At 71.0% G+C, this 57,671-nt stretch carries 47 protein-coding genes and 3 pseudogenes (2 of these 50 running past the window's edge); 15 read left to right on the forward strand and 35 right to left on the reverse strand.

Annotated features, from left to right (window positions below):
- Positions 1-130, forward strand: partial view of an ABC transporter permease gene (locus KGS77_RS07780; RefSeq protein WP_242587344.1) — the 3' end only. It extends 644 nt beyond the left edge of the window; 130 of the gene's 774 nt are visible here — the last part of the coding sequence; the start codon falls outside the window, past its left edge; the stop codon is at positions 128-130.
- A 169-nt stretch (positions 131-299) separates the two neighbouring features.
- Positions 300-566, forward strand: coding sequence for an acyl-CoA carboxylase epsilon subunit (locus KGS77_RS07785; protein WP_242579729.1), 267 nt, complete (start codon positions 300-302; stop codon positions 564-566).
- Positions 567-650: 84 nt separating this feature from the next.
- On the opposite strand, the gene KGS77_RS07790 is transcribed toward KGS77_RS07785, so the two are convergent.
- From KGS77_RS07790 to KGS77_RS07815, 6 genes are all read right to left on the reverse strand, one after another.
- Positions 651-1,112, reverse strand: a complete 462-nt coding sequence (locus KGS77_RS07790; protein ID WP_242579730.1) for a hypothetical protein — start codon at positions 1,110-1,112, stop codon at positions 651-653.
- Positions 1,085-2,551 (reverse strand): lanthionine synthetase C family protein, encoded by a 1,467-nt coding sequence (locus KGS77_RS07795; protein ID WP_242579731.1) that lies wholly within the window; start codon positions 2,549-2,551, stop codon positions 1,085-1,087. Before KGS77_RS07795 ends, KGS77_RS07790 begins: the two co-directional genes overlap by 28 nt.
- Positions 2,552-2,676: 125 nt before the next feature.
- Positions 2,677-3,849 (reverse strand): thiopeptide-type bacteriocin biosynthesis protein, encoded by a 1,173-nt coding sequence (locus KGS77_RS07800; protein WP_242579733.1) that lies wholly within the window; start codon positions 3,847-3,849, stop codon positions 2,677-2,679.
- On the reverse strand, positions 3,768-6,011 hold the full coding sequence (locus KGS77_RS07805; protein ID WP_242579735.1) for a lantibiotic dehydratase family protein: 2,244 nt from the start codon (positions 6,009-6,011) through the stop codon (positions 3,768-3,770). Before KGS77_RS07805 ends, KGS77_RS07800 begins: the two co-directional genes overlap by 82 nt.
- Positions 6,012-6,133: 122 nt before the next feature.
- The gene (locus KGS77_RS07810; protein ID WP_242579737.1) at positions 6,134-6,283 is read right to left on the reverse strand and encodes a hypothetical protein; all 150 of its coding nucleotides are present in this window, start codon (positions 6,281-6,283) and stop codon (positions 6,134-6,136) included.
- A gap of 157 nt (positions 6,284-6,440) precedes the next feature.
- The gene (locus KGS77_RS07815; RefSeq protein WP_242579745.1) at positions 6,441-7,340 is read right to left on the reverse strand and encodes an AraC family transcriptional regulator; all 900 of its coding nucleotides are present in this window, start codon (positions 7,338-7,340) and stop codon (positions 6,441-6,443) included.
- A 141-nt stretch (positions 7,341-7,481) separates the two neighbouring features.
- Between KGS77_RS07815 and KGS77_RS07820 the strand changes: the two genes are divergently transcribed.
- The gene (locus tag KGS77_RS07820) at positions 7,482-8,351 is read left to right on the forward strand and encodes an alpha/beta hydrolase (RefSeq protein ID WP_242579747.1); all 870 of its coding nucleotides are present in this window, start codon (positions 7,482-7,484) and stop codon (positions 8,349-8,351) included.
- Positions 8,352-8,565: 214 nt separating this feature from the next.
- On the opposite strand, the gene KGS77_RS34910 is transcribed toward KGS77_RS07820, so the two are convergent.
- The 4 genes from KGS77_RS34910 to KGS77_RS07835 all read right to left on the reverse strand — a co-directional run bounded on the left by KGS77_RS34910 (position 8,566) and on the right by KGS77_RS07835 (position 12,348).
- Positions 8,566-9,669: an HAD-IC family P-type ATPase gene (locus tag KGS77_RS34910; protein WP_347404450.1), complete on the reverse strand. Its 1,104-nt coding sequence runs from the start codon at positions 9,667-9,669 to the stop codon at positions 8,566-8,568.
- Entirely contained in the window at positions 9,666-10,529 is an 864-nt protein-coding gene (locus tag KGS77_RS34915; protein ID WP_347404451.1) for an HAD-IC family P-type ATPase, read from the reverse strand. Before KGS77_RS34915 ends, KGS77_RS34910 begins: the two co-directional genes overlap by 4 nt.
- 38 nt (positions 10,530-10,567) lie before the next feature.
- Positions 10,568-11,602 carry a polyphosphate kinase 2 family protein gene (locus KGS77_RS07830; RefSeq protein WP_242579749.1) on the reverse strand — a complete coding sequence of 345 codons (1,035 nt, stop codon included), beginning with the start codon at positions 11,600-11,602 and terminating at the stop codon, positions 10,568-10,570.
- 188 nt (positions 11,603-11,790) lie between these two features.
- On the reverse strand, positions 11,791-12,348 hold the full coding sequence (locus tag KGS77_RS07835) for a histidine phosphatase family protein (RefSeq protein WP_242579752.1): 558 nt from the start codon (positions 12,346-12,348) through the stop codon (positions 11,791-11,793).
- Between the two features lie 300 nt (positions 12,349-12,648).
- On the opposite strand from KGS77_RS07835, the gene KGS77_RS34920 reads away from it, so the two are divergent.
- Both KGS77_RS34920 and KGS77_RS07845 read left to right on the forward strand, forming a co-directional pair.
- Positions 12,649-13,806: an SHOCT domain-containing protein gene (locus KGS77_RS34920; protein WP_347404452.1), complete on the forward strand. Its 1,158-nt coding sequence runs from the start codon at positions 12,649-12,651 to the stop codon at positions 13,804-13,806.
- A 64-nt stretch (positions 13,807-13,870) separates the two neighbouring features.
- Complete coding sequence (locus tag KGS77_RS07845) at positions 13,871-15,595, forward strand: alpha/beta-hydrolase family protein (RefSeq protein ID WP_242579762.1); 1,725 nt, start codon at positions 13,871-13,873, stop codon at positions 15,593-15,595.
- A gap of 74 nt (positions 15,596-15,669) precedes the next feature.
- Here the strand turns inward: KGS77_RS07845 and KGS77_RS07850 are convergent, their stop codons facing one another.
- From KGS77_RS07850 to KGS77_RS07870, 5 genes are all read right to left on the reverse strand, one after another.
- Positions 15,670-16,233, reverse strand: a complete 564-nt coding sequence (locus KGS77_RS07850; RefSeq protein ID WP_242579765.1) for a CPBP family intramembrane glutamic endopeptidase — start codon at positions 16,231-16,233, stop codon at positions 15,670-15,672.
- 814 nt (positions 16,234-17,047) lie between these two features.
- Positions 17,048-17,395 carry a hypothetical protein gene (locus KGS77_RS07855; protein ID WP_242579767.1) on the reverse strand — a complete coding sequence of 116 codons (348 nt, stop codon included), beginning with the start codon at positions 17,393-17,395 and terminating at the stop codon, positions 17,048-17,050.
- Positions 17,396-17,517: 122 nt separating this feature from the next.
- A complete protein-coding gene (locus KGS77_RS07860; RefSeq protein WP_347404453.1) occupies positions 17,518-20,061 on the reverse strand; it encodes an SDR family NAD(P)-dependent oxidoreductase in 2,544 nt (847 codons plus the stop codon).
- 35 nt (positions 20,062-20,096) lie between these two features.
- Positions 20,097-23,930, reverse strand: a complete 3,834-nt coding sequence (locus KGS77_RS07865; RefSeq protein WP_242579769.1) for a type I polyketide synthase — start codon at positions 23,928-23,930, stop codon at positions 20,097-20,099.
- Between the two features lie 164 nt (positions 23,931-24,094).
- Positions 24,095-24,328, reverse strand: coding sequence for a DUF5988 family protein (locus KGS77_RS07870; protein ID WP_242579770.1), 234 nt, complete (start codon positions 24,326-24,328; stop codon positions 24,095-24,097).
- 698 nt (positions 24,329-25,026) lie between these two features.
- On the opposite strand from KGS77_RS07870, the gene KGS77_RS07875 reads away from it, so the two are divergent.
- The 3 genes from KGS77_RS07875 to KGS77_RS34595 are packed head-to-tail and all read left to right on the forward strand — an operon-like array spanning position 25,027 to position 26,854.
- The gene (locus tag KGS77_RS07875; RefSeq protein WP_242579772.1) at positions 25,027-25,275 is read left to right on the forward strand and encodes a hypothetical protein; all 249 of its coding nucleotides are present in this window, start codon (positions 25,027-25,029) and stop codon (positions 25,273-25,275) included.
- A gap of 47 nt (positions 25,276-25,322) precedes the next feature.
- A complete protein-coding gene (locus KGS77_RS34590; RefSeq protein WP_277994201.1) occupies positions 25,323-26,099 on the forward strand; it encodes an AarF/UbiB family protein in 777 nt (258 codons plus the stop codon).
- Entirely contained in the window at positions 26,009-26,854 is an 846-nt protein-coding gene (locus KGS77_RS34595; RefSeq protein ID WP_277994202.1) for an AarF/UbiB family protein, read from the forward strand. Before KGS77_RS34590 ends, KGS77_RS34595 begins: the two co-directional genes overlap by 91 nt.
- Positions 26,855-27,012: 158 nt before the next feature.
- Here the strand turns inward: KGS77_RS34595 and KGS77_RS07885 are convergent.
- The 3 genes and pseudogenes from KGS77_RS07885 to KGS77_RS07895 all read right to left on the reverse strand — a co-directional run bounded on the left by KGS77_RS07885 (position 27,013) and on the right by KGS77_RS07895 (position 33,140).
- Positions 27,013-28,337 (reverse strand): annotated as a pseudogene (locus KGS77_RS07885) (class I SAM-dependent RNA methyltransferase).
- Positions 28,338-28,474: 137 nt separating this feature from the next.
- A complete protein-coding gene (locus KGS77_RS07890) occupies positions 28,475-30,526 on the reverse strand; it encodes an APC family permease (RefSeq protein ID WP_242579774.1) in 2,052 nt (683 codons plus the stop codon).
- 535 nt (positions 30,527-31,061) lie between these two features.
- Positions 31,062-33,140, reverse strand: a complete 2,079-nt coding sequence (locus KGS77_RS07895) for an NAD(P)-binding protein (protein WP_242587347.1) — start codon at positions 33,138-33,140, stop codon at positions 31,062-31,064.
- Between the two features lie 461 nt (positions 33,141-33,601).
- Between KGS77_RS07895 and KGS77_RS07900 the strand changes: the two genes are divergently transcribed.
- Both KGS77_RS07900 and KGS77_RS07905 read left to right on the forward strand, forming a co-directional pair.
- Positions 33,602-34,270: a TrkA family potassium uptake protein gene (locus KGS77_RS07900; protein WP_242579777.1), complete on the forward strand. Its 669-nt coding sequence runs from the start codon at positions 33,602-33,604 to the stop codon at positions 34,268-34,270.
- Positions 34,267-34,944 carry a TrkA family potassium uptake protein gene (locus tag KGS77_RS07905; protein WP_242579779.1) on the forward strand — a complete coding sequence of 226 codons (678 nt, stop codon included), beginning with the start codon at positions 34,267-34,269 and terminating at the stop codon, positions 34,942-34,944. Before KGS77_RS07900 ends, KGS77_RS07905 begins: the two co-directional genes overlap by 4 nt.
- A 132-nt stretch (positions 34,945-35,076) precedes the next feature.
- Here KGS77_RS07905 and KGS77_RS07910 read toward each other — a convergent pair whose 3' ends face one another.
- From KGS77_RS07910 to KGS77_RS07925, 4 genes are all read right to left on the reverse strand, one after another.
- On the reverse strand, positions 35,077-35,955 hold the full coding sequence (locus KGS77_RS07910; RefSeq protein ID WP_242587348.1) for a DUF3159 domain-containing protein: 879 nt from the start codon (positions 35,953-35,955) through the stop codon (positions 35,077-35,079).
- A 54-nt stretch (positions 35,956-36,009) separates the two neighbouring features.
- Positions 36,010-36,408 carry an OB-fold nucleic acid binding domain-containing protein gene (locus KGS77_RS07915; protein WP_242579781.1) on the reverse strand — a complete coding sequence of 133 codons (399 nt, stop codon included), beginning with the start codon at positions 36,406-36,408 and terminating at the stop codon, positions 36,010-36,012.
- Positions 36,409-36,526: 118 nt separating this feature from the next.
- Complete coding sequence (locus KGS77_RS07920) at positions 36,527-37,210, reverse strand: response regulator (protein WP_242579783.1); 684 nt, start codon at positions 37,208-37,210, stop codon at positions 36,527-36,529.
- A 141-nt stretch (positions 37,211-37,351) separates the two neighbouring features.
- Positions 37,352-39,901: a DUF4118 domain-containing protein gene (locus KGS77_RS07925; protein WP_242579785.1), complete on the reverse strand. Its 2,550-nt coding sequence runs from the start codon at positions 39,899-39,901 to the stop codon at positions 37,352-37,354.
- A gap of 243 nt (positions 39,902-40,144) precedes the next feature.
- Here KGS77_RS07925 and KGS77_RS07930 point away from each other — a divergent pair, with 243 nt between their 5' ends.
- A complete protein-coding gene (locus KGS77_RS07930; RefSeq protein ID WP_242579787.1) occupies positions 40,145-40,681 on the forward strand; it encodes a GNAT family N-acetyltransferase in 537 nt (178 codons plus the stop codon).
- A gap of 1,367 nt (positions 40,682-42,048) precedes the next feature.
- Here KGS77_RS07930 and kdpC read toward each other — a convergent pair.
- From kdpC to KGS77_RS07965, 7 genes are all read right to left on the reverse strand, one after another.
- The gene (gene kdpC / locus KGS77_RS07935; protein ID WP_242579789.1) at positions 42,049-42,708 is read right to left on the reverse strand and encodes a potassium-transporting ATPase subunit KdpC; all 660 of its coding nucleotides are present in this window, start codon (positions 42,706-42,708) and stop codon (positions 42,049-42,051) included.
- A 20-nt stretch (positions 42,709-42,728) separates the two neighbouring features.
- The gene (gene kdpB, locus KGS77_RS07940) at positions 42,729-44,864 is read right to left on the reverse strand and encodes a potassium-transporting ATPase subunit KdpB (RefSeq protein ID WP_242579791.1); all 2,136 of its coding nucleotides are present in this window, start codon (positions 44,862-44,864) and stop codon (positions 42,729-42,731) included.
- Positions 44,861-46,537 (reverse strand): potassium-transporting ATPase subunit KdpA, encoded by a 1,677-nt coding sequence (gene kdpA / locus KGS77_RS07945; RefSeq protein ID WP_242579793.1) that lies wholly within the window; start codon positions 46,535-46,537, stop codon positions 44,861-44,863. Before kdpA ends, kdpB begins: the two co-directional genes overlap by 4 nt.
- An 8-nt stretch (positions 46,538-46,545) precedes the next feature.
- Positions 46,546-46,635 carry a K(+)-transporting ATPase subunit F gene (gene kdpF, locus KGS77_RS07950; RefSeq protein ID WP_221911170.1) on the reverse strand — a complete coding sequence of 30 codons (90 nt, stop codon included), beginning with the start codon at positions 46,633-46,635 and terminating at the stop codon, positions 46,546-46,548.
- 357 nt (positions 46,636-46,992) lie between these two features.
- Positions 46,993-47,763 carry a DUF3710 domain-containing protein gene (locus KGS77_RS07955; RefSeq protein WP_242579795.1) on the reverse strand — a complete coding sequence of 257 codons (771 nt, stop codon included), beginning with the start codon at positions 47,761-47,763 and terminating at the stop codon, positions 46,993-46,995.
- A gap of 1 nt (position 47,764) precedes the next feature.
- The gene (gene dut, locus KGS77_RS07960) at positions 47,765-48,286 is read right to left on the reverse strand and encodes a dUTP diphosphatase (protein WP_242579797.1); all 522 of its coding nucleotides are present in this window, start codon (positions 48,284-48,286) and stop codon (positions 47,765-47,767) included.
- Complete coding sequence (locus KGS77_RS07965; RefSeq protein WP_242579799.1) at positions 48,283-48,876, reverse strand: PaaI family thioesterase; 594 nt, start codon at positions 48,874-48,876, stop codon at positions 48,283-48,285. Before KGS77_RS07965 ends, dut begins: the two co-directional genes overlap by 4 nt.
- Before the next feature lie 58 nt (positions 48,877-48,934).
- On the opposite strand from KGS77_RS07965, the gene KGS77_RS07970 reads away from it, so the two are divergent.
- Positions 48,935-49,378 carry a DUF3093 domain-containing protein gene (locus tag KGS77_RS07970; RefSeq protein ID WP_242579811.1) on the forward strand — a complete coding sequence of 148 codons (444 nt, stop codon included), beginning with the start codon at positions 48,935-48,937 and terminating at the stop codon, positions 49,376-49,378.
- A gap of 141 nt (positions 49,379-49,519) precedes the next feature.
- Here KGS77_RS07970 and KGS77_RS07975 read toward each other — a convergent pair whose 3' ends face one another.
- From KGS77_RS07975 to KGS77_RS07990, 4 genes and pseudogenes are all read right to left on the reverse strand, one after another.
- Complete coding sequence (locus KGS77_RS07975; RefSeq protein WP_242579815.1) at positions 49,520-50,380, reverse strand: hypothetical protein; 861 nt, start codon at positions 50,378-50,380, stop codon at positions 49,520-49,522.
- Between the two features lie 15 nt (positions 50,381-50,395).
- Positions 50,396-50,695 carry a DUF4193 domain-containing protein gene (locus tag KGS77_RS07980; RefSeq protein WP_033267328.1) on the reverse strand — a complete coding sequence of 100 codons (300 nt, stop codon included), beginning with the start codon at positions 50,693-50,695 and terminating at the stop codon, positions 50,396-50,398.
- Between the two features lie 426 nt (positions 50,696-51,121).
- Positions 51,122-52,385, reverse strand: a pseudogene (locus KGS77_RS07985) (HAMP domain-containing sensor histidine kinase).
- Between the two features lie 6 nt (positions 52,386-52,391).
- Positions 52,392-53,045: a response regulator transcription factor gene (locus tag KGS77_RS07990; RefSeq protein WP_242579817.1), complete on the reverse strand. Its 654-nt coding sequence runs from the start codon at positions 53,043-53,045 to the stop codon at positions 52,392-52,394.
- Positions 53,046-53,373: 328 nt separating this feature from the next.
- Here KGS77_RS07990 and KGS77_RS07995 point away from each other — a divergent pair, with 328 nt between their 5' ends.
- A complete protein-coding gene (locus KGS77_RS07995; protein ID WP_242579819.1) occupies positions 53,374-53,547 on the forward strand; it encodes a hypothetical protein in 174 nt (57 codons plus the stop codon).
- 185 nt (positions 53,548-53,732) lie between these two features.
- Here the strand turns inward: KGS77_RS07995 and KGS77_RS08000 are convergent, their stop codons facing one another.
- Both KGS77_RS08000 and KGS77_RS08005 read right to left on the reverse strand, forming a co-directional pair.
- Positions 53,733-54,536, reverse strand: a complete 804-nt coding sequence (locus KGS77_RS08000) for an inositol monophosphatase family protein (RefSeq protein WP_242587349.1) — start codon at positions 54,534-54,536, stop codon at positions 53,733-53,735.
- Positions 54,537-54,661: 125 nt separating this feature from the next.
- Positions 54,662-55,846, reverse strand: a complete 1,185-nt coding sequence (locus KGS77_RS08005) for a ferrochelatase (protein ID WP_242579821.1) — start codon at positions 55,844-55,846, stop codon at positions 54,662-54,664.
- Between the two features lie 227 nt (positions 55,847-56,073).
- Here KGS77_RS08005 and KGS77_RS08010 point away from each other — a divergent pair, with 227 nt between their 5' ends.
- Positions 56,074-57,372 (forward strand): MFS transporter, encoded by a 1,299-nt coding sequence (locus tag KGS77_RS08010; protein WP_242579824.1) that lies wholly within the window; start codon positions 56,074-56,076, stop codon positions 57,370-57,372.
- A 64-nt stretch (positions 57,373-57,436) separates the two neighbouring features.
- Positions 57,437-57,671 (forward strand): annotated as a pseudogene (locus KGS77_RS08015) (D-arabinono-1,4-lactone oxidase); its annotated part runs 1,058 nt beyond the window's last position; the annotation flags it as partial.

The raw sequence follows: 57,671 nt of genomic DNA on the forward strand, positions 1-57,671 counted from the left end.
CAATCCGCACTGGAGCGACGGCTCCTGGGCCACCGACAACGCGGTCCTGCTCGCGGTCCTGTGGCCGCTGGTCCTGCTGGCGGTGTTCTTCCCCCTCGCCGTGGCCCGTTATGGACGGCTCAGCCGCTGAGCCACCCGTACGAGCCGTACGGATCGCCCGCCCCGCCCCGCTCCCGTACGACGGCCCCGGCTCCCTCCCCAGGGACGATGGACGGCGATTCGAGTGCCCCGGCCCATGCTGGCGGACGAACGGCGCCGGGTCCGGCCCCGCGCCCCGTCCCGAGGGAGAGCCAGGAACCATGACCACCGTCATCGCCTGCCCCGAATCCGCCGCACCACGGCTGCGCTTCGAGCGGGGCCGTCCGGAGGCCGACGAGGTGGCCGCGGTCACAGCGGTCGTACTCGCGCTGCTGGCCCAGCGGGCCGACACCGGTCCCGTGGATCTCACCGACCTCACCCTGACCGGCTGCCCCCGAGCAGCGGCCCGCAAGCGCGGTCGCCACCGCACATGGACCGGCGGAGACGCCTCCTACCGGTCTCCCCGCTCCTGGCAGACCCCCATATAGGCCCCGTCCGCGCCCACATCACATGAGCCGCCCGCCTTCAGCGGCGTCCCCCGTGGCGTGCGATGGGGTCCGGGGGTCGCCCGGTCAGCCTTCACACATGGGCCTGCCGAGGTTGGCCGCCGTTTCGGCGGCGTCCGCATGGGTCATGACGGTGACGCCCGCCGACAGCACGACCATCAGGCCCGCGATGAGGACGCACAGGACCGAAAGGCGGCTTCGCCATCCCGTGTACGGGTCGCACCCACGGCGCCGCGCCCAGCGGACGAGCACGATGTGCGTGGTCACCGCCAGCACGGCGGCCGACCTCGCGGATTCACGGTACGGGTACGCGTACGAGTACGGGTACGCGTACAGGTCGTACGGGTACGGGCCGTACGGGTACGGGTCCATGTGCTGTGCGTACGTGGCCTCGCCGTCCGGCATCATAGCCGTGACCACCGCGGCGGGGAGTGCGGCGCCGACCGTACGACCGCAGGTCAGGCACCCTTCGCGGCCGGTCGGGGACGCTCGGCGCCCGGTCAGTCCAGGAGCAGCGCGGCGTCCCACGGACTGGACGGTTTCCCGCCGGTGCCATAGGCGTGCAAGGCCAGGGCGATCCCGGCGGCGCCTTCCAGGAAACCGGCACGGTGAGGTGCCGCGGTCCGCCCGGACGCCGGGGCGGGCCGGTCGTAGGTGAACCCGAAGGGCAGGCCGGGGTCGTAGGCGTCGGTCAGTCGGCGGGCCAGACGGGGCAGGAACCCGACCAGGTCTCCGTCGGTGTTCTCGCCGGCCATTCTCGAGGTGGCGTGCAGCAGACCGGCCCACCCGTGGCAGAGTGAACCGTCCGTGATCTGCTGGGGCGTCAGCGCGAGCAGCGTATCGGTCAGTGCGCGGGTTGCCGCGTGCCGCCATGCGGGTTCACCGAGGGCACGGCCGGCCAGGTGAAGCGCTCGGGCCACGCCCGCAGTCCCGTAACACCAGCCGGCCATGGTGTCCCCCGGCGTACCACTGGGGCGCGCGGTGCCGGAGACGATCACGTCATCCACGAACGCCTCGTCCCCGTACGCGTCGTCCCCGACCACATCGGCTCTGACCACATCGGCTGTGAACGCGTCGGCTATGAACGCGTCGGCCGCGACCACCCGCGGCCAGCGTCCGCCCTCAAGGCGGAAGGCCAGGATGTGCTCGGCCAACTGGTGGATGGCCTCCGACTGCCCGGGTACGAGCACCCCGGCCTCATGACAGAGGGCGAGCAGGGCCAGCGGACCGCACATGCCGTGCGCCACTCCGATGTTGAAGTGACCGTGAGGGAACCGGGGGTCGGGCCGGGCGGAGGGGCCCGTGGGAACCCACCAGCCCGGCACATCGGCCCCGTGGACGCGTACCGGGCGGCACAGCCGGACCAGGTAGGAGAGCAGCCCGGCGAGCGGCTGCCGGTGACGGTCCTGCGCACGCAGGAGCAGGTACCGGCCGACGCCGGTGACGCCACTGATGGTGTCGTACGTGTGCATGGCCACTCCGGCGCGCCCGGCGTCGAGGCGTGCGGCCTCGGATTCCAGGACGGCGTGCAGGCCGACGAGCACCCGTTCGTCGAGCTGGTCCAGGAGGGTGGTGTAGCTCCGCGGGCGGTGATGCCGCGCCACCTGGGCCGCGAAGGCCAGGGAGGTCACTCCGCCGTGCAGCCCCCCACCATGGAGCGCGGGCAACTGGGACAACGCGGCGGCCAGGTGGGCGTGCGCGAAGGTCCGGTGCTCCGGCATCGCGTGGGACAGCTCCGCATGGAGTAGCGCGATGCCGCTGTGTCCCTCCCCCAGGGAGGGGCCGGGCCGGAGCAACCGGGGTGCGGGTGTGTCCGGTGGGTCGGTGCGCCCGCCGGGAGCGGAGGCCGGGACGGCGATCCGGTCCGGGTGGCCGAGCCGTTCGGCCAGCTCCGCCACGATCTGCCGAGCCCGGTTCCGGGTCGCGGCATCGTCCGGAGGGGCAACGTTGACGGGTGGAGCGTTCACGGGTTGAACGTTGACGGATGGAGCGTTCGCGGGTTGAACGTTGACGGGTGGAGTGTTCACGCGTTGAGCGTTGACGGGTGGAGCGTCGATAGGTGGAGTGTTGCTCTCTGTTGGATGCCGCCCCGTCACGTACGCCCCCGTGTCCGCCGCCCCCAATGTGCCTGGACGGCTCCTCGCGCCACCGCCACCGACGTCAGTTCTGCCTCCCGGTCGACGCCAATGAGCCGGTTGTGATGCATGTGGAGCAGGCTCGGCACTATCCGCTCGGACGGGGGCCGGGCTTCTGCGCCCGGTCCGGCCAGCGCGCGCCGGTAGTCACCTATCGCCCGCGATCTCCTGTCCCAGGCGGCCAGCACCGCCTGGCCGCCGGGCCGGTCGCGCAGGCCGTTCCAGTCACCGTAGGGATCGATGAGGGCGACGGCCTCGGCACGGCGTCGCTGGAACTCCTTGTGCCGTGCCTCCTTCGGGTACGCCCGCATCAGCCACTCCGGCCCGGTCGAGTCCACATCGGTTCCGTCGGTGACGTCAGTTCTGTCAGTGACGTCAGTTCTGTCGGTGCTGCCGGTCCCGTCCGCCGGGTCGCAGGCCCCCGGTGCCCCCTGCCAGGCCCGGAGCAGATGGACGCAACCGGCTGCCGCGAGGAGCACGGGGTCCATGTCCAGCAGGGAACGTTCCCGCAGGGCGAGCGTTTCGACGACCGCCAGGCTGTCGGCGTGGAAGGCGCGCTCCGCGGCGGCCATCACGTCCAGGCCGCCGTAGCGCTCGTACTCCGGTGTGTAGGTCTCCAGAGAGAGCCGTTGGATCAGGCCGTGCGCGCGCAGGTCCGTGGCCCAGCGGTGGATGTCCGGCAGGACCGTGCCGGCGAGTGCCCCGGGTGTCCCGTGGAAGCGCAGGCGCACATGGTGGTCGTGGTCCCGGTAGCGGGTGAAGAACCAGCGGTCCACGGCCTCCGGAAGGGCATGGAGCAGGCGCGGAAGGTGCCGGCCGAGCAGTTCCGGGTGGCGGTCGGGGGAGCAGTGCACCAACGCGTACAGCCACTCGCCGCCGGGCAGATGGTCCTCGCCCCGCGAGGAGAGGGGCCGCACGGTGCGGTGCGGACGGTGCGTGCGGTGCTGCTCGGCAACGGCAGCCGGGGCGGCGCCCGTCGGCGCGGCTGACCCGGCCCGGGTCAGCAAAGGGAACACCAACTCGTTGCGGTGGGCGCCCCCTTCGCCTATCAGCCACCCTGATGTGTCATCGGCCTCCAGCACCTCGCGGAGCGCCGCATCCGGACGGCGCCGCAGTTCGTGACGGAGCACCTGTAGGTGGGACGGCTCGGTGAGAAGAAGTTCGATCCGCTGGTCGGAGCGGGCCAGCGCGACCCGTTCGGGCACCCGCCAGCTCTCCGCCATGCGCGTACCTGCCGTACCCACTGGTCGAAGGGTGCGTCCTGGTCCCGTACCGCCTCCGTCGGCCGCCAGCGCGCCAGGGCCAGCACCGTACGCCCGTACCGCACCCTGGGCGTGTACGGCAGGTCCTCGCCGGCGCCCCAGTCCCAGGCCCGGCACGGTCGTGCTCCGCTGCGCGGGATGTCACCGAGCAGGCGTACGAGGTTCGGCGCGTGGCCGGGGTTGAGCAGGTGGCAAGCGGCCGGTACCACTTCCCGGTCGTCGCTAGGCCGCACCAGGAACAGCCGGTCGGGATCGGCCCGGACGGCGAGGTCGTCGAGGTCCAGGCCGCCGCCGTCGCCCGGGGCGAACGCGCCGACCGGTATGCAGTGTTCGAGGAGCCCGGGGGTCCGGGTGACGTTGCCGGCCCGTGCGCGGGGCCGGAAGACCACCTGGGCGCGCAGTGCGTCCGCCGCGGCGGCTACGGGCCGGCCGGCGGCGGCGACCTCCGCCAGTGCTGTCCGGTCCTCGTCCGGGAAGAGGTGGGCGAACCGGCCGAAGCCGGCCCCCGCCTCGTCGACGGCCGATTCCACCACCACGCGGAAGTCCCCGGAGCGCAGTGCGGCGGGTGAGGCGGCCACCAGCCGGGTGAACAGTTCGACGCCCGCGGGTGGCGTGCCGTCGTCGCGGGCGAGGCCGACGACGAACGGGTGGTCGTCGGTGAGTACCACCTCGGCCGATCCGGTCAACGTTGCCTCTTGGGCCAGGTGCAGGAGCAGCCGGTCGCGTGCGGTGTTCCGGGCGGCCGGCCGCGGCGGGGTGCGGTGGCTCGGCGGGTTCCGGTAGCCGGCGGGCGCCCCCAGGCCGGTTTCCGGGTCGAGCAACTCCCTGACCGGGACGGCCCGGTCCACGCCGTAACGCTCCAGGAAGTCGCGGTGGTACTCGGCCAGGGGATCGGTCGGCGGGACGTCGTCGGAAATCCGCCACAAGAGGTGCGCGGCCCGTTCCACCTCGGTACCGACCGAAGGCGGCAGACGCACCTGCGCGTCCAGGGACAGGTCCACCTGCACCAGGTGTTCGTGCTCACCAAGCGCGCTCATCCGCTGGAGGAGCGACGCCCACGCCAGGTGCCGCGCCGTACCGTCCGCGCCTTCCCCGACGGACTCCGCCCACTGCGCCATCTCCATGGATATCGCGCGGAGTTCGGTCACTTCCGGGATGCCGGATGCCGCGAGGGCGGCCAGCATGTGTCCGAGGGGGTCGGCGTGGCCGGTGGGCGGATGCAGGTCGGTGAGCAGCATTCCGCGCTCCACCAGTCCCGTCAGCATGCCGGTGACGGTCTCGCGGGACGCCTGTGGGAACCGTTCGGCCAGCCGTTCCTCCAGGTCCGCGAAGCGCACGGGGGTACGGGCGGACTCCACCGCGGCGCGTACGGCCGCGGTGTACCGGACGCTCACCTCGTGTACCGCCCGGCCCTCCGGCAGGTCATCCGCACGCTCGCCCGGTCCGGCGGGCACCACCAGGCGGTCTCCTCGTACGACACAGAGGTTGTTGGCCAGCACCCGCAGGTGGCGCACCACTTCGGGCCGGCGCTCCCAGTCCTTGGCCAGCGCTGTGAGCCAGCCGTGATCCGGGCGTGGAACGCGCCGGTGAGCGGTGCCCAGCCGTGCCCCGGCCTCCTGCGGCCGGGCGGCGAACCGCGCCACGGCCACCCCGGCCATCAGGCCGAACGGCGTCGCGCGGGTGGCCATGCGCGTGCGGTAGGCGGTCAGCGCGCGGACCGCTCGCCGCAGGCCCGCCGTACGCTGCTCCGTCCCGGCCACCGCCGCTTCCCAACGGCGGGTCAGCGCCGCACTGGAGACGGCGACCGCTTCCCGGAGCGTCGCGTCAAGGGCCAGCTCACGCAGGTGACCGGTGAGCCTGGCCGTTTCATCCCAAGCGCCGTCCGAAGCGCCTTCCGAGGGGCCGTCCGGAGCGCCTTCCGAGGCGCCTTGCGGTACGTCGCCGGTGGTCTCACGGGCGCGGTGTGCCGGGTGTACGGGGGCGCGCAGCAGGGTGATTCCCGCGCAGGAGAAAAGAGGGTTCCCCGACATGGCCTTTCCGCTGCGCTCCGTTCTTTTCCTCATGCCGTTCCGACGCCGTCCCCGGCGCATTGACGCATGCCGTGGCGGCGGGTTCCGTCACCGGTCCGGAAACGGAACCCGCCAACGGCGTTTCAGCAGTCGAGCGTGAGGAGCTCGCAGCGCGTGCCGAGCGTGAAAGCCGCGTCCTGAGAACCCGGCGCGACGACGGAGGTCACCTCGCGCGCGTCCAGGTCGAAGACGTCCTCGTGCGCCTCGGCGATCAGCTCTACGTTCACTGTCACACAACCTTCCTCGCCCACACGGGCGAAACAGCGAAATAGTGACCTATTTCTTTTCCGGAGCTTGCGGGAAGAGAACCCGTCCCACGCGCCGCAGTATCAACGGACGCTCTATATCGCTTCCATCACGACCTATATCGCTTCTGTACGGCGCCGTTTCTCAGCACCCGCGCGGCGCAACGGTCCGGGTGCCGGCCGCGCCGTACGCCGCGCGCCAGGCGGCGGGGGGTGTGCCGGCCTGGCGCCGGAAGAAGGTGGTGAAGTTGCCGGCGTCCCGGAAGCCGAGGCGCCGGGCGCAGCCGGTGACCGGCAGGTCGGTGTGGGCGAGCAGTCTCTTGGCTTCCAGCAGGATGCGCTGGTCGAGGAAGGTCTTGGCGCCGGTTCCGGCGGCGGCGCGGGTGGCCCGCGTCAGCGTACGGACGTCGTAGCCCAGTGCCCGCGCGTAATCGGCCACGTGGTGCCAGTGGGTGAAGTGCTCTTCGACAGCGGCCCGGTAGGCGCGGAAGACATCCGTGTAGCGGCTGCCGGAACGCCCGGCATCCGTCGGGGCCGGCGTGTCGGGCAGGGCGCGCAGGACCAGTGCCGCCAGCAGGTGGGAGAGCAGGGCGGGGGACGCCAGGCGCGGGGTGCGCGCTTGTGTGCCGTGCTCGCGGCCGAGGTGGTCGGCGGCGAGCAGGGACAGGCTCAGGCGCTGCCGGTCCAGGCGCCAGCACACCGGTGCGGTGGTCTCGGCCGCGGTGAGGCCGGGAAGGAAGCCGGGCCGGAAGAGGACGAGCGGACCATCGCAGGCGTCGGTGTCGCTCCAGCGGTGCACCGTGCCCGGCCGGATCCACACGGCGCTGCCTTCCGTCAGGCGGTAGTGCTGGAAGTCCGCTTCGTGGGCGCCGGTGCCGGAGCCGATCAGGGCGAAGACGTGGAAGTCGGGGCGCTGCGGCAGTACGCGGCGGCCGTGGGGGTCCATGGAACGCAGTGCGGCGAAGTCGATGACCTCCACTCCGTGCGGAGCTCCGACGGCGGGCCGGTAGCGAAGCTGTCGTACAGCGGTGTGTCCGTTTTTCACAATGGCTGGGTCCTCTTTCACCGGGCCGCGGACCTTGTCTTCCGTACGGTCGGACGGGCGTCTGAATGACGGGTCAGATCAACCGTATGTGCTGCGGTGGCTCGGCGGTGGCCGGTTCACGCAGCCGGTGTGAGAGGTGTGATGATGACGGAAACGACAACGCATGTTCCCGTGGTGGGCGGGGCCCTGGACGTACGCGTGGGAGGCCGGAGCGGACCCGTGCTGGTGTTCGTCCATTACTGGGGCGGCTCCGCCCGCACCTGGAACGGCGTGATCGGCCACCTGCCCTCCGGGCAGGCGACGGTCCGCTTCGATCAGCGCGGCTGGGGCACCTCGCGGGCGCTGCCCGGACCCTGGCACCTGGACCGGCTCGCCGACGATCTCGCGCGCGTGGTGGACGTGTGCGCGCCGGAGCCGTACGTCCTCGTCGGCCACTCCATGGGCGGCAAGGTGAGCCAGCTCCTCGCGGCCCGCCGGCCGGCCGGACTGGCGGGTCTGGTGCTCGTCGCGCCCGCGCCACCGCAGCCGCCCGCCTCGGTGACCGATGAGTACCGCCAGGGCCTGTCCCACGCGTACGACTCGCCCGGGACGGTACGGCACGCCATCGACCACGTCCTGACCGCCGCACCGCTGCCCGAGGCGGTACGGACGGCGGCGGTGCACGACAGCCTCGCCTCCTCGGCCCAGGCCCGGCGGGAGTGGCCGCTGCACGGAATCGGAGAGGACATCACACATGTCGTACGCGGCATCGACGTCCCCGTGACCGTGCTGGCCGGGGAGCGCGACACGGTCGAACCCCCGCACGTCCTGCGCGAACACCTCCTGCCGCACATCCCGCACGCGACCCTGACCACCGTCCCCGGCGCGGGCCACCTGCTTCCCGCCGAAGCGCCCCGCGCCGTCGCGACCGCTCTCGCGGACTTCCTCGCCGGCCTTTCGTCCCACGGCCCTCAGCCGTGGGCCCGGTACGGGCCGGCCCGACCGTTCGGCGCGGCGCGCGGCGGATCGTAACGGCTCGTACGGCCCGTACGGCCCGTACGGCTTGCCGGATGACCGGAATGTGTCCCCTGGCGAGACGTGCGCGCGGGAGGCACGGAAGACGGCCCGGCCTCCGTCGTACGAGAGAGTCCCAGGCGGACGCGCACGACGCGGGGCCGGCCGGGAGAGCCGGCAGCGGGACCGGCCGGGAGACCGGCCGGGAGAGCCGGCAACCGGACGTGGGCCGTCACCGTACCTGTCCGCGCCCGCGGGCGATGAGTTTGCCCAGTTCCCACAGGAGCAGCAGTGCGACGGCGGGTACGAGGGCCCACGCGAAGTGCTTCAGGCCGAGTTCGGTGGTGCCCAGCAGGCGGTGGAAGAGGTCCATCTGCGTGACCGCGATCGCGAGGAAGAACTCGATGAGCATCGCCCGGTTCATCTGTTTGCTGTCGAAACTGGCGGTCGTCAGCACGGTGCCGGTCTCGCTGCGGCATTCCAGTGCCGCCACGATCAGGCACAGGGCGAAGGCGGTGAACGCGATGGAGTTGCCGATCGGCAGGCTGTCGTACAGCGACCGGCCGAGCTGGATCATGCAGAGCAGTCCGATGCTGATGGCCAGTCCCGCCGCTCCGACCGTGATCATCACCCTTGTGGTGAGTACGGGCTCGCCGCGGGGCCGCGGCCTGCGGGCCATCAGGCCCGGGCTCTCCCGATCGAAGCCGAGGGCGAATCCGAAAGCGGCGTTGACGAAGAAGTGGATCCACAGCACCTGTGCGGCGGTGAACGGTTCACCGGCTGCGATGTCGAACAGGGCGGCGCCGAGGAACGTCAGGACGAAGACCACCAGCAGGACCAGGACGAAACGGATGTACTTGGTGAGGTTGTCGTAGATCTTCCGGCCCTGTTCGACCGCGAAGACGATGCTGGCGAAGTTGTCGTCGGACAGGACCATCTGGCCGGCGTTCTTGGCCACTTCCGTGCCGGAGCCCATGGCGATGCCGACGTCGGCCGCTTTGATCGCCGGGGCGTCGTTGACGCCGTCCCCCGTCATGGCCACCACCTCGCCCTTCTTCTTCAAGGTGTCCGCGAGCAGCACCTTGTGTTCGGGGGCGACCCGGCCGAGTATCCCGATGTGCTCGATGGCAGCCAGTCGTCCGGGCTCGGAGAGGGCGGCGAAGTCGGCGCCGAGGACGGCGTCGCCTTCGATGCCGAGCTGTTCGGCGATGGCGGCGCCGGTGGTCACGTCGTCGCCGGTGACCATACGGACGCGGATACGGGCCGCCTGCGCGGCGGCGACCGCGGAACGGGACTCGGCCCGCGGCGGGTCGACCATCCCCACCAGGCTCGTCATCCGCAACTCGGTGACGTACTCAAGGAGGTCACCGGCCGGGTCGAACCGTGCCGGATCATCGTCAGGCCGGCCGCCGCCGCGATCCACAGGGTGAGCCGGTCCAGTTCCCTGGTCAGCGGCGAGGGCTCCCTGGGGGTGGCGCCGAGCATCCCTGAAATCGTTCCGAGTTCGGTCGCGGACCCGGTGGCCGTGATGAGGAGGATGCCGCTGCCGTGCGTGACAGGGGTGTTCATGAACGCCATGTTCGACCGGTCCGCGGGTCCGGGCGCTTCGCCGGACAGTGTCCGCGCCTCCTTGGCCACGGGCACGCTCTCACCCGTCAGCGCCGCCTCGTCGATCTGAAGGGAGCTGGCCTCGATGACGCGGCCGTCCGCCGGTACCTCGTCCCCGGACGAGATCAGCACGACGTCACCGACCACCACCTCTTCGGCCGGGATCTCGGCCTCCCGGCCGTCCCGGCGCACCCGGGCGGACGCCTTCATCATCGACTTCAGGGCGTTCATGGCGCTTTCGGCCTTACCGGCCTGCCGCATACCGATCACCGCGTTGAGCACCGTCAGGGCCAGCAGTATCCCGGCGGTCCCCCACTCCTTGATCAGCAGGGACACCACGGCGGCGACGACCAGGATGATCTGCATGTAGCTGCGGTACTGGGCCAGGAACCGCCGCCAGCCCGGCTCGGGCTCCTCCGCCGGCAGGGAGTTGGGGCCGTCCCGGTCCAGCCGTTCGGCGGCGTGCGCCGCGGACAGCCCGACAGCCGGGTCCACCCCGAAGGCCGCCGCGACCTCCTGCGGGGACCGCGCGTACCACCGCTCGGTTCCGGCTGCCCGATGGTTGCGGGCACCTGTTTCCACGGTCATCGTGACTGCCTCCGCTCCGGTGGTCCCCGGACCGCGCCCTATCGCTGTTTCCTCCGCCCGTCCTTCCCGCCGTCCTTCCCGCCGCCCTTCCCGCCGTCCTTACCGGGTCGCTTGCGGCTCCTGCCGGCGACCGATGCCTGGTACGGATCCGCCGGGGCGCCCCGAGGCGCCTCCTTCTCCAGATCCTTCTTGGCCCTGGCGAGTTCCCGGCGGGCCGGTTCGCTCGTCTTCGGATACTGCGGGCCGATGTCGATCAGCGTGTGCGCGAGCACCGCGGCGGCACAGAGCCGCGCCAGCCACTTGCGGTCCGCGGGCACGACGTACCAAGGAGCCCAGGGAGTACTGGTGGCGGAGAGCATCTGGGAGAAGGCCCGCTGGTAGGCGTCCCAGTGCGCACGCTCGCGCACATCGGCCGCCGAGAACTTCCAGTTGCGCTCCGGTACGTCGATCCGCTTGAGGAACCGGGTCCGTTGCTCCTCTTTCGAGAGGTTCAAGAACAGTTTGACGACTTTGAAGCCGTTGTCGGCGAGGTACCGCTCCCAGGCGTTGATCTCCCGGTAGCGCCGCGCCCACACACCGCCGTCCTTGGCCGCCCCGGGCAGCCTCTGCCGTTCGAGGTTCTCCGGGTGCACCCGCACCACCAGGACCTCCTCGTAGTGCGACCGGTTGAAGATGGTGATGCCGCCGCGCCGGGGCAGTTGACCCGCATAACGCCACAGGTAGTCGTGGTCGAGTTCTTCGGCGGAGGGCACCTTGAAGTTCGCGACCCGTACGCCCTGCGGGCTCATCCCGCTCATCACATGGCGGATCGTCCCGTCCTTGCCGCCGGCGTCCAGCGCCTGCAGACACACCAGTACGCCCCAGGTCTGCTCGGCGGCCAGCCGCCGCTGGTACTCGGCCAGCAACTCGATGCCCACGCTCAACAGCTCGACCCCGTCCGCCTTCTTCGCGATGCCCGCCCGGAAACCGGGGTCGAAGTCCTTCTCCAGGTCCACCTCCGACCCAGGGGGAACCCGAAGCTGTGCGATGAACGCCTCGATGCGTTCGGCTGTCCTGTCGGTCCTGTCGGTCATCCGCAGTCGGCCCCTTCGGCGTGAGCGCGCCCCGGGCCGGCGACACCGGCCGCGTGCGGGCATTCCCGTGAGCGGCGCTTTCCGCTACCTCACAATGCGGACCTGCGTGTGCAGGGCGAGCGTACGGCAGGTCACCGGCTTGCGGAACACTGTGCGACCGTCCTCGCCCCCGGCGACGGCGGCGCCGATCAGGCGTGTCCAGGCCCGGCTCCCCGAGCCACGGCCAGCTCCGCCAGGAGGGCCGTACGGGCCCCGAGCTCCTGCCACGTTCCGCGCCAGACCAGCAGGGCGATCGCGGCGGTCGGGAACTTCTCCTGGACCTGTTGGACCTGTCCGGTCCTTTGGCCGGCTCCGTCACCGGCCGCCAGCAAAATCGCCTCCCGCAGATCCGGATTGTGCCCGATCACCAGCACCGTCGAGACATGCGTGGGAACTTGGTGCACGACGGCCAGGAGTTCCGGTACGGACGCGTGGTACAGCCGGGGCTCGAAGCGTACCGCCGCGTGCCCCGCCAGTTCCGCGGCGGCCAGCTCCCAGGTCTCCCTCGTACGGCGGGCCGTGGAGCACAGCACCAGGTCAGGCAGCCAGTCCGCGGTGGCCAGCAGACGCCCGGCAGCCCGCGCGTCCCGGCGGCCACGGCCCGACAGGGGCCGCTCGTGGTCCGCCGTCCCCGCAGGGCGGGCCGCTTTGGCATGTCGCAACAGCAGCAGACGCCGTAGCGGCAGGATCGCACCGAGACTCGTCACGTCGGGGTTCCGTAGTCTGATGGGACACCTCCCGGCGTCGGGCCCGTACGCGAAGAGCCGGGCCGCAGCCGTCAGGAGCGTGTCCGGGTACCGGTAGGGAAGCACACAGTACGCGGAGTCCGGGCGCATCGATTCCCTCGGAAACGTTGCCTCACCTCTTTCGGACAACGCCCGGACCGCCGCGCGCCGCCCCGTCCCGCGCCGCGTACCCACCCCACCCCCTACTCACCTCCTACGGGGGATGCCGCCCCGCCCGATCCGCTGCTCAATGACGGGCAACTTCTGCAAGAGGGAGGGCGCATGACGACCGAGACCGGTCCCATACAGTTGCTGACGATCGCGTTCGGCCCGGACGCGACGTTCGAGGGGCGGATCGTCGAGGAACTGGACCAACTGACGGCCATGGGCCAGATCCTCGTACTGGACCTGCTGGTCGTACGCAAGCAGGCCGACGGCAACCTCGTCTCCGTCGGCTATCAGGCAGAAGGCATGGGCGACACGGTCAGCGCGCTGCTCGGACTGAGCCCGGGCAGCTTGCGGGAAGCGGAAGCCGCCTTCCCGTCGCTGGCACCGGGGCGCGCCTTCGGCCTGGCCACGGAGGATGTCCGGGAGATCGCCGACACCCTGGAGCCGGGCACCACGACAGGCTTCCTGCTCTTCGAACACCGCTGGGCGAGGAAGCTGCGGCGCGCGGTCCGTGAGCAGGGGGCGTGCCCGTGGCCGAGGGGTTCCTCACCGAAGAAGCCCTCGCCCCCATCGCCGCGGAACTGCTCGCAGCCGCCGCGCAGTTCGATGAGGAGGCGGAGGAGAAAGCGGCGGAAGGCGCAACGGCAGAGACCGACCGCCGGAACAGCCCCTCGTAAAACCGGCGGCCAAACCCCGTACGCCGACCGCCGACATGCCCCCGCGCACACCCCTTCGCACCGCACACCCTCTCGTACCGCGCACCTTTTCGCACCGCGCACCCCGCTCGCAACACCGCCGCCGCCCCGCTCGGCCGCACCGCTTCGGCGGTACGGCGAGAGGAAGGACAAGACCATGGGCGATACCGTCACCCTCGCGTACGACTATCCGCTGCTCGGCGTCTTCTGGACCACGCTCTGGCTCTTCATGTGGATGCTGTGGTTCTTCCTGCTCTTCCGCATCATCGGCGACCTCTTCCGCGACGACGAACTGAACGGATGGGCCAAGGCGGCCTGGATCATCTTCGTGATCGTGCTGCCTTTCCTCGGTGTCCTCGTCTACGTCCTCGCCCGGGGCCGCGGCATGGGCCGGCGCGAGGTGAGCAGGGCACAGGCCCAGCAGGAAGCCTTCGACGCGTACGTACGCCGGACCGCGGCGACGGACACCTCCCGCGCCACCCAGGCCGACGAGCTGACGAAGCTGTCCCGGCTCAAGGAGCGCGGCGACATCTCGGACGAGGAGTTCCAGCGGGCGAAGAGCACGATCCTGCACTGACTTCCGTGGTGGCACCGGTCGTGTGTGGTGCCGTCCTGGTGAGCTCTTCCGGACGGAGGTGGCCATGACGGAAAACACACCGGGGTCATCGGCCGGCCCGTCACCTCCTGCGGACACCGCGGCGGCCGATGGTTCCGGCCCGTCACCGAAGTCCCGTCGGCGCCGGTGGCTGTTGTCCCTCACCCTCCCCGGGTGCTGGGGTGCGCTGTTGTTCGCGTGTCTCTCCTTCACCCCCTCGCTGCTCCCGCGCGGTGGCATCCTGCAGGGCCTGATCTGCGGCATCGACGCGGCCCTCGGCTACGCGGCCGGGGTGCTGGCCGCATGGGTGTGGCGCGCGTTCGCCGACCGGGAGCCGCGCCCTGCGCGGCGCAGGTCCTGGACCGTCTTCCTGCTCGGCGCGGTCATCGCCTTCGGCCTCGTCTTCGGCGTCGGCCAGTACTGGCAGTACCAGATCCGCCGGCTGACGGGGGTGACCGACTACAACGTCCCGCTCGCCGCGGTGTCACCTCTCATCGCGGCGCTGGTCTTCTGGCTCCTCCTGCTGGCCGCGCGCGGCGTCCGTGGCCTCTACCGCCGGCTCGCGCGCCTGCTCAGGCGCCGGATCGGGCCGCGCGCCGCATCCGCCGTCGGCTGGACCGTGGTCGCCGCCCTGGTCTGGGCGACCGTCACCGGACTGCTGCTCGACGGCCTCGTCAATCTCGCCAACGAAACGTTCTCGCTACGCGATACGACGACCGAAGAAGGGGCGCACCAGCCCACGACGACCCTGCGCTCGGGCGGGCCGGGCTCGCTCGTACCGTGGGACTCGCTGGGCATGCAGGGGCGCAACTTCACCGGCACCGGTCCCTCGACGGCCGCCATCGGGAAGTTCACCGGCCGCCCGGCGAAGGAACCGGTCCGCTCATACGCCGGACTGGCGTCGTCCAAGGACACGGAGTCCCGTGCCGCCCAGGCGGTCGCCGACCTGACCCGTCAGGGCGGTTTCCGGCGTCAGAACCTGCTCGTGGTGACGACGACCGGCAGCGGCTGGGTCGACCCCGCCGCGGTGGACACCTTCGAGTACCTCAGCGGCGGCGACTGTGCCAGCGTCGCGATCCAGTACTCCTACCTCCCGTCGTGGCTCTCCTACCTGGTCGACCAGTCCAAGGCCCGTGAGGCGGGCCGTGCCCTCTTCGACGCCGTGTACGACACCTGGTCCGAACTGCCCTCCGGCCACCGCCCCCGGCTGTTCGTCGCCGGGGAGAGCCTGGGGTCCTTCGGCGGCGAGACCGCTTTCAGCGGGGAGTACGACCTGCGCAACCGCACCGCGGGAACCCTGTTCGCCGGCCCTCCGAACTTCAACACGCTCTTCCGGGAGTTCAGCGACCGCCGTGACGCGGGCAGCCCCGAGGTCCAGCCCGTCTACAAGGACGGGCGGACCGTCCGGTTCGCCAACGACCCCGCCGCGAAGATCCCGCCGGCGGACCGGCCCTGGAACGGAAGCCGCGTCCTGTACCTCATGCACCCCTCCGACCCGATCGTCTGGTGGAGTCCACGCCTGGTCTACCGCGAACCGGACTGGATCGGCCAGCACCCGGGCGACGACGTACTCGAACAGATGACGTGGCTGCCGCTGGTCACCTTCTGGCAGGTCACCGCGGACCTTCCCTTCGCCACCGGCGTTCCGGGCGGCCACGGTCACACCTACACCACCGAGTACGTGGACGCCTGGAACGCCGTCATACGGCCCCCGGACGTCACCGCACAGGACCTCGACCACCTCAAAGACATCATCGCGGCCGACAAGTGACCCAAGTGACCACATACGCCCCACTCCCGCGAGCGGCCCGGGCAACTCACCTGCCCGCCGCCCGCCCCACCCGCTCACCGCAGCAGGAACCCGGCCAGGTAGCCGAACGCGTTGACCGCCCAATGCAGACCCATGGGCGCCAGCAGACTCCCGCTACGGCGACGCAACTCGCAAAAGAGCACGCCCGCCGCCCCGGTGAACAGCACCGCCGCCACCACGGCGACCGTCGCACCGAGCGCGGAACGGCCGAACACCGGCGTCAGAGCAGGCTTGTCGGTCGCCAGCCCCAGCGACGGCAGCACGTGCCACACCCCGAACAACACACTCGACACGGCCGTCGCCCACACCACGCCCCGAACCCGGCGCACCAGGCCGTACAGCACCCCCCGAAAGGCGACCTCCTCCAGCAGCACCGTCCCGACCGGCACCGTCACCAGGACACGTAACGCCACCTGCCCACCGGTCAGCCCGCCGTACCGCTCGTCCGCGAACAGCCCCCGGGTCACCGGCAGCAGCGCCGCCGCCGCGTACCCCACACCGACCAGCCCGACCAGCACCACCGCCCAGCGCGCGCCGCGCTTGAGCGATGCCGCACCCAGCCCCGCATCCGCCCAGGTACCTCCGGCCCGGAACAGCACCCCAACAACAGCACACAGACCACGACGGCGGTCAGCCCCCCGAACGACGGCGCCCACCGATTGTCGACCAGATTCGCCATCACCAACACAGCCACGGTGACACCAACAGCCACCCCGGCACCCCACGTCCGCGCCACACGCCTCCCCCACCGCCCGAGCCGCCCCACCCACTTCACGCCCCGCCCCCAGAAGCCGCCGAGCAACCCCACCGACGGCGTACCGCTCGCCCTGCTCATCCTGCACTCGGCGACCACCGCGGTCCACGGGCCGAGTCGGCAGCCGGCACGGCAGTTGCTCTCCGGCAAACCGCAGGCGCCAGGAGGCCTTTGCGGCTCGTTCGAGGATCACCCCCACTCCACATGACGCGTAACCGGAAAGGTGTCGCATCGGCCACCGGCCAGGGAACCCGCGGGTCCGAGACCGGCGTCGGCCTCCGCGGCACGGGCAGGGTGGAGGGACCGGTGAGTGCCCGAGGTTTGTCACGGTACGGGTCCTTGCTGCCACGATCGGCCGGTACGGCGGAGGTCATCGGGCCAGGTGTTCGGTTCTTCGTTCATGGTGTCCGCCAGGACATGTGCAGCGATGTCTCGCGGACCTGCGACGTCGTCGAGGTGGACGTGTGCAGTTCGCAGGCGCGGACAGCGACTGTTGATCATGCGCACCAGGCCGGCGAGTCGCTGGTCGGCGGCCGGCTGCGTGGTGTCGTGCGGTGCGCCGTGATGGCCACGGGTCACGACGTACAGTCGGGGGGTGTACCCGGAAGGTCGGGCAGGTGACGGAGCAGCCGGGTCAGCCATCGCGCGAGTCCGCGGTCCTAGCCGGCCCCCGTACGACCCGGTGCCGGGCCATACGGGGGCGGGGCGACGGCGATGACGCCCCTCGCCCCGGTGAGCTGTCCGATGACCGCCCTCCTGCCGAGGATGGTGCAGCGTCCGCCGCGGTCCTCCAGCGCCTGACCGATCCGGTGCGCCAAGGGGTCTTCGAGCCAAGAGTCCGCGATCGTGGTCAGCAGCCAGGTTCCGACGTCCGCGGTGTCCGGCCCGCAGCGGGCAGGTCCCCGGGCCCGGCTGTCGGCGGGCCGGTGCGATACGAGCGGTTCCCGGCCCCGGGTCCGCTCGGTACCAGGTCCGTCGTGGTGGTGCCGGCCGACGACGACCGGCACCGGGTTTCCTCCTGTCGTGCCGGGGCGCGGGTGTCGTCCGGGCGACCTGGGCTGTCTGCTTCGGCCATCCGTCGTACTCCTTTTATGGACGCATCGTCCCCGCCGTCCCCTGCGCGCGGCTTTCAGACCGCCGATGTGGTGGCGAGGCCGTGCTGCTCGGCGAGCCGGCCCAGGAGGTAGTCGCTCAGCGCCGCGACGGTGGGGTGGGTCCACAGCGCCGTCTGCGGGAAGGTGAGCTGCAGTTCGCGCTGCAGCCGGTTGCGGATTTCCACGGCGCGCAGGGAGTCCAGGCCCAGCAGGGTCAGGGAGGCGTCGGGGCCGCAGCGTTCCCGGTCCAGAGCCAGCACGTCGGCGATGTGCTGGGCAGTCCGGTCCCGCAACAGCGTGCGACGTTCGTCCTCCGGTGCTTCCTGCAGGACGGCCAGCACACCGTCGGAAGTGCCGGGGGCGCTCCGCGGACCGTGGGCCATGCCGGTCAGATCGGCGAAGTAGTCCAGCGCCGCGGTCTGCGAGTAGGAGGCGAGCCAGTGGTCGATGTCCAGCGGGCTGTATCCGGTCCGGGAACGGTCGTGGCGCAGGATCTGTTCCAGTGCGGCGATGCCGTCATCAGGTTCGATCATGATGTGGCCGCGTTCCTCCAGGCCACTGCCGCGGCCGTACCGGGCCCAGGGGCCCCAGTTGATCCCGGTTGCGGGCAGGCCCTGGGCGCGACGCCAGGTGATGAATTCGTCGAGCCAGGCGTTGGCGGCGGTATACGCGCCCTGGCCGGGGCTGCCCAGGACCGAGGCGACGGACGAGAAGCCGACCCACCAGTCGAGGTCCGCGTCCAGGGTGGCGTGGTGCAGGTGCCAGGCACCGTCCACCTTGGGCCGCCAGACGCGGTTGAGCAGGTCATCGGTGATGCGTGCGGCGGTGGCATCTTCGACGACGGCTGCGCAGTGCAGGACGCCACGCAACCGGTGCCCGTCGGTGGCCGCGGTCGCTACGAGACGGGGCGCGGTGGCCGGGTCGGCGATGTCTCCTTGCACTATGTCAATGCGAGTTCCGGCGGCCCGCAGGTCCCCGATCACCCGCTTGGCATGACGGCCCGGGCGGGAACGGCCGGTCAGCACGATGTGCGGGGCGCCGTTGTGGGCGAGCCAGCGGGCGGCGAGCAGCCCCAGGCCGCCCAGACCGCCGGTGATGATGTAGCTGCCGTCCTCGCGGACGACGGCTGCGTCGTGCGGCCGGACGGGAACGGTGATGCTGCCCTGTTCGGGCCAGGTGAGGACCAGCTTGCCGGTGTGCTGGGCTGCGGCCATGGTGCGGAAGGCTGCCGCGGCGTCCTCGATCGGATAGGTGGTCACCGGCAGCAGAGTCAGAGCATCGTGGTGCAGCGCGTCGGCGACTTGCGTGCACAATGTCTCCGCGAGCCGGGGGTTGTGCCGGCCTACCGCCAGGATGTCGACACTGCTGAAGGTGATGCCGCGGCGGAAGGGCAGGAGCCCGAGCCGCGTATTGGCGTAGATATCCTGTTTGCCTAGTTCGATGAACCGGCCGTACGGGGCGAGCAGGTCCAGGCTCGCGCTCTGGGCGGGCCCGGTGAGGGTGTTGATGACGACGTCCGCCCCACGCCCCTGGGTGAGGTCGCGTACTTGGTCGGCGAAGTCCAGGGAGCGGGAGTCCATCACGTGGCGTACGCCCCGGCGCCGTACGAATGCGCGTTTACCCGGGGTGCCCGCGGTGGCCAGGACATGGGCCCCACGGGATTGGGCGAGATGGATGAGGGCGAGACCGGTTGCTCCGCTGGCGGTGTGGACCAGGACGGTTTCGCCGGGGCACAGCCGGGCGAGGTGGTGCAGCGCGTACTGAGCGGTGAGGTAGGCGAAGGGCAGCGCGGCGGCATCTGCCAGACCCATGGTGCCGGGTACGGGCAGGGTCAGGCCGGCGCGGGTGCGGGCGAAGGAGCCGATGGCGCTGCCGAGGACCCAGGCCGCGACCCGGTCACCGATCTGCCGGCCGGTGACGCCCTCGCCCACTGCGGTGATGACTCCGGCGCACTCGAATGTGTCGCACGTCGGCCCGTCGCCCGGTGCGCGGAAACGGTCGTAGACGCCGAGAGCCTTGAGCACGTTGATGAAGCTCAGGCCCGTCTCCTGTACACGGATCTCCACTTCTCCGGGGGCCGGCGGGCGGCGCCGTTCGGCGACGAACCGGAAGGAGCTGAGGTCGCCGTGGCGCTCCAGGTCGAGGGTGAGGGCGTCGCGGGCCCGGTCGACCACGGTGTGACGCAGGTCGTCGTCTCCCAGCGGCTCGGTCGCCGGCCGCGCCATGTACCGCTGACCGTCGCGGTAGGCGATGTCGTCCTGCTCGGTGGGACAGGCCGGCAGTTCGCGCGCCAACACCGCGGCAGGGGTGCCGGCTTCGATGTCCACCGTGGTCGGGTGCAACTCGGGATGCTCGTAGCTGAGGGTACGCATCAACCCGCGGACCCCCGCTTGCCCCAGGTCCGGGACATCGTCGGGGCGTACACGCTGCGCGCCGCGGGTGATGACCCACAGGCGCGGCGGGAAGGTGTGCTCGTCGCGCAGCAGCGGCTTGACGATCTTGTTCAGGAGGTGGCCGACGGCCTGCCGGGCGTGGTCGGGGGCTGAGTCCGCGCTGCTGTCCTGAGCAGTCGAGAACATCACCACAACACTGTTTGGACGGGTGCTGTCCCTCGTCACGCTGTTGAGCAGGGAGTTGAGGGGTCCGTGCTGCGCCCCCTGCTCCTCGTCCGACGCGCTCGGTCCGGCGACGGTGGAGGCGCTGCCCTGAGCCCCCAGGGCTTCAGCCAGGTCCCGCGCGGCACTGCCGGTTCCCGAGGCGTCAAGCACCAACCAGTCACCGGAGGTGACGGGGTGGCCGTGGGCAGCGGCGCGGGGACCCACCGTGTCTGGAGCAGACGGCTGTTGAAGGTGTCTTCCGGCGACTGAGCGGGGCGTCGGACGAACTCCAGGCCGCGCATCTGCGCCAAGACGTGTCCCTTCTCGTCGAGGAGGTCGATATGAGCCGTGCACGCCTCATCTCCGGCTTGCTCCAGCCGTACGTGGCAGTAGCAGCCCTGCGCCGTGTCACCGTGAACGGCGACGGTGGCCAGACGCACGGGAAGCAGCATGCCTGAGTCAAGGCCGCAGGCCATCAACCAGGCCGCGATGCCCGCCTGGCCGCAGATGTCGATGGTCACCGGGTGCGAGTGCAGGTCCCGCACATGCTGGCGCGCCGCGTCGGGCAGGCAGATCTCGGCGAGCAGACTCATGGGGCGGGGGCCGCCGCGGTGCCGGACCGTGATCAGACCGGCGAAGGCCGGGCCGTGCTCCAATCGGAAGTCACCCCGGAAACGTTCGTACACCTTTTCCACCGCGACCTTATGGGAATGCCGGGCCGCCAACTGGTCGATGTCCTGCTGGGGCGGCTGCGCCGCGATGCGGCGCAGCCGGGCGGTGGCATGGACGGTGTACATCCCCTGACCGCTCGATACGCCCATCTCCCACCGGGCGGAATCATCGCCGTCCTTGCGTGCACTGCACGTGACCTCGGCCGCTTCGGTCAGCGGCAGCAGGTGCCGCAGGTCGATGTCCTCCAGGCGCACGCCGGCCGGTTCGGTGGAGAACAGGTCGACGGCTGCGCCCAGTGCCATCTCGATCATGGCGGTGGCGGGCAGGACGCAGGTGCCGTCGACCTGGTGGTCCTGGAGCCAGGGGATGCCTTCGACGTCGATCCGGGATTGCCAGTAGTGCGTGCCGTCCCGTACCGGGTCGGCCAGGTGGACGCCGAGCAGGGGATGTTCCGAAGGAACTGACTGCGCGAGTGCGCCGGGCCGGGCGTAGCGGGTGACCTCGTAGTGGTGCCGGTCCCAGGAGGTGGCGGGCAGCTCGGTGAAAGTGCCATGGCTCTGCAGGCCTTCCCACGGCAGCGGGTGGCCCGCGCAGTGCAGCGCGCAGAGCCGCATGGTGAAGGCTTGCGGCGAGTGGGCTTCCTTGCTCATCGAGGCGAGCACTGCGACATCGCTGGGCCCTGCGTCGTGCAACGTCTCCTGGATGGCGGAGGTCAGCAGTGGGTGGGGGGAGATTTCCATGAACAGCCGGTGTCCGTCGTCGGCCAGCGCCTTGAGGGCGGGTGCGAACTGGACGGTCTGGCGCAGGTTGGCGGCCCAGTAGTCGGCGTCCATGGAGATCCGGGCGCGCGGGTCGGGCAGGACGGTCGAGTAGAACGGGACGGTGGCGGGACGTGGTACGACATCGCGCAGAGCGTGGGTGAGCTCTCCCAGGATCGGGTCCATGTGGCGGGTGTGCGAGGCGTAGTCGACCTCGACCAGGCGGGCCGTGACATCGCGCTGCTCCCAGTACGCGATCAGCTCCCGTACCCGGTCGGTGTCACCGCCCACCACCGTGGTGCTCGGGGAGGCGAGCACGGCCGTCTCGACCGACTCGATACCGCTGGAGGTGATGTCCGCGGCCACTCGCTCGTGTGGGAGCAGGACCGAAGCCATGGCGCCCGAGCCCGGGGTCTGCAGGGCCAGTCGCGACCGGCGGCAGATGATCTTGACTCCGTCCTGGGTGTTCAAGGCGCCGGCGGTGACGGCGGCGGCCACCTCCCCCATCGAGTGGCCGATGACGGCGGCCGGTCGCACGCCTCGCTCGCGCCACATCGCGGCGATACCCATCTGCATGGCGAAGAGGACGGGCTGCACGGTGTCCGCACCGGTCACGACCTGCGGCGCCAGCAGCGCTTCACGCACGGAGAAGCCGGACTCGGCGGCGATCAGTGGCTCCAGCTCGTCGATGGCGGCAGTGAAGCCACGGTCCCGGTCGAGCAGGCCGCGGCCCATGCCGGCCCACTGTGAGCCGTGTCCCGAGAACACCCACACCGGGCCCGGCCCGGTGTCGGACAGGGACGTGCCTTCCACCAATCCCGTCGCCGTATCGCCTCGCGCGCACGCCCGGAGCGTGGCGACGAGTTGCCGATGGGAGCCGGCCACAACGCCGGCGCGGCAGCGGCTGTGCGAGCGGCACGCGGACAGCGTGTAGGCGATGTCCTCCAGGGCGACGTCCGCGCCTGGCCCCTCCAGCCAGCCCGCCAGGCGCGCCGCCCCGGCACGTACCGCCTCATGGGTCCCGCCGGACAGCAGGACTATCCGGTTCTTCACATCATCGGGGCCGGTGATGCGGATCCGCGGGCTACGCGGCAGGGCGGAGCGCGTGCGGGTGACGGACCGGGCGGCCGGAGCCTGCTCGACGAGCATGTGCGCGTTGCTGCCGCTGATTCCGAAGGCTGATACGGCGGCCAGCCGCGGTGCCGGGCCCGGCACCGGCCAGGGCACCGTCTGCGTCGGCACGAACAGCCGTGCGCCCTCTGCATCGATCTGCGGGTTCCACCGGGAGAAGTTCAGGGTGGGAGGAACGAGACCGTGTCGCAGGGTGGCGATCACTTTCAGCAGCCCAGCGATCCCGGCGGCCGGTTCCGCGTGCCCGAGGTTGGTCTTCACCGCGCCCAGGGCGCAGCCGCTGTCCCCGGCACCGTAGACCGAGGCCAACGCGGCGAACTCGATCGGATCACCGACCGCTGTGCCGGTTCCGTGTGCCTCGATCAGGCCGACCTCGTGCCCCGCGACCCCGGCCCGCTGCAGCGCCTGTCGGTACACCGCTTGCTGCGCCCGCATCGACGGCGCTGTCAGGCGGGTGTCCCGGCCGTTCTGGTTGATCGCCGATCCCCGTGACACCGCCAGTATCCGGTCACCGTCGCGGACGGCGTCCCGGTACCGCTTGAGCACCACGACGCCGCAGCCTTCGCCGCGCACATAACCGTTGGCCGCGGCGTCGAAAGCGCAGCACCGGCCGGTCGGCGAGAACGCCAGCCAGTGCGCCATGGCGGCCGTGGTCTCCGGCAGCAAATGCAAGATCACCCCGCCCGCGAGGGCGAGGTCGGCCTCCCCGGCCCGCAGGCTCTGGCACGCCAGGTGCACTCCGGCCAGACCGGAGGCGCAGGCCATCTCAAAAGGCACCTGGGGCCCGCGTACATCCAGCAGGAACGCCAGGCGGCCCATGCCGATGCTGTCGCTGTTCGCGTACAAGGCGTACGGCTCGCTGTCAGCCAGCGGCCGCTGGCTGCGCAGCAGGTAGTCCCGGCTGTAGAGCCCGAAGAACAACCCTGTCCGGCTGCCGGCCAGGGACAGCGGAGGGATGCCCGCGTGCTCCAGCGCCTCCCACGACACCTCCCACAGCAGTCGCTGCTGCGGGTCCACCCAGGCGGCTTCCTGCGCGTTGACGCCGAAGAACTCGGGCTCGTACGCGTACACGTCACCGTCGAGGAAACATCCCCACCGCATACGGTCGGCCACTGCCGGCGGAAGGACGGCCAGGTCCGCCTGGGTCCACCGGTCGGCGGGGACTTCACCCACCGTCTCGCGCCCCGCGTAGAGCAACTCCTCCAGCGCCTCCAGCGAATGCGCGCCCCCGGGGTACCGGCACCCTGCCCCGATCACCGCGATCGGCTCGGCCGCCCTGTTACCCATCATCTATGGAACCTTCCTTTCTCGATCACAGAAAAACTGCGCGCCGCCGGACTGCTCGGAATCTGACGGACGGTCGGCACGAGCCCTCACAGCAGGGCACCGCAATGCTCTGAGCAGTATCGAAAGGCGTTGATCGGCTGCGAGACGACCAACTGCGAGCAGCTTCCTCACTCGGCGATTGCGGTGCTGTAACCCCATTCGGCGACCGGCATCGCCGTACCCTCCAGGTTTTTGAACTTGCCGGTGAATGCGAAGTGCTCATTGCGCCCGCGATGAGCGATCACCAGTCGGGAGCTGTCCGCAACCACGGCGTCGGCGATGCAGAAAGTCTGCGGCAGCGTCGGCGGCCCGCCTCGCAGAAATACGCTCACGCTTCCCGAGATGATGTCCACTTCAGGCATATGCCTTACACCCTTCGGAATCGAGGAATCAAACCTCCATCCGCTGTACCCGGGAACGAGGAAAGCACTCCGGTAATTCGCCGGTTAAAGGCAGTGAAGGCGCGCGGGCAGCGCACAGGAGCGCGAAGACAGAGCGACCGTGACGCTCGGCGCACCGCGGATTCCTTGCCACTTTCCCATGCGCCCCCGTAGTGGCCAAAAAGGCTCACCAGATCAGTCAGACAGGACACAGAATGCCTCACGTGAAATCTCATGTCGCATCGACGTCAGACGTGAGCTCGCCACCCCACCGTCCCAGGCGCGACCTGAAGTACTCTCCCGGAATGCTCGCCGCGAAACGGCAGATGCACGCGCCACATGCTGTGGCCGTTGTCGCGGACCATCAAAAGACCGGAAGGGGCACTTTCCTGCCTTTCCGAAAGGCGCTGTTGACGCCATGCCGACCGACCGCGTTAACGTCGGGGAACGCGGGCGTCGAACAGACAGGAGACAGTCGCGGCACCTGCGCCGCGGCAATTTTCCATCGACAACGACAGCGGCCGGCGCCGTTCACCGCCCGATGCGCGATTTCGAAGAATTTGTCATCGATGATGCTTCAGGCGCAGCCCGTGCACCAGCGGGAAACCAACCAAGACAGCGCGACATTCGATATTCACAGGTTTCCACGCACCCGGATACACGCATGAGAAAGGTGCGGCATGGCGAAGAAGAAAAACGTCCTCGACAGGATGGTACGCGGCGTCGAGCGCATGGACAAAGACGCGCGAAAAGGGGTCAACACGGTCCTTCGTACCAAGAAAAAGAAGAACGGAGCCAAGGCGCGGGCGAAGCGGAACCAACGCCACATCGAAGCTCTCGCCGAGCAGGTGGGTCGGCTGACCCAACAGGTCTCCACGCTCACCTCGACCGTCGCCGATCACCGCAAGGACAACGCAGCCGACCGGTAGTACCGGCTCAACACAGCGGCATACGCCCGCGGGGAGGAAGCACGCCCATGGGGCGTACCCGTCGTACCGCCCGCATCGTGTCTCGGATCACCGCCACCGAGGCCGCTCGGGCGGTGCGTTCGCGCAGCGGACATCCCGGGAGGCGCCCGGCACCGGAAGCCGCCAAGCTGGGAAGAGCCCAAGGCATCCGCCACACGCTGGAGGAACTGGGGCCCCTGTACATCAAGATCGGCCAGATGCTCGCCACCCGTCCCGACTTCGTTCCGCAATACATCCGGGACGAACTGGAAAACCTCAATGACCGGGCTCGGGTCGAGCCGTTCACGCGCTTCGAGAACGTACTCAAGCAAGACCTCGGACCCGACTGGCGGACGGGCTTCAAAGAGATCCGGACGGAAGAGCCCCTCGGATCGGCCTCACTGGCTCAGGTGTACAAGGCGGTGGATGCCGGCGGCAGGCCGTGTGTCATCAAAGTGCAGCGGCCGGAAGCCCGCGAAGCTGTTCTCGGCGACATGTCGGTCCTGACGACGGCCGTCCGCCTGTTCGGCAAGGCGGCGCCTCACTTCAACGAAGTCGTTGACGTGAGCGCCATGCTGAAAGTCCTGTTCACCGTCATGCAAGACGAGCTGGACTTCACCAAAGAAGCCCGGAACATGAAGGACGCCCGCAGAGCCGCCAAGGGATTCAAGCGGGTCTGCGTCCCCAAAGCCTTGGCCGCCACCCCCGGGTACTGGTGCAGACCTTCGCAGAGGGAACCCCTGTCAACCGCGTCAAGCCCGACGAGCTCGGCAAGAAGCAGCGCAAGGCGATCTCCTACCAGTTGATGGAGTTCATGTTCCGCGGCTACTTTCTGGACCGCCGCTTCCATGCCGACCCCCACCCGGGCAACATCATCATCAGCTCCGAAGGCAAAGCCCACCTCATCGACTGGGGCATGGTCGGAAGAATCGACCGCGGTACCAGCATCGCCACCCTGGGCGTCTTCCTCGCCCTGGCGCAGAACGACGGGGCGGCCATGGCCCGCCAATGGGTGAACCTCGGTACCGCCACACCGTGGAGCAATCCCTCGGCGTTCATCCAGGACATCAGCAGGATCGTCCCCCACTGGACCGACGCGTCCCTGGCAGAACTCAACTTCGGCGTCGCCCTGATGACCCTGCTGCGCTACTCCTCCCGGCGCGGCATCCAGATCACTCCGCTGACCTCCGTCGTCGGCAAGTCGGTCGCCAACATCGAAGGATCGGTGCGCTGCCTCAATCCCGAACTGAAACTGTCCACCGCCCTGCACGGCACCCTTCGGGACGTCATGCAGGACCTCGTCCTGGAAACGCTTTCCGGAGAACAAGCCGCCCAGACGGCTCTGCACCTGCTGAGCACCTTGATCCACGGTCCCGCGCAACTGCAGGCTTCCCTGACCGACCTCTCCACCCGGCAGTTCACCTTCCAGGCCCGCAACAACCTGGGCGATCCCATACAGGCAGGGCGGCACCACAGAGGCGTGGCCCCTGCTTTCACCTTGCCGGCCCTTGCCATGGGGGCCGCGTACCTCCGCTCACGGCGCCGGAAGCAGAACTCCTGACGCCGAGAGCACCCTGAGGGGCCACGCTCAACTGGTGGCACAAGCGCCTGACACCCCGTCAGGACGAGCGTGCATGAGCGTCACAAGCGCCATGTCAGCGTCGAGACATCGCCCGTAACGCCCACACCGCACCTAATGCGCACCCGCAAAACCGCAGGTCAGGAGCCCTTAGCGGTCGGCTCAAGGATCGCCACGCACTCCACGTGATGCGTCATCGGGAAGAGGTCGAAGGCGCGGAGGCGGCGCGGGTGTAGCCGGCGGTGCGGAAGTGGGTGAGGTCGCGGGCCAGGGCGGCGGGGTCGCAGGCTACGTAGGCGATGCGGCGGGCGCCGAGGGTGGCGAGGTGGTGGACGGTTTGTTTGCCGGCGCCGGCGCGGGGCGGGTCCAGGACGATGAGGTCGACGCGGTCGATGCCGGTGCGGGGGAGGATCTGTTCAACCTTGCCGTGTTCGATGCGTACGCGGTCGAGGTCGGCGAGGTTGTGGCGGGCGTCCTCCACGGCGCGCTTGCCGGACTCGATGCCCAGGACGGCGCCCTTTTCGCCGACCCGGTCGGCCAGGGCGCCCGCGAAGAGGCCGACGCCGCAGTAGAGGTCCAGGGCCATGTCGCCCTTTTTGGGCATCAGGCCCTGCATGACGGCTTCGACCAGGACGTCGGCGGCCTTGGGGTGGATCTGCCAGAAGCCGCCGTTGCCGACCCGCCAGGTGCGGTCGGCGGCGCGTTCGCGTACGAAGGGGCGGCCGTGGACGCGGTGGACGCCGCCGTCCTTCTCGTTGACGCGCAGGACGGAGACGGGCTTGTCGAGGTCGACGATGGGCAGGCGACCGCCGGGGGGGGGTCAAAATGACCTGGCGGTCGTGGGAGCCGGTGGCGGCGATGGCCTCGACGGTGGCCATCTGGGGCCAGTCGCGCTTTTCGACGCCGAGTTCCGAGACACCGGGGGCGGCGATCAGGCAGTGGTCGATGGGCTGGATGTCGTGGGAGCGGTGTTTGCGCAGGCCCACACGGCCGTCGGTGTTGATGGCGTACTGGACGCGGGTGCGCCAGGCCGGGACCTCTCCCTTGGGGACCTTGTCGCCCGGGGCCGGTTCGACGGTGCCGTCCCAGTTGGCCTGCTCGGGGGTGAGGCCGGCCAGCCGGGAGAGCTGCTCGGCGATGACGTCGGCCTTCAGGCGGCGCTGCGCGCCGGGCGCCGCGTGCTGCCAGTCGCAGCCGCCGCACCTGCCGGGGCCGGAGAAGGGGCAGGGGCCTGGACGCGGTCCTTGGAGGGGGTGCGGATCTCGACGGCGTCGGCGCGCAGGAAGCGGGCGCCCTCCTCGCCTTCGGTGACGCGGACCACGACGCGTTCGCCGGGCAGGGCGTGCCGTACGAACAGGACCTGGCCCTCATCCGTACGGGCGACGCAGTGGCCGCCGTGCGCGACGGGGCCGACCTCGACCTCGTACTCCTCGCCTACCAGCGACTTCTTCGGTTCTGTCTGCATGGCGGGAGGGCTCCTGGAGGGGGAGGGGGAGAGAGGGGCAGCCCTCTAGTCTACGGGGTGGCGGGGGCGTGTCGGGACGGGCACGCGTCGGGCCCGGTCCTGGTGGTGGCCAGGAGCCGGGCCCGACGCGGCGGCGGTCAGCGCTTGGTGGCGGCCTTTTCCTTCTTCGGCGCGGCGACCGGGCCGCGGCGTACGGCGCCCGGCGCGTTCCACTCGGCCCGCTTGCGGGCGCGCTTCTTGGCGGCCTCGGAGGAGTCGAGCTGCCAGGGGACGGAGGTGACCATCACGCCGGGTGTGAAGAGCAGCCGGCCCTTCAGGCGCAGGGCGCTCTGGTTGTGGAGCAGGTGCTCGTACCAGTGGCCGACGACGTACTCGGGGATGTAGACCGAGACGGCGTCGCGCGGGCTTTCGCGGCGCAGGGACTTGACGTAGTCGATGATGGGGCGGGTGATCTCGCGGTAGGGAGAGGCGAGGACCTTCAGGGGGACCTCGATGCCGCGGCGCTCCCACTCCTCCTTGAGGGCCTTGGTCTCGGCGGGGTCCACGTCGACGCTGACGGCTTCGAGGGCGTCCGAGCGCATCAGCTTGGCGTAGTTCAGGGCGCGCAGGGTGGGCTTGTGCACCTTGGAGACCAGGACGATGGAGTGCACCCGGGAGGGACGTACGACCTCGTCGCCGGGGAAGTCCTCGGCGGCGATCTCCTCGGCGACCCGGTCGTAGTGCCGGCGGATCGCGGTCATCGTCACGTAGAAGATGACCATGCCCAGGAGGGCCACCCAGGCGCCGTGGGTGAACTTCGTCAGCAGGACGACCACCAGGACGAGCCCGGTGAAGAAGCCGCCGAAGGCGTTGATGGTCCGCGAGCGGTGCATACGGCGGCGCTGGGCCGGGTCCTTCTCGGTCAGCAGGTGGCGGTTCCAGTGCCGGACCATGCCGATCTGGCTGAGGGTGAAGGAGACGAAGACGCCGACGATGTAGAGCTGGATGAGGCGGGTGGAGTCGGCGCCGTAGATGTAGACGAGTATGGCGGCGGCGCCCGCGAGCAGCACGATGCCGTTGGAGAAGGCCAGCCGGTCGCCGCGGGTGTGGAGCTGGCGCGGCAGGTAGCGGTCCTGGGCCAGGATCGAGCCGAGCAGCGGGAAGCCGTTGTACGCGGTGTTGGCGGCCAGGAAGAGGACCAGCGCGGTGGCCGCGGCCAGCACGATGAACAGGAACGTGCCGTCACCGAAGACGGCGGCGGCGACCTGGGAGATCACCGGGTCCTGGGTGTAGCCGGCGCCGACCGGGGTGCCGTCGCGCAGCAGGTCCGTGGCCGGGGTCTCGGCCATCTTGACGTGCGTGGCCATGGCCAGGGCGATGATGCCGCAGAACATCGTGACGGCCAGGCCGCCCATGAGGGCGAGCGTGGTGGCGGCGTTCTTGGACTTGGGCTTGCGGAAGGCCGGGACGCCGTTGCTGATGGCCTCGACGCCGGTGAGCGCCGCACAGCCGGAGGAGAAGGCGCGCAGCAGCAGGAAGACCAGCGCGAAGCCGGCCAGGCCGCCCTGTTCGGCGTGGATGGTGAAGTCCGCGGTGGGGGCCTTCATCGTCTCGCCCATGACCAGGCCGCGGGCCGCACCCCAGACGATCATGATGAAGACGCCGGCGACGAAGACGTACGTCGGGATGGCGAAGAGCTTCCCGGACTCCTTGACGCCGCGCAGGTTCATCAGCGTCAGCAGCAGGATGATGCCGATCGCGCACAGCGTCTTGTGCTCGACGACGAAGGGGATGGCCGAGCCCAGGTTCTCCACCCCGGAGGAGATGGAGACGGCGACCGTCAGGACGTAGTCGACCAGCAGGGCGCTGGCGACGGTCAGACCCGCCTTGGGCCCGAGGTTGGTGGTGGCCACCTCGTAGTCGCCGCCGCCGCTCGGGTAGGCGTGCACGTTCTGCCGGTAGGACGCCACGACCGTGAACATCAGCACCACGACCGCGACCGCGATCCATGGGCTGAAGTGGTACGCCGACACACCCGCGACGGACAGGACGAGCAGTACCTCGCCGGGCGCGTAGGCCACGGAGGACAGCGGGTCGGAGGCGAAGACGGGGAGTGCGATGCGCTTGGGAAGGAGGGTCTCCCCCAGCTTGTCGCTGCGCAGAGCGCGCCCGATCAAGATCCGTTTGGGCAGGTCGGTCAGTTTGGACACGCAGAGGATGCTAAGCCTTCGTCAAGGCCCGCGCCCACCCGCCACCCACAGGGGCGGCCACGGTGTAACGGCGTACCGCCCGCTTGGCCCGTATGCGCGAAGGGGCGGTGGCGGGGGCGCGCCGGCGGGGAGCGTTGTTCGTCACTTCGCGCCGCTCGGCGCGTCCCGCGGCCCTTGCCGTCCCTCCCCGGTCCGCCCCGGACGGTGGTCGTGGCGTGCGGGAGGGCGGGGCGGGCGGCGACATCCTCACCCCCGTCGGGGATGTCGCCGCCCCGGGCCGCCGGCCGGCTCACGGCCCGGTCCGGCGGGTCGCCGCGGGCTGCCGGTGACCCGGTTGATGGTGGCCGGGTGCGGCGTCCGGCGGATTGCCCGATCCCGGCAATCTTTACGCTTTCCTGATGGCCTGTTAACGGTGAGCGGTCAGGACACACCCGTCCGGAGGCCGGATCGGGGGTCCGGGCGGGGTCCGGGCGGGGTCCGGGCGGGGTCCGGGCGGAGCCTGGGCGGGGTCTCGGGGCGTCCTGTCTTCCCGTTGCTATCCGTCCTGCCGGGCGGGCCCGGTGGCCCCGGTGGTCCCATTGGTCCGGGCGGCCGGGCCCGGTCTGCGGGCCAGCAGATCGCCCAGCCCCTGGCGGGTGGCGGCCAGCAGCACCCGGTCCTGGGGCCGCAGGACATACCCGGGGCCGAGATCACCGGCCAGGCGGGCGGACGCGGACGCCCGCTCCTCCCCCGCCGGGGGTGACGCGGGTGCGGCGTGCGCACCGGCGTGCGACCGGGCGTGCCCGCCGGTGCTCGCTCCGGAGTCCGCGCCGAAGTCCGCGCCGGTGTCGTCGGGGACGGAGGTGTCCACCGCCAGGACGCGCAGCCGTCCGGGCCGGAAGACCTCGGCGACCGTACGGCCTTCCAGGGCGGCGTGCCCGCGTACCTCCACACGGGCGAAGAGCAGCACCCGCCGCTCCACCGGTATGGCACCCAGGATCTGCCGGCCCACCATCGCGCCGGCGAAGGCGGGCGCGGACAGGAAGCTGACGCTGCGGCTGCGGGTCAGGGCGTGCGGATGGGCGGCGCGCAGGGTGCGGTAGACGGCGGTGGCGAAGCGGTCGTCGAACAGCCGCAGTGTCACCCGCAGCCGGGGCGTGACCGAGCGGGCGTAAAGAGCGGCCTCCAGGTTGGTGGTGTCGGAGCTGGTCAGCGCCAGCAGGACCCGCGCCCGGTCGATCTTGGCGGCCTCCAGTACGCCTTCCTGCGTGACGTCCCCCACGACGGTGGGCACCCGCAGCCGCCGGGCCGTCGCGATACCGCGGGCCTCGGGGTCGGCCTCGACGCACACCACCGGGATGCCCATCTCGTGCAGCCGGGCCAGGACCCGCGTACCCACCTTGCCCAGCCCCAGCAGCACGACGTGGCCGGTCAGGCCGCGTGGCGGGCGGCGCAGCGCGGAGGCGTTGCGGAAGGTGCCCAGCCCCTCCAGCGCCGCGGCCACCAGGACGGGGAGCAGCAGCAGGCCGGTGAGTCCGGAGAGCAGTTGCAGGATCTTGCGGGAGGGCGGTTCGTCGAGCGCGGGGTCGTTGATGGCGAAGAGGTCGAGCAGGGAGAGGTAGGCGGCGTGCAGCGGGGCGTCGCCGGTGGTGAGGAACGAAGCAACGGCCAGGGCGAGGACGGCGCCGACGACTCCGGCCAGCGACCAGCGCAGCCGCCGTGAGAACAGCGAGCGCAGGGGCGCGCCGCGGCCCCCGAGGGCGCCGGACCGTATCGGCCGCCCCTGATAGGAGACGGTTTCCAGGACGATGGCGCCGCGCCCGGCCGCTGCCGCCGCGACGGCTTCGTCCTCGTCGGGCAGCAGCGAGGGGCGCTCCTCGCCGGATGTCTGGGCGTACGGCGAGGGCGGCGCGGGGGCGGCGGCAGTGGGGAGGGAGGCCGGATCGCCCGCGGTGGCGGACAGGACGGCCAGGGTGCACAGCCCGGGGCGGGTGGCCCGGTCGGCGGCGCCGCGCTCCACGGCCCGCAGCAGCAGCCCGTCGGCCTCGATGACCTTGCTGGTGCCCGCCACGGCGGTGGCCGCCAGCGCGGGCGCGACCGTGTCCGCGTCGGAGAGCACGGTGGTGGAGGCGTCCACGCCCTCGGCGTCCGGGGCGCCGACGGCCGCCGCCTGGTCGAGCAGCTCCTCCAGGTGCTGGCCGAGTTTGCGGTTGTAGAGCCGGATGACCAGCCGCAGCCGCGGGTTGAGCCGGCGGGCCCGTAAGGCCGCGTGGATGTTGGTCTCGTCGTCGTCGTAGACGAGCGCGAGCGCGCCGGCGGCTCCGATCCCGGCCTCGGCCAGCACGTCGTCGTCGGCTTCCGGTGCCTCCAGGACGCGTACGGGTTCCTCGGGCGGCTCGCCGTCGTCCAGGTCGGTTCCGGGCGCGTCGGGCGGGGCCGCGGCCGTACGGACCATGGCGGCCGAGACCCGGCCCAGCAGGGCCTGGGCCCGGCCCAGGCCGCGGACGGGCGGGGGGATGCGGGGGCGGTGCGGCACCCGGGCCGAGGGGACGACCAGGGTGACCCGCTCGCGGTAGACGTCCTGGAGTTCGGCGGCCAGACGGTGGGCGAGGGCGTCGTCACCGCAGACGATCATGTGCGGGGCGGCGGGCGGTCCCGGCTGGGGACGCGACGGGGCAGGCAGGCTGGGCACGTCCGTAGCGTGCCGTACGCGGCCCGGCGGCGCAGTGGAATACGTACGCCGGTGCTGTTTGATCGGCCCGTACGTCGGTGAGGAGCCCCACGCGCGGTCACAGCCACCACCGCCCTCGGAACCCGGTCGCCGAAACCCGGCTGTCAATACCTCGGCTGTCGAAGTCCGGCTACCGAAACCCGGCTGTCGAACAATTGCGAACAGTTTTCGCGCCGTTCCGCAAGGGAACTTACCTGACACTTATGCGCTCTTGTCGCGTTCTTAACGCCCGACAGGGCCGTACGGGCCGTCGGCGTGGATGCAGCGGCCCGTACGGAAGGTAGCGTGGTCGCCGAACAGCCGGTCCCGGACGGCCGGTGGCAGCAGTCGGGTCGAGCACAGGGAAAGGTGCGAGGTAGGGGCCGATGCACATCGTCATCATGGGGTGCGGGCGCGTGGGTTCCGCGCTCGCACAGACCCTGGAGAGCCAGGGCCATACGATCGCGGTGGTCGACCAGGACCCCACCGCCTTCCGCCGCCTGGGCTCCTCCTTCGGAGGCCGCCGGGTGACCGGGGTCGGTTTCGACCAGGACACCCTGCGCGAGGCGGGGATCGAGGAGGCCGGCGCGTTCGCCGCCGTCAGCAGCGGCGACAACTCCAACATCATCGCGGCCCGGGTGGCGCGTGAGATGTTCGGGGTGGAGAACGTGGCCGCCCGCATCTACGACCCGCGCCGCGCGGAGGTCTACCAGCGCCTGGGCATCCCGACCGTGGCGACGGTCCGCTGGACCGCGGACCAGATGCTGCGCCGGCTGCTGCCGTCGGGCGCCGAGCCGCTGTGGCGCGACCCCAGCGGCGGCGTGCAGCTCGCCGAGGTGCACACCTCCCCGGCCTGGGTGGGCCACAAGATCAGCAAGTTGCAGGAGGAGACCGGCGTACGGGTGGCCTTCCTCACCCGCCTGGGCGAGGCGATACTGCCGACGTCGCAGACCGTGCTCCAGGAAGGCGACCTCGTACACGTGATGATGCGCACCGACGACGTCGAGAAGGTCGAGGCCGCGTTCGCCGAGGGTCCCGAGGAGGCGCACGCATGAGGGTCGCCATCGCGGGTGCCGGCGCGGTGGGTCGTTCCATCGCCGGCGAGCTGCTGGAGAACGGTCACGAGATCCTGCTCATCGACAAGGCGCCGACGGCGATCTCGGTGGAGCGGGTACCGCTGGCGGAGTGGCTGCTGGCCGACGCCTGCGAGATCACCTCGCTGGACGAGGCCGCGCTGCAGCGCTGCAACGTCGTCATCGCGGCGACCGGCGACGACAAGGTCAACCTCGTCGTCTCGCTGCTCGCCAAGACCGAGTACGGGGTCCCGCGGGTCGTCGCCCGTGTCAACAACCCCAAGAACGAGTGGCTGTTCAACGAATCGTGGGGCGTGGACGTCGCGGTCTCCACGCCGCGTCTGATGTCCGCGTTGGTGGAGGAGGCGGTGAGCGTCGGCGATCTCGTACGGCTGCTGCGCTTCAGCCACGGCGACGCCAACCTGGTCGAGCTGACGCTGCCGCCGGAGGCGGCGCTGGCCGGCACCCGTGTGGGTGACGTCCAGTGGCCGGAGGACACCTCCCTGGTCACGATCATCCGCGGCTCCCGCGTACTGACCCCCAACAAGGAGGACGCGCTGGAGGCCGGTGACGAGCTGCTGTTCGTGGCGGCCCCCTCGCGCGAGGAGCAGTTGGAGGACCTGCTGTCGGTGCGCCGGGAGGGCACGGCGGGCTGATCCGTCCGTACGCCTCATATGCCGCAGGGCCCCGGGAACCATTCATACGGTTCCCGGGGCCCTGCGGTGTTCGCCCTATGAAGCGTACGGACGAAGAGGCGGTACGGGCCGAAGAGGCGGTACGGGCCGAGGTCAGCGGCGGTGCCGCGGCACGTTCCGCGTCCGCTCGCCGGCCGCCCGCGCGCTCTCGGCGACGGCCTGTGCCGTGACGTCCTGCGCCAGCTCCTCGGCCACCCGGTCCATGAGCCCGCGCTCCCGCTCGGCGGCGTTCACGCGCTTGTCCTGCTCTTCGCGCTTCTCCCGCTCTTCGTGCTTCTCCCGCTCTTCGCGCTTCTCCCGCTCCTCCATCTCGGCGAAGACGTCGATGGGCGGCGGCGCCTTCACCAGGAAGACCCAGGTCAGATAGGCCGCGAGCAGGAACGGCGGGATCTTCAGCGCCACCAGCACCCAGCCCAGGTGCGTGGTGTCCGCCCACCAGTACAGCGGGAAGAGGATCGCGCACTTGCCGAGCAGGATCAGTCCCCAGGCCCAGCTCGCCTTGGCGTACGCCTTCTTGCGGCCCGGGTTGCGGGTGCGCCAGGAGAGGTTCTCCTTGAAGATCGGGCCCAGGATCAGGCCCATCAGCGGCACACCCGCCAGCGTCGTGGCGATGTAGGCGGCGCCCATACCCAGCGTGTAGAGCATGCCGGGCAGGTAGAAGTCCTTGGCGTTGCCCGTGAACATCGCGAAGGCCACACCGAAGGCCACCCCGAACACACCGCTGAAGGCGTGCTTGACCGTGTCCCGGCGCACCAGGCGGACGGCGACCAGCAGCAGCGAGACGCCGAGCGCGGCGATCGCCGAGAGGTGCAGGTCCTTGTTGATCGTGTAGATGGTGACGAACAGCAGGCCGGGGAGGACGGTCTCCACCATGCCGCGTACGCCGCCGAACGCCTCGAACAGGGCGGCCTCGGTGACGGCTCTGCCGTCAGGGTCCCGCTCCTGGTCCTGAGGGGTCCGTGGGGGGCCCACCGGGGTGCCCGCCGGGCCCGGCGGTGGGGTCGGTCGGTCGTCGGCCGTCACCGGCTACTCCTGTCCGAGTGGTCGGAGTTCGTATTTCGGATTGAACAGCACCCGGCGTCCGTGGCTCATGGAGATCCGGCCCGAGGCGATGAGTTTGCGGCCGGGTTCTATGCCGACGATGGACCGCCGTCCCAGCCACACCACGTCCAGGGGCGCGGAGCCGTCGAACAGCTCCGCCTCCAGCGCGGGGACACCGGCGCGGGGCCGCAGCGTCACATGCCGCAGCGTGCCGGTGACCTTGACGATCTGGCGGTCGTCGGTGTCGCATATGCGGGTGCAGCCCGCCGCCTGCGCGTCCTGCTGCAGCTCGGCCGACTCCAGCTCCTCCTCGGAGGAGGAGAGCCTGTCGAGCATCCGCCGGAAGCGGCCGGCCGGCTTGTCGGAACGGGTCCCAGCACTCATAAACCCAGCGTACCGGTGCGGGCGGGCCCGGATCACGGCGCGGAGCCCGGTCGCCACGCCCGGCGGGGGCCGCCCCGGCTGTCACGCCCGGCCGGGGACCGTCCCGGCCGCCGTCAGGTCACTGTTCGAAGCGGTAGCCCATCCCGGGCTCGGTGATGAAGTGCTTCGGGTGCGAGGGGTCGGCCTCCAGCTTGCGCCGCAACTGCGCCATGTAGACGCGCAGGTAATTGGTCTCGGTGCCGTACGAGGGCCCCCACACCTCCTGGAGGAGCTGCTTCTGGCTCACCAGCCGGCCCGTGTTGCGCACCAGCACCTCCAGCAGGTGCCACTCGGTCGGGGTCAGCCGTACGTCGCGTCCGCCGCGGTTGACCTTCTTCGCGGCGAGGTCGACGGTGAAGCCGTCGGTCTCCACGACCACCGCGTCGTCGGCCGGCCCGGTCGGCTCGGCCCGGCGTACGGCGGCCCGCAGCCGCGCCAGCAGTTCGTCCATGCCGAACGGCTTGGTGACGTAGTCGTCCGCGCCGGCGTCCAGCGCCTCGACCTTCTCGTCGGAGGTCTGCCGGGCGGAGAGCACCAGGATCGGCACCCGCGTCCAGCCGCGCAGCCCCTTGATCACCTCGACGCCGTCCATGTCGGGCAGGCCCAGGTCCAAGACGATGACGTCGGGGTGGCGGGCGGCGGCGAGCTTGAGGGCGCTGGCCCCGTCGGGGGCAGCGTCGACCTCGTACTTGCGCGCCTTCAGGTTGATCACGAGGGCACGTACGATCTGCGGCTCGTCATCGACCACAAGCACCCGGTTCACTGGCGTTCTCCTCGTGGGGTGGGTCCCCGCCGGGCCGGGCCCGCGGGGTGGGGTCTGGGGTGCGTCGTGTGGGGCACCGGGGTCATGTCAGGGGGACCGGTTCCGGCCGTGGACGGCGGGGGCGTCCGCGGGGCTCCCGGCTCATGTCGTGGCCTGGGCGGGGAGATCCGGCCGGGCCGGGGGCCGGCCGGCGGCGGCCCGCAGGGTGAGGACCATGCTCATGCCGCCGCCGGGGGTGTCCTCGGCGGCGAGCGTACCGCCCATGGCCTCGGCGAAGCCGCGGGCGACGGCCAGGCCCAGGCCCACGCCCGCGCCGCGCGGGGCGTCGCCGTACCGCTGGAACGGCTCGAAGATACGGTCCTTGGCGCTGTCCGGCACGCCGGGGCCGCGGTCGACGATGCGCAGTTCGACGCGGTCCCCGAGGGCGCTGGCGGAGACCAGCACGGGAACGCCGTCCGGGCTGTACTTGACGGCGTTCTCCACGAGGTTGGCCACCGAGCGCTCCAGCAGGCCGGGGTCCACGGCGACGATCGGCACTTCCTCGGGGATGTCCAGGGTGACGCTGCCCTCGGGGACGCCGCCCAGTGCCATGGGCACCACCTCGTCCAGGTCGGTCTCGCGGATGAGCGGGGTGACCGTACCCGTCTGGAGCCGGGACATGTCCAGCAGGTTGCCGACCAGGTGGTCCAGGCGGTCCGCGCCGGCCTCGATGCCGGCCAGCAGTTCCGCCTCGTCCTCCTGGGACCAGGCGACGTCGTCCGAGCGCAGGGAGGTCACGGACGCCTTGATGCTCGCCAGCGGCGTACGCAGGTCGTGGCTGACGGCGGCCAGCAGGGCCGTACGGATGCGGTTGCCCTCGGCCAGTTCGCGGGCCCGCTCGGCCTCTCCCACCAGCCGCTGCCGGTCCAGGACGACGGCGGCCTGGGCGGCGAAGGCGGCCAGCACCCGGCGGTCCTCGGCGGGCAGCACCCGGCCGGACAGCGCCAGCGCCATGTGGTCGCCGACGGGCATGTCCACGTCCGCGTCCTCGGGGCGCCGCAACGGCTTGGCGAGGTCGCCCACCCGGCCCGCGCAGGTCCAGGGCTCGACGTCGCTGTTGCGCTCCAGCAGGGCGACCGAGTCCATGGCGAAGGTCTCCCGGACCCGCTCCAGCAGCGCGTCCAGCGTGGTCTCGCCGCGCAGCACGCTGCCCGCCAGAAAGGACAGGATCTGGGACTCGGCGCGCAGCCGGGCCGCCTGGTGGGTGCGGCGGGCCGCCAGGTCCACGACCGAGGCGACCGAGACGCCGACCGCGAAGAAGATCACGATGGCGACGATGTTCTTCGGGTCGTAGACGGTCAGTTCGTGGGTGGGCGGGGTGAAGTAGTAGTTGAGCAGGATCGAGCCGGCCGCGGCGGCGGCCAGGGCCGGCAGCAGTCCGCCCAGCAGCGCGGCCAGGACGGTCAGGAAGAGGAAGAGCAGGACGTCGTTGGCCAGCCCGGGACCGTTGTTGAGGGTGGTGAGCAGCAGCGAGAGCAGCGCGGGCCCGGCGACGCCGACGAGCCAGCCGGCGACGATCCGGGCCCGGCCCAGGCGGGCGCCGCGGGCGACGGGCAGCCCGCGGCCCTTGGCGACCTCGTCGTGGGTGACGATGTGGACGTCCAGGTCGGGGCCGGAGTCCCGGGCGACGGTGGCGCCCACACCGGGGCCGAAGATGTACTGCCAGGTCTTGCGGCGGCTGGAGCCCAGCACGATCTGGGTGGCGTTCACGCCGCGGGCGAACTCCAGCAGGGCGCTGGGTATGTCGTCGCCTATGACGTGGTGGAAGGTGCCGCCCAGGTCCTCCACGAGGGTGCGCTGCACGGCCAGTTCCTTGGGGGAGGCCGAGGTCAGCCCGTCGCTGCGGGCGATGTAGACGGCCAGCACCTCGCTGCCCGAGCCCTTGGCCGCTATACGGGCCGCGCGGCGGATGAGCGTACGGCCTTCGGGGCCGCCGGTGAGGCCGACGACGATGCGCTCGCGGGCCTGCCAGGTGGAGCGGATGGAGTGCTCGGCGCGGTACTGCTGGAGGTACTCGTCGACCCGGTCGGCCACCCACAGGAGCGCCAGTTCGCGCAGGGCCGTGAGGTTGCCGGGGCGGAAGTAGTTGGACAGGGCGGCGTCGATCCGGTCCGGCTTGTAGATGTTGCCGTGTGCCATGCGTCGGCGCAGCGCCTGGGGAGACATGTCGACCAGCTCGATCTGGTCGGCCCGGCGGACGACCTCGTCCGGGACGGTCTCCCGCTGCCGTACGCCCGTTATCGATTCGACGACGTCGCCGAGTGATTCCAGGTGCTGGATGTTGACCGTGGAGATCACATCGATCCCGGCTTCCAGCAGCTCCTCGATGTCCTGCCAGCGCTTGGTGTTGCGCGAGCCGGGGATGTTGGTGTGCGCGAGTTCGTCGACCAGGGCGACGGCGGGCCTGCGCTCCAGGACCGCGTCGACGTCCATCTCGGTGAAGGTCTTGCCGCGGTACTCCAGCTCCGCCCGCCGGATCTGCTCCAGCCCGTGCAGCATGACCTCGGTGCGCGGCCTGCCGTGGTGCTCGACGAACGCCACGACCACGTCCGTGCCGCGCTCCATGCGCCGGTGCGCTTCGGAGAGCATCGAGTACGTCTTGCCCACGCCCGGTGCCGCACCGAGATAGATCCGTAGCTTGCCGCGTGCCATGGCCCCATTGTCTTACGTGAAGGCCGCCCCCACCGGGCTGTACCTGAGGCGACCCTACCGACCCCGGACAGGGCAAAAGACCCAGGTGGCGGCTTGGGCCCCGGTCTTTACGCGACTCTGATACGGCTCGCGCCACCGCCCCGGACCGCCCGCTGCCGCTGCGCGTCCCCGCTGCGTACCAGCGGCCGGCGACCTCGCAAATTACCGTGCCACCGGCCGGACCGCCCTGCGAGGATAAGACGCATGATCGAGTTAAACATCGCGCACACCGCTGATCTGCCGGCCGCCACGCTCAAGGCGGCCAGGGCCCTCCTCAGTGAGGTCTTCGAGGAGGACATGAGCGAGGAGGACTGGGAACACTCTCTGGGCGGCATGCACGCTCTGGTGTGGGAGGACGGTGCGCTCATAGGCCACGCCGCCCTGGTGCAGCGGCGGATGCTGTACGGCGGACGGGCCCTGCGCTGCGGGTACGTCGAGGGTGTGGGCGTACGCGCGGACCGCCGCGGGCGGGGCCACGGCGCGGCGATGATGGCGGAACTGGAGCGGATGGTGCGCGGCGCGTACGACCTGGGCGCGCTGGACGCCGCGGACGAGGCCGGGGAGTTCTACGCGGCCCGCGGCTGGCAGCTCTGGCAGGGCCCCTCCTCGGCCGTGTCCCCCGCCGGCACCGTACCCACCCCGGACGAGGACGGCTTCATCTACGTCCTGCCGACCCCGGACGTCCCGCTGGACCTGACCGCGCCCCTCGCCGCGGACTGGCGCGACGGCGACGTCTGGTAGCGACCCAACGGGCCCCGGCACCCATCCCACCCGAAGTCCACCCGTCCCCGGGGCCCGCGCCCGGCGGGCCCCGGCACCCCACCCCGAGCCAACCCGCACCCGAGGCCCCACCTTTCTTCTGGAAACTGCTCCTTATGGGGGCTGCCCTCCCCACCGAGCCGTACCCCGAGTCCCCTCCTCGGGGCCCCCCCCCACCCACCCCTCCCCCCCCCTGTCGGACCGACCAGCAGGCTGCATCACCGTGTCGCCGGGTGGCAGCCTGCACCCGCCCCACTGCCAGGCGACAGCCTGCACCGGCCTCACCGCCGGGTGGCGACAGCCCACGCCGGCCTCACCACCGGGCGACAGCCTGCGCCGACCTCACCACGGGCGACAGCCCGCGCCGGCCTCACCACGGGGTGGCAGCCCACGCCGACCTCACCACCGGGTGGCAGCCTGCACCAGCCTCACCACCAGAGCGATAGCCCGGGCCGGCCTCACCGTCGGTCGGCAGCCCGCGCCACCTTGTCGTCAGACCGATAGCCCGCATCGCTTAGCACCTCGGACCTACAGCCCGCACCGTTTAGCCCCTCGGACCCACAGCCCGCACCGCCTCGCACCTCGGACTACAGCCCGTACCTGCTCACCGTCAGGCCAGCCAACAGGGACGCGCCGATCCTGCCGCCGGGCTGAGCTGAGCAGTCCACCTCGCACCTCGGCCTCGCCGCCGGACCGGCGAGCAACCTCCTGCCATCGCATAGCGGTGTCGTGCCGGTGCCGGCTTCGATGTCGGCATCGGCACCGGGCTCCGGCGGCCCGGCCCGCGCGGGCACGGCGCGGCACGTCTGCCCGTGGTGCGGCTCCAGAGACATGCAGGTCGCCGCTCGCCGTACCCGGTGCCCCCATGTACGCGGGCCGACGCACCTGGTGGTGTTTGTGCTTCCCCCTGTTGTCAGGGGGTTCCGGTTATCGGCCCGCCGATTGGCTCCTGTGCGCGATCGGACAGAGATGGCGCCGCCTCGCGCGGGTGTGTCGGTGTACCGCCGTCCGCCCCGTCCCCGTCCTCATTCCTCATTGCCCATCCCCCGTTCGTGAGTCGGCCGGGCATCGTGCGAACGCGCTCTTCTGCGTGCCCGCGACCTGCCTGGCTGTCTGTTCTGCTGTTCCTGCGACTGCTGCGGTTGTCAGTATGCGGAGGGTGCGAGCGGGCGGGCAATGCCTGTGGATAACTCTCGGGGGAGGCGAGGAAGAGGGAGAGAAAGGGGACGGGGAAGAGGAAGACGACGGAGTGGTGAAGCCCCCGGAGAGGGACGAGAAGTCCTCTCCGGGGGCGGGAGCCGGGCGGCCGGGCCGCGGGGCGGCCGACGGGCGTCGGCGGCGGCGTCGGTTCAGTGCTGCTTGGCCAGGTCCTTCAGGGCGATGTTGAGTTCAAGGACGTTGACCCGGGGTTCGCCCATGAAGCCCAGCAGGCGGCCCTCGGTGTGTTCCTGGACCAGGTCCCGGACCTTCGCGGGATCCAGGTGGTTCTCCTTGGCGACCGTGCCGGCCTGGAGGCGCGCGTACTCGGGCGAGATGTGCGGGTCCAGCCCCGAGCCGGAGGAGGTCACGGCGTCCGCCGGGACCTGGGACTCGGGCACCCCGTACGTCCGGGAGACCCACTGCTTGCGTTCCTTGACGGCCTTGACCAGGTCGGTGTTGCTCGCGCCCAGGTTGGTGGCTCCGGAAACCTTCAGGTCGTACTGGGTGTTGACCCCGTTGGTCTTGTTGCTGCCCAGGCCCGCCGATGGGCGCGGCTGAAAGAAGCGCAGGTCGGGGATGGGGTTGCCGTCCTTGTCCTGGCCCTTGTCGTAGCGCTGGCCGATGAGGCGGGAGCCGACGGTCTTGCCGTCGTGGCTGATCTCGGAGCCGTTGGCCTTGTTGGGGAAGGCTGCCTGGGCCACGCCGGTGACGACCAGCGGGTAGATGACGCCGCAGACCAGGGTCAGGACGAGTACGGCGCGCAGGCCCGCCCCTATGAGCCGGGCGCTGTTCTGTACGGAGTTGTTCATGGCGATCACAGGCTCCTGGTTCAGCTCAGCCCGGGGATGAGGGAGATGAGCAAATCGATGATCTTGATGCCGATGAACGGGGCGATCAGGCCGCCCAGTCCGTAGATCCCCAGGTTGCGGCGGAGCATCTTGTCGGCGCTGACCGGCCGGTAGCGCACGCCCTTCAGGGCCAGCGGCACCAGCGCGACGATGATCAGCGCGTTGAAGATGATGGCGGACAGGATCGCGGAGTTGGGGCTGGACAGCCGCATGATGTTCAGGGTGTCCAGGCCCGGGTAGGCCACCGCGAACATCGCCGGGATGATCGCGAAGTACTTCGCGACGTCGTTGGCGATGGAGAAGGTGGTCAGGGCGCCGCGGGTGATCAGCAACTGCTTGCCGATCTCGACGATCTCGATGAGCTTGGTGGGGTTGGAGTCCAGGTCGACCATGTTCCCGGCCTCCTTGGCGGCCGAGGTGCCGGTGTTCATGGCCACGCCGACGTCCGCCTGGGCCAGCGCGGGCGCGTCGTTGGTGCCGTCACCGGTCATGGCGACGAGCTTGCCGCCCGCCTGCTCGCGTTTGATGAGCGCCATCTTGTCCTCGGGCGTGGCCTCGGCGAGGAAGTCGTCCACGCCCGCCTCGTCCGCGATGGCCTTGGCCGTCAGCGGGTTGTCGCCCGTGATCATGACGGTCTTGATGCCCATCTTGCGCAGTTCGACGAACCGCTCGCGCATGCCCTCCTTGACGACGTCCTTGAGGTGGATGACGCCCAGCACCCGGGCGCCGTCCGCGTCCTCCACGGCCACCAGCAGCGGTGTGCCGCCGGCCTCGGAGATCTGGTTGGCGACCTGGTCGGCGTCGTCGGGGACGGTGCCGCCCTGTTCCTCGACCCAGGCGATCACGGAGCCGGTGGCGCCCTTGCGGACCTTGCGCCCGTCCACGTCCACGCCCGACATACGGGTCTGGGCGGTGAAGGGCACCCACTCGGCGCCCGTCAACTGCCCCTGGTGGCGCTCGCGCAGCCCGTACTTCTCCTTGGCCAGGACGACGATCGAGCGGCCCTCGGGCGTCTCGTCGGCCAGCGAGGAGAGCTGGGCGGCGTCCGCGAGTTCGGCGGCGGTCGTGCCCCGTACGGGGACGAACTCGGCGGCCTGGCGGTTGCCGAGGGTGATGGTGCCGGTCTTGTCCAGCAGGAGGGTGGAGACGTCACCGGCGGCCTCCACGGCGCGTCCGGACATCGCCAGGACGTTGCGCTGGACGAGGCGGTCCATGCCGGCGATGCCGATGGCCGAGAGCAGCGCGCCGATCGTGGTGGGGATCAGACAGACCAGCAGCGCCAGCAGCACGATCATGGGCTGTTCGGCGCCCGCGTAGATCGCGAACGGCTGGAGGGTGACCACGGCCAGCAGGAAGACGATGGTCAGCGAGGCCAGCAGGATGTTCAGCGCGATCTCGTTGGGCGTCTTCTGCCGTGCGGCGCCCTCGACGAGGTTGATCATCCGGTCGATGAAGGTCTCGCCCGGCTTGGTCGTGATCTTGATGACGATGCGGTCGGAGAGGACCTTCGTACCGCCGGTGACCGCGGACCGGTCGCCGCCGGACTCGCGGATGACCGGCGCCGACTCGCCCGTGATGGCGGACTCGTCCACCGAGGCCACGCCGTCGACGACATCGCCGTCACCGGGGATGATGTCGCCCGCCTCGCACACGACCAGGTCGCCGACCCGCAGTTCGGTGCCCGGGACCTGTTCCTCGCTCGTGCCGTTCAGACGGCGGGCCACCGTGTCGGTCTTGGCCTTGCGCAGGGTGTCGGCCTGTGCCTTGCCGCGGCCCTCGGCGACCGCCTCGGCGAGGTTGGCGAAGACGACGGTCAGCCACAACCAGACGGCGATCGCCCAGCCGAACCAGTCCGAGGGGGAGGCACAGGCGAAGACGGTGGTCAGGACGGAACCGACCTCGACCACGAACATGACGGGCGACTTGATCATCACCCGCGGGTCGAGCTTGCGCAGGGCGTCCGGCAGCGACTTCAGCATCTGCCTGGGGTCGAACAGTCCGGCGCCGACCCGGCCGTCCTCGGGCTTGTGCCCGCTGGGAACGTCCTGGTGCGGGGCACGGGTGGGCGTGACGGTGGACATGGAGCCGGGCTCCTCTTGCCTTGTCTCGGTGGTCATGACAGTCCCTCCGCCAGCGGGCCCAGGGCGAGCGCGGGGAAGTACGTCAGACCGGTGATGATCAGGATGGTGCCGACCAGCAGACCCGCGAAGAGCGGCTTCTCGGTACGGAGCGTGCCGGCGGTCTCCGGGATCGGCTTCTGTTCGGAGAGCGAGCCGGCCAGTGCCAGGACGAACACCATCGGCAGGAAGCGGCCGAGCAGCATCGCGAGCCCGATCGTGGTGTTGTACCAGGGGGTGTTGGCGTTCAGGCCGCCGAAGGCCGAGCCGTTGTTGTTGGCGCCGGAGGTGAAGGCGTACAGCACCTCGGAGAAACCGTGCGAGCCGGCGCCCAGCGCCTTGGTGTTGAGCATCGAGCCCAGCGCGTCCGGCAGCACCATCGAGGCGGCGGTGAAGCCCAGGACCAGCGTGGGGGTGATCAGGATGTAGCAGGCCGCAAGCTTGATCTCGCGGGTGCTGATCTTCTTGCCCAGGTATTCGGGCGTACGGCCCACCATCAGGCCCGCGATGAACACCGCGATGATCGCCATGACGAGCATGCCGTACAGGCCGGAGCCGACGCCGCCGGGGGCGATCTCGCCGAGCATCATGCCCAGCAGTTGGATGCCGCCGCCGAAGGCGGTGAAGGAGGAGTGGAAGGAGTCCACGGCGCCGGTGGAGGTGAGGGTGGTGGCGACCGAGAAGATCGCCGAGCCGCCGATGCCGAAGCGGGTCTCCTTGCCCTCCATCGCGCCGCCGGCCGCCTGGAGCGCCGGGCCGCCGTGGGCGAACTCGGTCCACATCATCAGGGCGGTGAAGGCCAGCCAGATGAAGCCCATCGTGGCCAGGATCGCGTAGCCCTGCCGGATGTTGCCGACGAGCTTGCCGAAGGTCCGGGTCAGCGAGAAGGGGATGACCAGGATCAGGAAGATCTCGAAGAGGTTGGTGAAGGCGTTGGGGTTCTCGAAGGGGTGGGCGGAGTTGGCGTTGGCGACGCCGCCGCCGTTGGTGCCCAGTTCCTTGATGACCTCCTGCGAGGCGTACGCACCGCCGCCGGTCTGCTGCGAGCCGCCCATGAACTGGCCGACCTCGTGGATGCCGGCGAAGTTCTGGATGGCGCCGCAGGCCACCAGCACCAGCGCGCCGATGACGGAGATCGGCAGCAGTACGCGTACGGTGCCGCGCACCAGGTCCGACCAGAAGTTGCCCAGTTCACCGGTGCGGGAGCGGGCGAAGCCGCGTACCAGGGCGATCGCCACCGCCATGCCGGTGGCGGCCGAGACGAAGTTCTGCACCGCCAGGCCGGCCGTCTGCACGACGTGGCCCATGGCCTGCTCGCCGCTGTAGGACTGCCAGTTGGTGTTGGCCACGAAGGACGCGGCGGTGTTGAACGCCTGGTCGGGGCTGATGGAGGCGAAGCCGAAGGACAGCGGCAGGCTGCCCTGGAGACGCTGCAGCAGGTAGAGGAAGAGCAGGCCCACCAGGGAGAAGGCCAGGACGCCGCGCAGGTACGCCGGCCAGCGCATCTCGGTGTCCGGGTTCGCGCCTATGCAGCGGTAGATCGCTTTCTCGACACGCAGGTGCTTCTTGGAGCTGTACGTGGCGGCCATGAAGTCGCCGAGGGGGCGGTACGCCAGGGCCAGCGCCGCGATCAGCGCCATGAGCTGGAGCACGCCTGCCAGGATGGGGCTCATGTCGGTGCTCAGAACCTCTCCGGGAAGACGAGGGCGAGGACCAGGTAGCCCAGCAGGGCGACGGCCACGACCAGGCCGACGATGTTCTCGATGGTCACAGCTTCGCCACCCCTTGGCGACGAGAGCCACCACCGCGAAGACCGCGATCATGGTGACGACGAAGGCCACGTCGGCCATCGTGTGCTCCTAGGTGGGTCGGTTGGAACGGACCCCTAGAGCAAACCTCCAACGTGACCAAGTGGGACCGCCGTTGACGTCTCCCTTACGGCCATTAGCGCACCGTTGACGGTTTCCATACGCTTCGCGCCCTGACCTGCACAAAGGCCGGTGGGCCGTACCCCTTCAGAAGGGATACGGCCCACCGGAACCGTCACTATTGAGCCGCCGCGCGGTCCGCCGGCGCCGCCCGGCTGCGGGGCGGGCGGGCACCTGGGGACCGCGTGCCCGGCCCGGTATCAGCGGATCTCGGTGATCTCCGGCCCGCGCTCCAGGCGCTCCACGCCGCCGCCGAAGCGCGACTCGCTGCGGTCCTGCTGCACGCCGTCCGGCACCATCTGCGCGTCCTCCGGCAGCTTCAGGACGATCGGGTCACGGGGCGCCATCGGCGCCTCGCCCCGTACCACGACCGTGTCCCGGAAGATCTGCTCCAGCACCCCGGCGGCCTGCGGCTGCACCGCGCCCTGGCCGGAGATGACACCGCGCAGGAACCACCGCGGCCCGTCCACGCCGACGAAGCGCACGACCTGCACGCCGTTGGTCCCGTCCGGAAGCTGTACGGGGACCTGCGCGCGCAGCTCCCAGCCCAGCGGCCCGTCGACCTCGTCGACGACACCGCCCTGCTGGGTGATGCCGACGCCGATCTCCTCGCGGACCTCGTTCCAGATCCCCTCGTTCTTGGGGGCGGCGAACGCCTGGAGCTGTACGGCGCTGTCCTGCAGCACCACGGTCGCGGCGACGATCGCGTCACCGGCGACCTCCACCCGCAGCTCCATGCCCTCCACGCCGGGGACGAACAGACCGCCGAGGTCCACCCGGCCCTCGCCCGGCTCCCTGACCTCGGAGACGTCCCAGGGGCCGTCGGGGCGCGGGGCCGGCGGCAGGCTCACGCGCTGCGGCTCCGCGTCGTCCTCCTGCGCGGTGGTCCCGTCCGCGGTCGCCTCGTCGGCGAGGTCGGACGCCCGCACCGACGTTTCAGGAGCCTCGTTCTTCTTGCGACGTCCGAACACGTCACTGTCCTTCCCGGTCGGCACCGACCGATGCGTATCCATTCCCACCCGTGGAGCCGTCCACCGCCGCATGACCGCCGGTGGAACCGAATCCCCCCTCGGCCCGCGCCGAGCCGGGAAGTTCCGCCACCTCGTGGAAGCGCACCTTCTCGACCTGCTGGACGACCAGTTGGGCGATCCGGTCGAACCTCTCGAACCGCACACTGTCGCGCGGGTCCAGATTGACCACGATCACCTTGATTTCCCCACGGTACCCGGCATCCACCGTCCCGGGGGCATTCACGAGCGCCACTCCGCAGCGGGCGGCCAGGCCCGAGCGCGGGTGCACGAAGGCCGCGTACCCGTCGGGGAGCGCGATGGACACTCCGGTGGGGAGCACCGCGCGCTCCCCCGGCCCCAGTTCCGCCGCCTCGGTGGTGACCAGGTCCAGCCCCGCGTCGCCCGGGTGCCCGTACGAGGGCACGGGCACCTCCGGGTCCAGACGCCGGAGCAGTACATCCACCGGATTCCGTACGTGACTCACGGGTTCACCTCAAATGCGCGGGCTCGCTTGACCTGGTCGGGGTCGGCCATCGCGGCCCGGATGTCCGACGGCCGGCCGTTGTCGATGAAGTGGTCGACCCCGACCTCGATGAACAGGGCTTCGGCGCGCACCGCGACCGGGCCGCCGGGGCCGCCTATCCGGCCGGTGGCCTCCGAGTAGATCTTCCTTCCGTGGACGGCGGTGATCCGCGCGTCCAGGTGCAGCACCGTGCCGACGGGTACGGGCCGCAGGAAGTCGGTCTCCAGCCGCCCGGTCACCGCGATCACCCGCAGCAGCCAGTTCAGGGAGCCCAGCGTCTCGTCCAGCGCCGTGGCCAGGACGCCGCCGTGCGCCAGGCCCGGCGCGCCCTGGTGGGCCTCCTTGACCGTGAACTCGGCGCTCACGCTCACACCGGCGCCGGCCCGTGCTTCCAGGTGCAGGCCGTGCGGCTGGCCCGTACCGCAGCCGAAGCAGCGGTCGTAGTGCGTGCCGAGCAGTTCTCCGGGCGCCGGGGCGTCGGGGTGCCGCACCGGCGCGACGGCGTCCGGCGGGGGCGTCAGCCGCGTCGGGGCTTGGTCAGTTCCACTCACGAGTGCAGACCCTACCCGCGCGCGTAACGGACCTGCGCCTCCGTGCCAAGCTGGAGCCATGCAGTCGTACGAAGAACGTCTCACCGCGCCCCGCTCCTGGTGGGTGATCGCCGGGCTGATCGGCATCTCCTGCGCACTGATCCTGCTTCCGCTGGGGACCCCGGCGATGCTCGGCGGTCTGGTCGGCGGAAGCGCGCTGGCGGCGGTGGCGGTGAGTTCCTACGGTTCGGCGCGCATCCGCGTCGTGGGGGACGCGCTGATCGCGGGCGACGCCCGGATCCCGGTCTCCGCGCTGGGCGAGGCCCAGGTGCTGGACGCGCAGGAGGCGCTGGCCTGGCGTACGCACAAGGCCGACACCCGTGCGTTCATGCTGCTGCGCAGTTACATCCGGACGGCCGTACGCGTGGAGATCACCGATCCCGCGGACCCGACGCCGTATGCCTACCTCTCCACGCGGGAGCCCGAGCGCCTGGTGGCGGCGCTGGCGGCCGTACGGGCCTGAGGGGCCTGCGCGGGTCCTTGCGGGGTCCGGCTGCCCCTGGAGGGGCCGCTGAGGCGCCCGGCCCGGGCGCGGGCGTCGGCCGCGGCTCGGGGCGTGGCGGCTCGGGGCGTGGCGGGTCGGCCGCAGCTCGGGGCGCGGTCTTCAGCCGGCCTGCTCGTGCTCGAAGCCGCCTTCCGGCAGCTCGGGCTCAAGGCCGTCGTACGGCAGGGCGTCCCACGACACCTGCTTGGCGCGCAGGTCCTCGCGGACGCGGTCCGCGAGCTTCTTGGTGTCCCGGTAGTTCATGACGGCACCGACCGCGGCGCCGACCATGAACGGGGTGAGGTTGGGGAGGTTGCGCAGCGTGCGCTTCATGATCTGCTGGCGCAGCTCGCGCTTCATCTGCCCGCCGAGGGCGGCGTTCACGGAGGTGGGCCGGGTGACGTCGATGCCCCGTTCCTCGGTCCAGGACGTCAGGTAGGCGCCTGCCCGCTCCTTGAGGTTCCCCTTGGGCCGCAGGCCGTAGACCTCGTGGAGCTCGGCGATCAGCTTGATCTCCACGGTCGCCACCGCGGCGATCTCGGCGGCCAGCTCGGCCGGCATGGCGGGCGGTACGGGCAGCATGGCCGCCGCGCCCACGCCCGCTCCGACGCCCGCGGTGCCCTTGGTGGCCCCGCGGACCAGCTTGTCGGCCAGTTCCTCGGGGGACAGTCCGGGGAACTGCGCGCGCAGCGTCGCCAGGTTCCGTACGGGGATGCGCGGGGCTTCGATGATCCGGTCGGCAGCCATGGACAGCGCCGCGCGCACGCCCCGGCCGCCCTTCTTGGCGCCACGGCCGAGCGCCGCCGCGAGCGAGGCCGCACGGCCCCGCTCCTGCGGTACCTCGGCCGTCCGCTCCGCCGGAAGGGCGGTCGGGCCGGCGGGCGCGGGCGCGTCTGTTTCCTGTGGTCGTGCGCCGGTCGCCGGGCCTGGCCCGCCCTCGTGGTCCTTGCGGCCCTTACGGAACGGGTTCACGCCTGCCATGGCGTCGACCGCTTCTCAGGCCGCGCAGTCGCGGCAGATCGGCTGACCGTTCTTCTCCTCGGCCAACTGGCTGCGGTGGTGCACGAGGAAGCAGCTCATGCACGTGAATTCGTCCTGCTGCTTGGGCAGCACGCGCACGGCCAGCTCTTCGTTGGAAAGATCGGCGCCGGGCAGTTCCAGGCCCTCGGCCTGCTCGAACTCATCGACGTCGACGGCCGAGGCGGACTTGTCGTTCCGCCGCGACTTCAGTTCCTCGATGCTGTCCTCGTTGAGGTCGTCATCGGTCTTGCGTGGGGTGTCGTAATCCGTAGCCATGTCGCTCTCCCCTCTGGGTGTCTGCGGTGTCTCCAGCGCACGTAACGCGTGAGAGGCCGGACTTGTGCCCGACCTGAGGCGGAGATTTTGCCTCACATCAAGGTCTGTTACTCAATCGACACCCAACCGCACCCCTGAAGAGGTGATCGGTTTGGATGGCGAACAGGACCGTACACGGTCCGAATGTCGCACCTCGCGCACGCCATCACGTGTACTTCCCGTGATCAAGGGCCCCGGAAACCCGGATTTTCCCGGCTTTGCACCGGCTGTTCTGATCACGGCGAGTGGATGGCCGGAAATTCGCGCCTGTGAGCGATCACACACCTCCAAAACGGAGGGCGGACCGGAGGAATTCCGCGCAAAGCGAACTCGGCGAAGGATCCCCGGCCACCCCCCGTCACGTCAAGCCGGACCGGCGTGAGGGGCTTACAGCGGCAGGACGACCCGTATGACCAGCCCGCCGCCCTCCCGGCCGGGCCGAGATCGTGCCGTCGTGGGCGCGCACCACGGAGCGCACGATGGACAGCCCCAGGCCCACCCCCTTGTCGCTGCCCGTTCGCTCCGTACGCAGCCGCCTGAAGGGCTCGAAGAGGTTCTCCACCTCGTACGCCGGGACCACCGGGCCGGTGTTGGAGACGACCAGCACCGCACAGCCCGGCTGTGCCTCGGTCGTGACCTCCACCCATCCCTGCTCGCGTACGTTGTAGCGCACCGCGTTCTGGACGAGGTTCAGCGCGATGCGTTCCAGCAGGACGCCGTTGCCCTGGACGAAGACCTCTTGGCGCACGCCCTTGAGCTCCACGCCCTTGACCTGCGCCTCCGCGCGGGTCTGGTCCAGTGCCTGCGAGGCGACCTCGGCGAGGTCGACCGGCCTCTTGTCCACGATCTTGTTCTCGCTGCGGGCGAGCAGCAGGAGACCCTCGACGAGCTGTTCGCTGCGCTCGTTGGTGGCCAGCAGCGTCTTGCCGAGCTGGGCCAGCTCCGGGGAGGCGTCCGGGTCGGCGAGCTGGACCTCCAGGAGGGTGCGGTTGATGGCCAGCGGGGTGCGCAGCTCGTGCGAGGCGTTCGCCACGAACCGGCGCTGGGATTCGAACGCGCGATCGAGGCGGTCCAGCATCTCGTCGAAGGTGTCGGCCAGCTCCTTGAGCTCGTCGTCCGGACCGCCCAGCTCGATCCGGCGGTGCAGGTCGGAGCCGGCGACCCGCTGGGCGGTCCGCGTGATGCGGCCCAGCGGGGAGAGCACCCGGCCCGCCATGGCGTAGCCGAAGGCGAAGGCCACCACGGTCAGGCCCAGCAGCGCCAGCAGGGAGCGGTTGAGCAGCACCCGCAGGGCCTCCGCCTGCTGGCGCTGGACGCACGCGTTGATGGCCTGGTTCAGGATGCCGGCGTTGTCCGAGGAGGACAGGCCCGGGCAGGTGACGCTGTCGAGCTGGAAGTCCCGGCCCACGGTGCCGTAGATCTTGAAGGGGGGCTGGCTGCCGTTCCTCAGGGCGGTGGCGGCCAGCATGTAGATGATCGCCAGCAGCACGATCCCGGCCATCAGGAACATCCCGCCGTACAGCAGCGTGAGCCGTATGCGGATCGTGGGACGCAGCCAGGGGAAGGGCCGCACATTGGCCGGCCGGGGGTCCCAGGTGGGCTTGGGCGGGGCCGCGGGCGGCGGGGCGGGCGTCTTGGAGAAGGAGGGCATCGCCGGTCAGATCCGGTAGCCCGAGCCGGGCACCGTGACGATCACCGCGGGCTCGCCGAGCTTGCGGCGCAGCGTCATGACCGTGACCCGTACGACATTGGTGAACGGGTCGGTGTTCTCGTCCCACGCCTTCTCCAGCAACTGCTCGGCCGAGACGACCGTGCCCTCGCTGCGCATCAGGACCTCCAGCACCGCGAACTCCTTGGGCGCGAGCTGGACCTCCTTGCCGTCCCGGAAGACCTCGCGGCGATTGGGGTCCAGCTTGATGCCGGCCCGCTCCAGCACGGGCGGCAGGGCCACGGTCGTACGGCGCCCCAGGGCCCGTACGCGGGCGGTCAGCTCGGTGAAGGCGAACGGCTTGGGCAGGTAGTCGTCCGCGCCGATCTCCAGGCCCTCCACGCGGTCGCTGACGTCACCGGAGGCGGTGAGCATCAGGACGCGGGTGGGCATCCCCAGCTCGATGATCTTGCGGCAGACGTCGTCACCGTGCACCAGCGGCAGGTCACGGTCCAAAACGACCACGTCGTAGTCGTTGATCTCGATCCGTTCCACCGCAGCCGCGCCGTCGTAGACCACGTCGACCGCCATGGCCTCCCGGCGCAGTCCGGTCGCCACGGCATCGGCGAGCAGTTGCTCGTCCTCGACGACGAGTACACGCACGTCGCTAGTCCTTCCTCACGGCCCCGGGGAGCAGGGCACAACAAAAGCTTCAGAGCCCTTCCATCCTGCCCGTAAGAGCCGTAAACCGGCAGTAAGGGGAAGGTCCGGCCCCGATCGGCGGGATTGCCGGCCCGCCTGAGGTTTCCCTGAGGTCCGGTGTGGGGAGGACGACTGCACATCCGCGATCACGCCCTGTAGGGCTGCATGCCGCTACCCGATCCACTCGCAGGGACCACGCCGTGATCGATGCCCTCCGGCCCCGGCCGCAGGGAACCCTCCCGGGCACACCCCCGTGCCACCCGAACCGACCCACGACGAGGGGGCGCACATGGACGCGTTCACCGCAGGCATTCTGCAGCGCATACGGAACACCGAAGCCGACCTGGACCGGGCCCGTGCCGCGGGCGACGACTTCCTCGCCGACGTCGAGCAGGCCGAGCTGGAAGACCTCCGGCGACTGGCCTCCGAGCACGGCGTGGAGGTCAGCCCGGCCAGGGTCTGACCTCCGGCGGCCCGTGACGGCTTGTGCCCGTCGGACCGCCAGGTATGCACGACGGCGCCCCGGTGCCCCGCGAGGGTGCCGGGGCGCCGTCGTGCGTTGCGCGGACGGTGGAGGTGTCCGGCGCTGGACCGGGCCCGGCGCGCGGGCCCGGCGCGGGTCGCGGGCCCGGGCCCTGCGGGGCGCCGTCAGTCGTGCCAGGCGCCCAGCTCGTCCAGGAGGGGCTCCAACTCCTCGAAGACGCCCGGGGAGGCCGCCAGGACCAGTTCGCCGGAGGCCGGCTCGCCCGGCCGGCCCCCGGTGCGCGCGCCGGCCTCCCGGGCGATGAGCTCGCCCGCCGCCAGGTCCCACGGGTTCAGCCCCCGCTCGTAGTACGCGTCCAGCCGGCCGCACGCCACGTCGCACAGGTCGATCGCGGCCGACCCGCCGCGCCGGATGTCACGCACCCGCGGCAGCAGCGTCCGCAGCACCTCGGCCTGGGCCGCCCGGCGCTCGGCGACATAGCCGAAACCGGTGCCGACCAGCGCCTGGGACAGCGGCGGCGCGGGGTGCCGGACACGGACGGGCTCGCCGTTGGCATGCGCCCCGCCACCCAGGACGGCCTGATAGGTCTCGCCGCGCATCGGCGCCGCCACGACGCCGACGATCACCTCGCCGTCCTTCTCCGCGGCGATGGACACCGCCCAGGACGGCAGCCCGTACAGGTAGTTGACGGTGCCGTCGACGGGGTCGATGATCCAGCGCACGCCGCTGCTGCCCTCGATGCTGGCGCCCTCCTCGCCCAGGAAGCCGTCGGCGGGGCGCTGCTCCGTGAGGAAGCCGGTGATCAGCTTCTCGGAGGCGACATCCATTTCGGTGACGACGTCGATGGGGCTGGTCTTGGTGGCGGCGACGCCGAGGTCGGCGGGCCGTCCGTCGCGCAGCAGGTTCCCCGCGCGCCGCGCGGCTTCCAGGGCCAGCTCCAGCAGTTCGTCCTTCAGGTGGTCCTTCAGGTGGTCCTTCAACTCGTCCTTCAGCGGATCGGACACGGTGCTCCTTGGTCGTACGAGAGCGTCGTACGGGTCGGACATACGGGTCGGACGCACGGGGCGTCGTCATGGGTGAAGGCCTGCGGGCGCTACGCCGGGGCGTCGGCGCCCGCGGCGGCCGGGCGCGGCGTACGGGCCGGGCAGCACCCGGCCGGGCACAGGTCGTGGCTGGGCCCCAGCGCGCCCAGGGCACAGCGCTCCGGGTTCCGCCCCCGCTCGGCGGCGGCACGCTCCAGGACCAGGTCGCGGACGGCCGCGGCGAAGCGCGGGTCGGCGCCGACGGTGGCGGCGCGGGCGACCGGCAGGCCCAGCTCGGCGGCCTTGTCGGCGGCCTCGGTGTCCAGGTCGTACTTGACCTCCATGTGGTCCGAGACGAACCCGATGGGGGCCATGACCACGGCCGGGACACCGGCGCCGTGCAGCTCCTCCAGGTGGTCGCAGATGTCCGGCTCCAGCCAGGGGATGTGCGGGGCGCCGCTGCGCGACTGGTAGACGAGCTGCCAGGGGTGAGCGGTGCCGGTCTCCTGGCGGACCTCCTCGGCGATCACCTCGGCCACGTCCAGGTGCTGGGCGACGTACGCGCCGCCTTCGCCGCCCTCGGTGTGGTCCTGCGGCGGGCCGGAGGTGTCGGCGGCGGAGAGCGGGATGGAGTGGGTGGTGAAGGCCAGGTGCGCCCGGTCGCGTACGGCTTCGGGCAGCTCGGCGAGCGCGGCGAGCACCCCGTCGACCATGGGGCGTACGAAGCCGGCGTGGTTGAAGTAGTGGCGCAGCTTGTCGACCCGGGGCGGCCGGAGGCCCTCGGCCTGGAGGGCGGCGAGCGCGTCGGCGAGGTTCTCGCGGTACTGGCGGCAGCCGGAGTACGAGGCGTACGCGCTGGTGGCCAGGACGGCGATGCGGCGGCGGCCGTCGCGGACCATCTCGCGCAGGGTGTCGGTCAGATAGGGCGCCCAGTTGCGGTTGCCCCAGTAGACCGGCAGGTCCAGGCCGTGTTCGGCGAAGTCCTTGCGCAGTGCCTGGAGCAGCTCGCGGTTCTGCGCGTTGATGGGGCTGACGCCGCCGAAGCGGAAGTAGTGCTGCCCCACCTCCTTGAGCCGTTCGCGGGGGATGCCCCGGCCGCGGGTGACGTTCTCCAGGAACGGAACGACGTCGTCCGGTCCTTCGGGGCCGCCGAAGGACAGCAGCAGCAGGGCGTCATAGGGAGCGGCGTCGGGGGTGGTGTCCGGGCCGGGGCTCCCCCCGGCGGAAGGGGCGCGGGACTCGCTCTGTTCAGGCATGTTTCGATCCTGCCACCCTCCTCCCGGCAGCGCCGTGGGACCCCCTGGGCGGGGAGGCGGGCGCGGAGGCAGGAGGGGACGCGGAAAGGGGGCGCGAACAGGGGGCGCGGGGGCGCGGAAATCCGGAGGCGCGTGCGCCCCTGCACCCGTAAGCTGTATCAACCCCTGTCATGCCTTACTGGTCGCCGGTCGCGCCGGCCACCGGTCCTCATCCGGCGGAGCGCCCCTTGCCCAGTCCCTACCGCGCCATATTCGGCCGCCCCGGCACCGTGGCGTTCTCCGCCGCCGGGCTGCTGGGCCGGATGCCGCTGTCGATGCTGGGCATCGGCGTGGTCACGATGGTCTCCCAGCTCACCGGCCGCTACGGCCTGGCCGGGGCGCTCTCGGCGACGCTTGCGCTCTCCGCCGCCGTCCTGGGCCCGCAGGTCTCCCGGCTGGTGGACCGGCACGGCCAGCGCCGGGTGCTGCGCCCGGCCACCTTGCTGACCGTCACCGCCGTCGCGGGACTGCTGCTCAGCGCCCAGCAGGGCTGGCCGGACTGGACGCTGTTCGTCTTCGCCGCCGGGGCGGGCAGCATGCCGAGCGTCGGCTCGATGGTGCGGGCCCGCTGGGCGGCGATCCACGACGGCTCCGCCCGGCTCCTGCACACCGCGTACTCGTGGGAGTCGATCGTCGACGAGCTCTGCTTCATCCTGGGGCCCATCCTGTCCATCGGGCTGTCCACGGCGTGGTTCCCCGAGGCGGGCCCGCTGCTGGCGGCCGTCTTCCTGGTGGCCGGTGTCCTGTGGCTGACCGCGCAGCGCGCGACCGAGCCCGTACCGCATCCGCGCGAGGAGCACACCCGGCAGTCGGCGCTGCGCTCCCCCGGTCTCCAGGTGCTGGTGGCGACCTTCGTGGCCACCGGAGCGATCTTCGGCGCGGTCGACGTGGTGACGGTGGCGTTCGCCGAGGAGGCCGGCCACAAGGCCGCGGCCAGCGTGGTGTTGGCGGTCTACGCCCTCGGATCGTGCGTGGCGGGCGCGGTGTTCGGCCTGCTGCACCTCAAGGGTGAGCCGTCCCGCAGGTGGCTGGTGGGCGTCTGTGCGATGGCCGTGAGTATGATCCCGCTCCAACTGGTCGGGAACCTCACGTTTCTGGCCGTGGCGCTCTTCTTCGCGGGTCTGTCCATCGCACCGACGATGGTGACCACCATGGCCCTGGTCGAGCAGCACGTACCGCGCGCGAACCTGACCGAGGGAATGAGCTGGACCAGTACCGGGCTCGCGGTCGGGGTGGCGCTCGGCTCGTCGGCCGCCGGCTGGGTGGTGGACGCGGCCGGGGCCGGCGCGGGGTATCTGGTGCCGGCCGTGGCGGGGGCGCTCGCGGCGGTGGTGGCGTTCCTCGGATACCGCCGGCTCCGTCCGGCGCCGCAGCGGGAGGGCTCGGCCCTGTCGCAGGCAAGGGGAGGGATGAGCACGGATGACCCAGGTACGAGGGACCGGAGCGAACGGGGCCGGGACGAATCGGTCCGGGGCAGAGCGTCCTGAAGCAACAAGGCCCGGGAACCGGCCGGGCGCGGCACGCGGCAGCGGGAGCGGGAGCGGGCCGGGGACCGTATGGCGCAACTGGGCGGGGAACATCACCTCCCGTCCCGTACGGACCGTGGTGCCGTCCACCACCGAGGAGCTGGCCGCCGCGGTCCGCCGGGCCGCCGCCGACGGGCTGACCGTCAAGGCGGTGGGCACCGGCCACTCCTTCACCGCGGTCGCCGCCACGGACGGACTGCTGATCCGCCCCGAACGGCTGTCCGGCGTACGGGAGGTGGACCGCGCGGCGGGCACCGTGA

It is taken from the genome of Streptomyces sp. MST-110588, assembly GCF_022695595.1.
Classification (GTDB): Bacteria; Actinomycetota; Actinomycetes; order Streptomycetales; family Streptomycetaceae; genus Streptomyces.

Coding starts and splice junctions, on each gene's coding strand:
- KGS77_RS07785 (WP_242579729.1), top strand. CDS start 300: ATGACCACCGTCATCGCCTGCCCCGAATCCGCCGCACCACGGCTGCGC.
- KGS77_RS07805 (WP_242579735.1), bottom strand. CDS start 6,011: ATGTCGGGGAACCCTCTTTTCTCCTGCGCGGGAATCACCCTGCTGCGC.
- KGS77_RS07820 (WP_242579747.1), top strand. CDS start 7,482: ATGATGACGGAAACGACAACGCATGTTCCCGTGGTGGGCGGGGCCCTG.
- KGS77_RS34910 (WP_347404450.1), bottom strand. CDS start 9,669: ATGACGAGCCTGGTGGGGATGGTCGACCCGCCGCGGGCCGAGTCCCGT.
- KGS77_RS34915 (WP_347404451.1), bottom strand. CDS start 10,529: ATGACCGTGGAAACAGGTGCCCGCAACCATCGGGCAGCCGGAACCGAG.
- KGS77_RS07830 (WP_242579749.1), bottom strand. CDS start 11,602: ATGACCGACAGGACCGACAGGACAGCCGAACGCATCGAGGCGTTCATC.
- KGS77_RS34920 (WP_347404452.1), top strand. CDS start 12,649: ATGACGACCGAGACCGGTCCCATACAGTTGCTGACGATCGCGTTCGGC.
- KGS77_RS07845 (WP_242579762.1), top strand. CDS start 13,871: ATGACGGAAAACACACCGGGGTCATCGGCCGGCCCGTCACCTCCTGCG.
- KGS77_RS07860 (WP_347404453.1), bottom strand. CDS start 20,061: ATGTTCTCGACTGCTCAGGACAGCAGCGCGGACTCAGCCCCCGACCAC.
- KGS77_RS07865 (WP_242579769.1), bottom strand. CDS start 23,930: ATGATGGGTAACAGGGCGGCCGAGCCGATCGCGGTGATCGGGGCAGGG.
- KGS77_RS07870 (WP_242579770.1), bottom strand. CDS start 24,328: ATGCCTGAAGTGGACATCATCTCGGGAAGCGTGAGCGTATTTCTGCGA.
- KGS77_RS07875 (WP_242579772.1), top strand. CDS start 25,027: ATGGCGAAGAAGAAAAACGTCCTCGACAGGATGGTACGCGGCGTCGAG.
- KGS77_RS34590 (WP_277994201.1), top strand. CDS start 25,323: ATGGGGCGTACCCGTCGTACCGCCCGCATCGTGTCTCGGATCACCGCC.
- KGS77_RS07895 (WP_242587347.1), bottom strand. CDS start 33,140: ATGATCGTCTGCGGTGACGACGCCCTCGCCCACCGTCTGGCCGCCGAA.
- KGS77_RS07900 (WP_242579777.1), top strand. CDS start 33,602: ATGCACATCGTCATCATGGGGTGCGGGCGCGTGGGTTCCGCGCTCGCA.
- KGS77_RS07905 (WP_242579779.1), top strand. CDS start 34,267: ATGAGGGTCGCCATCGCGGGTGCCGGCGCGGTGGGTCGTTCCATCGCC.
- KGS77_RS07915 (WP_242579781.1), bottom strand. CDS start 36,408: ATGAGTGCTGGGACCCGTTCCGACAAGCCGGCCGGCCGCTTCCGGCGG.
- KGS77_RS07925 (WP_242579785.1), bottom strand. CDS start 39,901: ATGGCACGCGGCAAGCTACGGATCTATCTCGGTGCGGCACCGGGCGTG.
- KGS77_RS07930 (WP_242579787.1), top strand. CDS start 40,145: ATGATCGAGTTAAACATCGCGCACACCGCTGATCTGCCGGCCGCCACG.
- kdpC (WP_242579789.1), bottom strand. CDS start 42,708: ATGAACAACTCCGTACAGAACAGCGCCCGGCTCATAGGGGCGGGCCTG.
- kdpB (WP_242579791.1), bottom strand. CDS start 44,864: ATGACCACCGAGACAAGGCAAGAGGAGCCCGGCTCCATGTCCACCGTC.
- kdpA (WP_242579793.1), bottom strand. CDS start 46,537: ATGAGCCCCATCCTGGCAGGCGTGCTCCAGCTCATGGCGCTGATCGCG.
- KGS77_RS07970 (WP_242579811.1), top strand. CDS start 48,935: ATGCAGTCGTACGAAGAACGTCTCACCGCGCCCCGCTCCTGGTGGGTG.
- KGS77_RS07975 (WP_242579815.1), bottom strand. CDS start 50,380: ATGGCAGGCGTGAACCCGTTCCGTAAGGGCCGCAAGGACCACGAGGGC.
- KGS77_RS07980 (WP_033267328.1), bottom strand. CDS start 50,695: ATGGCTACGGATTACGACACCCCACGCAAGACCGATGACGACCTCAAC.
- KGS77_RS07995 (WP_242579819.1), top strand. CDS start 53,374: ATGGACGCGTTCACCGCAGGCATTCTGCAGCGCATACGGAACACCGAA.
- KGS77_RS08005 (WP_242579821.1), bottom strand. CDS start 55,846: ATGCCTGAACAGAGCGAGTCCCGCGCCCCTTCCGCCGGGGGGAGCCCC.